General features: G+C 70.6%; 53 protein-coding genes (1 of these 53 running past the window's edge). 37 read left to right on the forward strand and 16 right to left on the reverse strand.

The window, feature by feature from the left end; translation table 11 throughout:
* Positions 1-8: 8 nt before the first annotated feature.
* From ACFY1H_RS41065 to ACFY1H_RS41085, 5 genes are all read left to right on the forward strand, one after another.
* Positions 9-182, forward strand: a complete 174-nt coding sequence (locus ACFY1H_RS41065; protein ID WP_386955628.1) for a hypothetical protein — start codon at positions 9-11, stop codon at positions 180-182.
* Positions 183-314: 132 nt separating this feature from the next.
* Complete coding sequence (locus tag ACFY1H_RS41070; RefSeq protein WP_386955716.1) at positions 315-1421, forward strand: anion permease; 1107 nt, start codon at positions 315-317, stop codon at positions 1419-1421.
* A gap of 12 nt (positions 1422-1433) precedes the next feature.
* Positions 1434-1667, forward strand: coding sequence for a hypothetical protein (locus ACFY1H_RS41075; protein ID WP_386955629.1), 234 nt, complete (start codon positions 1434-1436; stop codon positions 1665-1667).
* 560 nt (positions 1668-2227) lie between these two features.
* On the forward strand, positions 2228-3217 hold the full coding sequence (locus tag ACFY1H_RS41080; RefSeq protein WP_386955630.1) for a GlxA family transcriptional regulator: 990 nt from the start codon (positions 2228-2230) through the stop codon (positions 3215-3217).
* Complete coding sequence (locus tag ACFY1H_RS41085; RefSeq protein ID WP_386955631.1) at positions 3218-4600, forward strand: haloalkane dehalogenase; 1383 nt, start codon at positions 3218-3220, stop codon at positions 4598-4600. It begins immediately after the preceding gene.
* A 100-nt stretch (positions 4601-4700) separates the two neighbouring features.
* Here ACFY1H_RS41085 and ACFY1H_RS41090 read toward each other — a convergent pair whose 3' ends face one another.
* The gene (locus ACFY1H_RS41090; RefSeq protein ID WP_386955632.1) at positions 4701-5630 is read right to left on the reverse strand and encodes a MarR family winged helix-turn-helix transcriptional regulator; all 930 of its coding nucleotides are present in this window, start codon (positions 5628-5630) and stop codon (positions 4701-4703) included.
* A gap of 188 nt (positions 5631-5818) precedes the next feature.
* On the opposite strand from ACFY1H_RS41090, the gene ACFY1H_RS41095 reads away from it, so the two are divergent.
* The 15 genes from ACFY1H_RS41095 to ACFY1H_RS41165 all read left to right on the forward strand — a co-directional run bounded on the left by ACFY1H_RS41095 (position 5819) and on the right by ACFY1H_RS41165 (position 20230).
* Entirely contained in the window at positions 5819-6871 is a 1053-nt protein-coding gene (locus ACFY1H_RS41095) for a cupin domain-containing protein (protein ID WP_366581835.1), read from the forward strand.
* A gap of 4 nt (positions 6872-6875) precedes the next feature.
* Positions 6876-8066, forward strand: coding sequence for an FAD-dependent monooxygenase (locus ACFY1H_RS41100; RefSeq protein ID WP_386955633.1), 1191 nt, complete (start codon positions 6876-6878; stop codon positions 8064-8066).
* A gap of 24 nt (positions 8067-8090) precedes the next feature.
* Positions 8091-9005, forward strand: coding sequence for a fumarylacetoacetate hydrolase family protein (locus ACFY1H_RS41105; RefSeq protein ID WP_386955634.1), 915 nt, complete (start codon positions 8091-8093; stop codon positions 9003-9005).
* An 85-nt stretch (positions 9006-9090) separates the two neighbouring features.
* Positions 9091-10272, forward strand: coding sequence for a cytochrome P450 (locus ACFY1H_RS41110; RefSeq protein ID WP_386955635.1), 1182 nt, complete (start codon positions 9091-9093; stop codon positions 10270-10272).
* Positions 10273-10284: 12 nt separating this feature from the next.
* Positions 10285-10488: a ferredoxin gene (locus tag ACFY1H_RS41115; protein WP_366581839.1), complete on the forward strand. Its 204-nt coding sequence runs from the start codon at positions 10285-10287 to the stop codon at positions 10486-10488.
* A gap of 8 nt (positions 10489-10496) precedes the next feature.
* Positions 10497-11663, forward strand: a complete 1167-nt coding sequence (locus tag ACFY1H_RS41120) for an NAD(P)/FAD-dependent oxidoreductase (RefSeq protein ID WP_386955636.1) — start codon at positions 10497-10499, stop codon at positions 11661-11663.
* Positions 11660-12622 (forward strand): amidohydrolase family protein, encoded by a 963-nt coding sequence (locus ACFY1H_RS41125; protein WP_386955637.1) that lies wholly within the window; start codon positions 11660-11662, stop codon positions 12620-12622. Before ACFY1H_RS41120 ends, ACFY1H_RS41125 begins: the two co-directional genes overlap by 4 nt.
* A gap of 130 nt (positions 12623-12752) precedes the next feature.
* Positions 12753-13736 carry an ABC transporter substrate-binding protein gene (locus ACFY1H_RS41130; RefSeq protein ID WP_386955638.1) on the forward strand — a complete coding sequence of 328 codons (984 nt, stop codon included), beginning with the start codon at positions 12753-12755 and terminating at the stop codon, positions 13734-13736.
* Positions 13733-14593 (forward strand): ABC transporter permease subunit, encoded by an 861-nt coding sequence (locus tag ACFY1H_RS41135; protein ID WP_366581843.1) that lies wholly within the window; start codon positions 13733-13735, stop codon positions 14591-14593. The genes ACFY1H_RS41130 and ACFY1H_RS41135 overlap by 4 nt, the downstream gene beginning before the upstream one ends.
* Entirely contained in the window at positions 14590-15381 is a 792-nt protein-coding gene (locus ACFY1H_RS41140) for an ABC transporter permease (RefSeq protein WP_366581844.1), read from the forward strand. Before ACFY1H_RS41135 ends, ACFY1H_RS41140 begins: the two co-directional genes overlap by 4 nt.
* Before the next feature lies 1 nt (position 15382).
* A complete protein-coding gene (locus tag ACFY1H_RS41145) occupies positions 15383-16165 on the forward strand; it encodes an ABC transporter ATP-binding protein (protein ID WP_366581845.1) in 783 nt (260 codons plus the stop codon).
* The gene (locus ACFY1H_RS41150) at positions 16162-17364 is read left to right on the forward strand and encodes a M24 family metallopeptidase (protein WP_386955639.1); all 1203 of its coding nucleotides are present in this window, start codon (positions 16162-16164) and stop codon (positions 17362-17364) included. The genes ACFY1H_RS41145 and ACFY1H_RS41150 overlap by 4 nt, the downstream gene beginning before the upstream one ends.
* Positions 17364-18257 carry an NAD(P)-dependent oxidoreductase gene (locus ACFY1H_RS41155; RefSeq protein WP_386955640.1) on the forward strand — a complete coding sequence of 298 codons (894 nt, stop codon included), beginning with the start codon at positions 17364-17366 and terminating at the stop codon, positions 18255-18257. Before ACFY1H_RS41150 ends, ACFY1H_RS41155 begins: the two co-directional genes overlap by 1 nt.
* Positions 18254-19429: an alpha-hydroxy acid oxidase gene (locus ACFY1H_RS41160; protein ID WP_386955641.1), complete on the forward strand. Its 1176-nt coding sequence runs from the start codon at positions 18254-18256 to the stop codon at positions 19427-19429. Before ACFY1H_RS41155 ends, ACFY1H_RS41160 begins: the two co-directional genes overlap by 4 nt.
* 195 nt (positions 19430-19624) lie before the next feature.
* Positions 19625-20230: a hypothetical protein gene (locus ACFY1H_RS41165; RefSeq protein ID WP_386955642.1), complete on the forward strand. Its 606-nt coding sequence runs from the start codon at positions 19625-19627 to the stop codon at positions 20228-20230.
* A gap of 147 nt (positions 20231-20377) precedes the next feature.
* On the opposite strand, the gene ACFY1H_RS41170 is transcribed toward ACFY1H_RS41165, so the two are convergent.
* Complete coding sequence (locus tag ACFY1H_RS41170; RefSeq protein WP_386955643.1) at positions 20378-21385, reverse strand: AraC family transcriptional regulator; 1008 nt, start codon at positions 21383-21385, stop codon at positions 20378-20380.
* Between the two features lie 56 nt (positions 21386-21441).
* Between ACFY1H_RS41170 and ACFY1H_RS41175 the strand changes: the two genes are divergently transcribed.
* The 7 genes from ACFY1H_RS41175 (at position 21442) to ACFY1H_RS41205 (ending at position 27303) form a co-directional block, all read left to right on the forward strand.
* Entirely contained in the window at positions 21442-22374 is a 933-nt protein-coding gene (locus ACFY1H_RS41175; protein WP_386955644.1) for a LysR family transcriptional regulator, read from the forward strand.
* A 136-nt stretch (positions 22375-22510) separates the two neighbouring features.
* Positions 22511-23977 (forward strand): YHS domain-containing protein, encoded by a 1467-nt coding sequence (locus ACFY1H_RS41180; RefSeq protein ID WP_366581852.1) that lies wholly within the window; start codon positions 22511-22513, stop codon positions 23975-23977.
* A 19-nt stretch (positions 23978-23996) separates the two neighbouring features.
* Positions 23997-24251, forward strand: a complete 255-nt coding sequence (locus ACFY1H_RS41185) for a toluene-4-monooxygenase system B family protein (protein ID WP_366581853.1) — start codon at positions 23997-23999, stop codon at positions 24249-24251.
* A gap of 4 nt (positions 24252-24255) precedes the next feature.
* A complete protein-coding gene (locus ACFY1H_RS41190) occupies positions 24256-24618 on the forward strand; it encodes a Rieske 2Fe-2S domain-containing protein (RefSeq protein WP_386955645.1) in 363 nt (120 codons plus the stop codon).
* Positions 24615-24974 (forward strand): MmoB/DmpM family protein, encoded by a 360-nt coding sequence (locus ACFY1H_RS41195; RefSeq protein ID WP_386955646.1) that lies wholly within the window; start codon positions 24615-24617, stop codon positions 24972-24974. Before ACFY1H_RS41190 ends, ACFY1H_RS41195 begins: the two co-directional genes overlap by 4 nt.
* Complete coding sequence (locus tag ACFY1H_RS41200; protein WP_386955647.1) at positions 24971-25987, forward strand: hypothetical protein; 1017 nt, start codon at positions 24971-24973, stop codon at positions 25985-25987. The genes ACFY1H_RS41195 and ACFY1H_RS41200 overlap by 4 nt, the downstream gene beginning before the upstream one ends.
* 86 nt (positions 25988-26073) lie before the next feature.
* Entirely contained in the window at positions 26074-27303 is a 1230-nt protein-coding gene (locus ACFY1H_RS41205) for an NAD(P)/FAD-dependent oxidoreductase (protein ID WP_386955648.1), read from the forward strand.
* A gap of 26 nt (positions 27304-27329) precedes the next feature.
* Here the strand turns inward: ACFY1H_RS41205 and ACFY1H_RS41210 are convergent, their stop codons facing one another.
* Positions 27330-28169 (reverse strand): dioxygenase, encoded by an 840-nt coding sequence (locus ACFY1H_RS41210; protein ID WP_386955649.1) that lies wholly within the window; start codon positions 28167-28169, stop codon positions 27330-27332.
* A gap of 169 nt (positions 28170-28338) precedes the next feature.
* Here ACFY1H_RS41210 and ACFY1H_RS41215 point away from each other — a divergent pair, with 169 nt between their 5' ends.
* Positions 28339-29868: a 4-hydroxyphenylacetate 3-hydroxylase family protein gene (locus ACFY1H_RS41215; RefSeq protein ID WP_386955650.1), complete on the forward strand. Its 1530-nt coding sequence runs from the start codon at positions 28339-28341 to the stop codon at positions 29866-29868.
* Between the two features lie 110 nt (positions 29869-29978).
* Here ACFY1H_RS41215 and ACFY1H_RS41220 read toward each other — a convergent pair whose 3' ends face one another.
* From ACFY1H_RS41220 to ACFY1H_RS41235, 4 genes are all read right to left on the reverse strand, one after another.
* A complete protein-coding gene (locus ACFY1H_RS41220) occupies positions 29979-32102 on the reverse strand; it encodes a LuxR C-terminal-related transcriptional regulator (protein WP_386955651.1) in 2124 nt (707 codons plus the stop codon).
* Positions 32099-32659 carry a flavin reductase family protein gene (locus ACFY1H_RS41225; RefSeq protein ID WP_386955652.1) on the reverse strand — a complete coding sequence of 187 codons (561 nt, stop codon included), beginning with the start codon at positions 32657-32659 and terminating at the stop codon, positions 32099-32101. The genes ACFY1H_RS41220 and ACFY1H_RS41225 overlap by 4 nt, the downstream gene beginning before the upstream one ends.
* A gap of 83 nt (positions 32660-32742) precedes the next feature.
* Positions 32743-35757, reverse strand: a complete 3015-nt coding sequence (locus ACFY1H_RS41230) for a BTAD domain-containing putative transcriptional regulator (protein ID WP_386955653.1) — start codon at positions 35755-35757, stop codon at positions 32743-32745.
* Between the two features lie 267 nt (positions 35758-36024).
* Positions 36025-36675 carry a dimethylsulfonioproprionate lyase family protein gene (locus tag ACFY1H_RS41235; RefSeq protein WP_386955654.1) on the reverse strand — a complete coding sequence of 217 codons (651 nt, stop codon included), beginning with the start codon at positions 36673-36675 and terminating at the stop codon, positions 36025-36027.
* A 173-nt stretch (positions 36676-36848) separates the two neighbouring features.
* Between ACFY1H_RS41235 and ACFY1H_RS41240 the strand changes: the two genes are divergently transcribed.
* The gene (locus ACFY1H_RS41240) at positions 36849-37616 is read left to right on the forward strand and encodes an IclR family transcriptional regulator (protein WP_386955655.1); all 768 of its coding nucleotides are present in this window, start codon (positions 36849-36851) and stop codon (positions 37614-37616) included.
* A 148-nt stretch (positions 37617-37764) separates the two neighbouring features.
* Entirely contained in the window at positions 37765-38460 is a 696-nt protein-coding gene (locus ACFY1H_RS41245) for an alpha/beta hydrolase (RefSeq protein WP_386955656.1), read from the forward strand.
* A gap of 58 nt (positions 38461-38518) precedes the next feature.
* On the opposite strand, the gene ACFY1H_RS41250 is transcribed toward ACFY1H_RS41245, so the two are convergent.
* The 3 genes from ACFY1H_RS41250 to ACFY1H_RS41260 form a co-directional block, all read right to left on the reverse strand.
* Positions 38519-39727, reverse strand: coding sequence for a cytochrome P450 (locus tag ACFY1H_RS41250; RefSeq protein ID WP_386955657.1), 1209 nt, complete (start codon positions 39725-39727; stop codon positions 38519-38521).
* Between the two features lie 20 nt (positions 39728-39747).
* Positions 39748-40707, reverse strand: a complete 960-nt coding sequence (locus tag ACFY1H_RS41255; protein ID WP_386955658.1) for a PDR/VanB family oxidoreductase — start codon at positions 40705-40707, stop codon at positions 39748-39750.
* Between the two features lie 136 nt (positions 40708-40843).
* A complete protein-coding gene (locus ACFY1H_RS41260; RefSeq protein WP_386955659.1) occupies positions 40844-41542 on the reverse strand; it encodes a response regulator transcription factor in 699 nt (232 codons plus the stop codon).
* 240 nt (positions 41543-41782) lie between these two features.
* Here ACFY1H_RS41260 and ACFY1H_RS41265 point away from each other — a divergent pair, with 240 nt between their 5' ends.
* Positions 41783-43234 carry an amidase family protein gene (locus ACFY1H_RS41265; protein ID WP_366581868.1) on the forward strand — a complete coding sequence of 484 codons (1452 nt, stop codon included), beginning with the start codon at positions 41783-41785 and terminating at the stop codon, positions 43232-43234.
* Positions 43235-43259: 25 nt separating this feature from the next.
* Here the strand turns inward: ACFY1H_RS41265 and ACFY1H_RS41270 are convergent, their stop codons facing one another.
* Positions 43260-44321 carry a substrate-binding domain-containing protein gene (locus ACFY1H_RS41270; protein ID WP_386955660.1) on the reverse strand — a complete coding sequence of 354 codons (1062 nt, stop codon included), beginning with the start codon at positions 44319-44321 and terminating at the stop codon, positions 43260-43262.
* 193 nt (positions 44322-44514) lie between these two features.
* Between ACFY1H_RS41270 and ACFY1H_RS41275 the strand changes: the two genes are divergently transcribed.
* Positions 44515-45117, forward strand: coding sequence for a hypothetical protein (locus ACFY1H_RS41275; RefSeq protein ID WP_386955661.1), 603 nt, complete (start codon positions 44515-44517; stop codon positions 45115-45117).
* A 26-nt stretch (positions 45118-45143) separates the two neighbouring features.
* Here ACFY1H_RS41275 and ilvD read toward each other — a convergent pair whose 3' ends face one another.
* Complete coding sequence (ilvD, locus tag ACFY1H_RS41280; protein ID WP_386955662.1) at positions 45144-47036, reverse strand: dihydroxy-acid dehydratase; 1893 nt, start codon at positions 47034-47036, stop codon at positions 45144-45146.
* 208 nt (positions 47037-47244) lie between these two features.
* On the opposite strand from ilvD, the gene ACFY1H_RS41285 reads away from it, so the two are divergent.
* The 5 genes from ACFY1H_RS41285 to ACFY1H_RS41305 are packed head-to-tail and all read left to right on the forward strand — an operon-like array spanning position 47245 to position 52502.
* Positions 47245-47748 (forward strand): MaoC/PaaZ C-terminal domain-containing protein, encoded by a 504-nt coding sequence (locus tag ACFY1H_RS41285; RefSeq protein WP_386955663.1) that lies wholly within the window; start codon positions 47245-47247, stop codon positions 47746-47748.
* Positions 47745-49019, forward strand: a complete 1275-nt coding sequence (locus ACFY1H_RS41290; protein ID WP_386955664.1) for a CaiB/BaiF CoA transferase family protein — start codon at positions 47745-47747, stop codon at positions 49017-49019. The genes ACFY1H_RS41285 and ACFY1H_RS41290 overlap by 4 nt, the downstream gene beginning before the upstream one ends.
* The gene (locus ACFY1H_RS41295; RefSeq protein WP_386955665.1) at positions 49016-49783 is read left to right on the forward strand and encodes an SDR family NAD(P)-dependent oxidoreductase; all 768 of its coding nucleotides are present in this window, start codon (positions 49016-49018) and stop codon (positions 49781-49783) included. The genes ACFY1H_RS41290 and ACFY1H_RS41295 overlap by 4 nt, the downstream gene beginning before the upstream one ends.
* Positions 49784-49829: 46 nt before the next feature.
* The gene (locus ACFY1H_RS41300; protein WP_386955666.1) at positions 49830-51086 is read left to right on the forward strand and encodes a CaiB/BaiF CoA transferase family protein; all 1257 of its coding nucleotides are present in this window, start codon (positions 49830-49832) and stop codon (positions 51084-51086) included.
* A 42-nt stretch (positions 51087-51128) separates the two neighbouring features.
* Positions 51129-52502: an MFS transporter gene (locus ACFY1H_RS41305; protein ID WP_366581876.1), complete on the forward strand. Its 1374-nt coding sequence runs from the start codon at positions 51129-51131 to the stop codon at positions 52500-52502.
* Here ACFY1H_RS41305 and ACFY1H_RS41310 read toward each other — a convergent pair.
* The 4 genes from ACFY1H_RS41310 to ACFY1H_RS41325 all read right to left on the reverse strand — a co-directional run.
* Positions 52407-53348 carry a LysR family transcriptional regulator gene (locus tag ACFY1H_RS41310; RefSeq protein ID WP_366581877.1) on the reverse strand — a complete coding sequence of 314 codons (942 nt, stop codon included), beginning with the start codon at positions 53346-53348 and terminating at the stop codon, positions 52407-52409. The two genes, ACFY1H_RS41305 and ACFY1H_RS41310, sit on opposite strands and share 96 nt — an antisense overlap.
* Before the next feature lie 202 nt (positions 53349-53550).
* A complete protein-coding gene (locus ACFY1H_RS41315; RefSeq protein WP_366581878.1) occupies positions 53551-54327 on the reverse strand; it encodes an SDR family NAD(P)-dependent oxidoreductase in 777 nt (258 codons plus the stop codon).
* A 4-nt stretch (positions 54328-54331) separates the two neighbouring features.
* The gene (locus tag ACFY1H_RS41320) at positions 54332-55810 is read right to left on the reverse strand and encodes an FAD-dependent oxidoreductase (RefSeq protein WP_386955667.1); all 1479 of its coding nucleotides are present in this window, start codon (positions 55808-55810) and stop codon (positions 54332-54334) included.
* A 57-nt stretch (positions 55811-55867) separates the two neighbouring features.
* On the reverse strand, positions 55868-56543 hold the 3' portion of the coding sequence (locus ACFY1H_RS41325) for a DUF993 family protein (protein WP_386955668.1). Its footprint extends 503 nt past the window's final position; the window shows 676 of its 1179 coding nt (coding positions 504-1179); its start codon lies off the right edge, out of view — the gene reads right to left on this strand; its stop codon occupies positions 55868-55870.

Raw genomic sequence — 56543 nt, forward strand, 5'->3', positions numbered from 1 at the left:
GCGCCTTCATGTCCTACGTCCTCATCCCCCGGGATCACGACACGACGCGCCTGCTGTTCAAACTGGTCATGCAGACCAACCGCTGGGCGGCGCGCGGCGTGTGCGTCGGCGACCTGATCATGGCTCGACGGCAGTTGCTCAACCTGAAGCAGCTCGCCGAGCGGCACCGCGCCGAAGCATGAGCCACGCCGAGGGGGCGGTTTCGTCGCCGGACGTTGCCGCGCCCGAAGTGCGATCAAAAAGATCAAGAAAGCGCCGTTCCTGTTAAGGCCGAAGAAATACGCTGTTCAACTCGTGTTGGTGTACCGGTCGCAGTGTTTTGTGATGGCCACGATCGTCTTGATCGTCATTCTGGTTTTCACGACACGGCCAATGCCATGGCGACGTCGATCGCGACCGGGGCGCTGGGCCCGCGGGTCGCGGTAGCGGTGTCGGCGGCCCTCAATCTGGTGGGGGCGTTTCTGTCGGTCGAAGTCGCCAAGACGATCTCCGGCGGGCTGGTCGACGAAACGGCCATCAGTCCGACGGTGATCTTCGCCGGGCTCGTCGGAGCGATCTTGTGGAACCTGTTCACCTGGCTGCTGGCGCTGCCCTCCAGTTCCTCGCACGCCCTGTTCGGTGGGCTGATCGGCGCGACCTGGGTGGCCGCCGGCACGAGCGCGGTGAACTTCTCCACCGTGCTCGGCAAGGTGCTGATTCCCGCGTTCCTGGCGCCGCTCATCGCCGGTGTGGTCGCGATGACCGGCACTTACTTCGCCTACCTGCTCAGCAAGCGCCGTGACGACCGAGCGGTCGGCCGCGGGTTCAAGGCCGGCCAGATCGTCTCGGCGTCCCTGGTTTCCCTGGCGCACGGCACCAACGACGCGCAGAAGACCATGGGCATCATCACCCTGACCCTGATCACCGCCGGCACGCTGCCGGCCGGCTCGGGCCCACCGGCGTGGGTCATCGTCTCGGCCGGGCTGGCGATCGCGGTCGGCACGTACCTCGGCGGCTGGCGGATCATCCGGACCCTCGGCAAACGGATCACCGATATCGAGACGCCACAAGGCTTTGCCGCCGAGACGACCAGCGCCGCGGTGATCCTGGTGTCCTCCAAACTGGGCATTCCGTTGTCGACGACGCAAGTGTGCTCGGGCGCGATATTCGGTGCGGGGGTCGGCAAGAAGCTGGCCACGGTGCGCTGGAGCCTGGCCGGCCAGATGGCTCTCGCCTGGCTGTTCACCATGCCCGCCGCGGCCGTCCTGGGCGCGGTCGCGGGCTGGGTCGCCTCCACGGGGACGCTCGGCACGGTCCTCGTGGCGGTGGGCGGCGTGGCCATCGCCGCGGGTATCTACGCGCTGTCCCGTCGCCGGCCGATCAGTGCCGACAACGTCAACAACCCCGTCGCCGAACCCCGGCCGGCCCCGAGCAACCCCTGACAGGAGGCACCGGTGCACATCCAATGGAACCTGCTGGGACTGGTGTTCCTGGTCTCCTTCGGCGCCGCGGTCGCCGTCATCGTCCTGGTGACCCTCGGTATCGCGGCGCTCGCGCCCGTCGCTCGAACCGGTCCCGGGCGCGGCGCCGACGCGTCACGCGGCCTCCGCTACATCGCCGCGGCGCTGTGCTTTTCCGCGAGCGCACTGATCATCGGCTATGGCATCTACGTGATCGTCGCCGAATAGCCACCGAACGGCCTCGCACGGTCACCTCAAGGCGAAAATACCGGTTTCGGTGACCGTGGCGATCCGGCGTCGCGCCCTCGCGACAGCACGGATTCGTGCCGCATTTCCGTGCCGCGGACCCGTTGTCCGGCGAAAAAGGCGACGGCCCTTCGTTCATCCCGCGTTCACTTTGGAGGCGTCTGATGGGATTCTGCGTACCTGAGCGCTCCCGAGAGTCCACCGACCCCGCGACCGCCCGGAAGGAACGTCGGCCGGCCCACGACGCCGGCCCCGCCGCAGAACCCGCTCCGCGCAGACCAACCAACCGGCCGGTGTGAAACCGGCGGTCGTCGCGCACAACACGAGCCGCAGCCGGATCCGATGGTTCCGGCTACTGGGAGCGAGGCCGGGATGTCGAGGGGCCCGGGCTCGCGGTGGTGGACCCGGCCGGCGCACGGTCACAGACGCACCGTGCGCCGGCTGGGGCCGCAGTCGGCACGCCGACCGTCGCGGCGTCGCGTGTCCCTTTCTTGCAATGACGTGTCATTGCGGACCGCAGGGCCGCGGCGCATGGTGGAGTCATGCAGAACGTTCCGCCGCACGTGGTGCTGGTCACCCTGTTCCCGGGCGTCGACGCGCTCGAGGCGACGGGGCCCGCGGAGGTGTTCGCGATGGCCAACGTTCTGCTGCCGGACGACCGCGCGCGGTACGACGTCCGGTTTGGCGGCACCCGTACCGGACGCATCCCCACGTTCTCCGGCGTGGCGCTGCACGCGGACACCGCACTGGCCGACATCAAGGAATGCCCCGACACCCTGCTGATCACCGGCCGGATGGACATCACCGAACGCGGGCCGCGGCCCTATGTGGACCCGGACCTCGTGGATTGGCTGCGGCGCAAGGGGAAAGACGCGAGGCGGATCGCCGCCCCGTGCGCGGGTGCACACGTCGCCGCCGCGGCCGGGTTGCTGGACGGGCACAAGGCGACCACGCACTGGGCCACGGCGGGTTTGCTCGCCGCCGAGAACCCGTCGGTCGAGGTGGTGGCCGACCCGATCTTCGTCCGTTCCGGCAAGATCTGGACCGGGGCGGGAATCACCTCGTCGATGGACCTCGCGCTCGCACTGGTCGCGGAGGACCACGGTGACGAGCTGACGCTCCAGGTCGCCCAGCACATGGTGATGTACGTGCAGCGACCTGGCGGGCAGAGCCAGTTCAGCGTGCCTCTGGCCTACCCCACCACGGTGCGCCGGAGCCTGGGCGACCTGCGCCGGTGGATCGCCGATCATCTCGAGGACGAGCTGTCGGTCGGGGTGCTCGCCGAGCGGATGTCGGTCAGCCCCCGCCACCTCTCCCGGATCTTCCGCGCGGATCTGGGCACGACACCGGCCGAATACGTCGAGGCCCTCCGCGTCGAACACGCCCGGCGGCTGCTCGAGCGAACCAGTTTGCCTCCGGCCGCGGTGGCGAGCGCGAGCGGGTTCGGCTCGATCGAAACCCTGCACCGGGTGTTCCGGGAACGGCTCGGAACCACGCCCGGAGAGTACCGGCAGCGCTTCACCCTGGCCTGAGTGCCCGAAGTCCCTCGCCGACGACCGCGTCCGGTCGCCGGCGGCTCGACCTTGCCCCAAAAAGGAGATCACCGTGCAACAACTGTTCATCGAGCTGTACAAGTACAAGCCGGCCTGGCTGGAGCTGAGCGCGGCCGAACGCCGGCGCTTCGCCATGGCCTGCCCACCGCGCTGGGGAGCCTGCAGGAGCGCGGCCTGGAGATTCTCGGGTACGGTCCCAACGACCCCGCCACTGATCACCGCGCCGACTTCGACTTCTTCTCGGTGTACCGGCTCCCCGACGCCGAACTCCTGCGCGAATTGCAGGCCGGTATCGCGGAGTCCGGCTGGTACGACTACTTCGAACAGGTCAACGCCGGCGGACCCGCGCTGACTCCGGCCGCGGCGCTTCTTCAGAACGTCATGCTCGCCCCGGCGTCCGGAGCGGGGCCGGCGGTCTCGCCCACATCGCCGTACCAGAAGAAGTCGGTCACGGTGCTGGGCAGCCGGATGAGCTACGTCGACGAAGGCGCGGGCGACCGGACGATCGTGTTCGTCCACGGCGATGTCATGTCGTCCTTCTTGTGGCGCAACGTCATGCCGTACGTGGAGGGGTTCGGCCGCGTGATCGCGGTGGACCTGATCGGCGCCGGCGACTCGGAGAAGCTGCCGGATGCCACCGCGGGAAGCTACGGCTTCGCCACGCACGCGAAGCATTTCAGCGCGCTCATGGATCAGCTGGCCGTCGGGGACGACGTCGTCCTCGTCGGCCACGACTGGGGCTCCAACGTCGCCTTCGACTGGGCGATGCAGCACGAAGACCGGGTCGCCGGGATCGCTTTCGCCGAGGCCCTGCTCCCGCCGTTCGAATGGTCCGATTGGCCGGAGCGGATGCGTGGGCAGTTCGAGTTTCTGCGTTCGCCGGCGGGCGAGCAGGCCGTGCTGGAGGACAACTTCTTCCTCAACGCCGCCCAGCACAGCATGGTTCGGATGCTCGCACCGGCCGAGCTCGACACCATCGTCCGGCCGTACCGCTCACCAGGCGAGTCCCGGCGGCCGACCATCGACTGGCCGCGCGAAGTACCGTTCGGCGACGACCGCACCGCGACGCGCGACGCGTTGGAGGCGCAGGCGACGTGGCTGTCCACAAGCGACACTCCGAAGCTGCACCTGGCCGGCGTGCCCGGCGGCATCGACTGGGTGGGCGGCCGCCGCCGCGACGCGATCGCCCAGTACCGCAACCTCTCGCGCTCGGAGTTTCCCGGCTTCCACTGGACGCCCGAGGACAACCCGCACGCCTTCGGTGAACATCTCGCGGCCTGGTTGCACGAGCTCGAGGATCGGCGGACCCGCGCCTCCGCAAAGGATGCCGACGCACCGGCGGCGGGGAGCTCCACGAGCTAGCGCGCCCGATCCGTGGGTTGGCCGACTTCGCTCGGCCGCCCGCGGGTGCGGTGTCCACACTGGAGTGTCGGGCACGAGCCCTCCAGGCCTCACCGGACGGTCACTGGTAGGCGACACGCCGCAGCAGGCTGATGAGCTTGTCCTGTTCGGCGGGGGACAGCGGGGCCACCAGGTCGCGCTGGACGGTTTGCACCGCGGGTGTCACCTCGGCGAGCGTGGTGCGCGCGAGGTCGGTGAGCGCCAGGAGCTTGCGCCGCCGGTCGGTCTCGTCGCGGGTGTCGAGCAGCCAGCCGCGACGGCGCAGGCGGGCCACGATGTCGGCCGCGCTGGACTTGTCGAGTGAGGCCATTTCGCCGGCGGCCGTCTGGTCGATGGCCGGGCGCCAGACGAGGCTGCACAGCAGCGCGTACTGCGACGGGGTGAGCCGGGCGCCGACGTGCCGGCTCCACAGCGCGCCGTGCACCTGCTCGGCGCGCCGGATGAGGTGGCCGGGTGTCGAGCTGAGCCGCAGCACCTCGACTTCCTTGTCCTCGTCCTTGCCGGTGGCCGGCACCGGCCCCTGGTAGGCCACTAGGCCCAGCAGCCTGCCGAAGCTGCGCCGCAGATTGGGGCCCAGCGGGTGCAGCAGCCGGTCCTGCACGGTCTCCACCCGGGCGGTGAGGTCGGGCAGCATCGCCTTGGCCGAGGGCGTCAGCGACAGCAGGTACCGGCGGCCGTCGCCGGTGTCGCGGTCGCGCCGGATCCAGTCCTTGCGCCCCAGCCGGTCGACGATGTCGGCCGTTGTCGACTTGTCCAGTGACGCCGCGCGCCCCGCGGTGACCTGGTCGACCCCCGACCGGCGGCTCAGCGCACTCAGGATCGCGTACTGCGGGCCGGTGACTTCGGTGCCGACCTCGGCCGACCACAGCGCCGTGTGCGCCTGCTGGGCGCGGCGGATGAGGTGCCCCGCCGTCGTGTCGGGTGGCAGCACGAGGGTGACCGGCCCCGGTGCCTGGGGAGGTGGGCTGCTGCCGATGGTGGTGTCTCGCACGGAAGTCCCCTTCTTGACCGGTTCACTGTAGCCGACCGAGGTCGGTCGTGTCCGTACTATCTCGGCTTGATCGACGTCGTCGTTGCGCCGAGAAGCCCTTGACTGTCAACAAATCAGCGTCTAGCGTGCCGTTTCATAGTACGTACACGTACTAATTCGGCTTGAGTGGCATGCGGAGGGAAACCCCCATGGCGACATCTCGCTTCACGGATCAGGACAGCCGGCTGGACGAGCTGTACGGCGACGTGGCGGCAGCCGATCTCCAGCCGTTGTGGAAGCTCTCCGGCCTGCTGACGCCGGAGCCGGTGCCCCGGACCGTGCCGTACCGGTGGCAGGCCGAAGCGCTGCGCGGGCTCGCGGCTCGCAGCGGTGAGCTGGTCGGCATCGACCGGGGCGGCGACCGCCGCGTGCTGGCCTGCGCGAATCCCGGTCTCGGCGGCGCGCCGTACGCGACCTCGACCATGTGGGCCGGGATGCAGTACCTGGGCGCGGGGGAGCGGGCGCCCGCGCACCGGCACACCCCGGCGGCGCTGCGGTTCGTCCTCGCCGGCGAGGGTGCCTGGACCCTTGTCGACGGCGACCCGTTGCGCATGGCGACCGGCGACCTCGTGCTCACCCCGAGCATGACCTTCCACGAGCACCACAACCCCGGCGCCGAGCCGATGATGTGGCTGGACGTGCTCGACTTGCCGGTCGTCGCCGCGCTCGACGCGGTGTTCTTCGAGGAGGGCGCCGACGCCCGGGATGGTCTGAGCAGCGATCCGGCGTCGGCCGCCGAACGGCTCTGGGGCGCCGGTCCCGGCCTCGTGCCCGGCGGGCTCGGCAAGGCCCGGCACGAGGCGGCGCACTCGCCGCTGCTGGTGTACCGGCGCGCCGACACCGACCGGGCGCTCGCGGCGCAGCTGGCCGCCACCGGCGCGAGCGAGGCGCAGATCCGCTACACCAATCCGCAGACCGGCGCCGACGTCATGCCCACCATGCGCTGCGAGATGCGGCGCGTGCGCGGCGGCAGCCGCAGCCGCACGACCCGGCAGGCCGGGTCGCGGGTGGGAGCGGTGCTGGCCGGCACCGGCGAGGTGCTGATCGGTGACCAGCGCTTCGAGCTCGCCCCGGGTGACGTCTTCGCGGTGCCGTCGTGGGCTCCCTACGGCCTTGCCGCCGAGGAGAACCTGGACGTGTTCAGCGTCAGTGACGCACCCGTGCTGGAAGCACTGGGCCTCTACCGCGAACGGGAGTGCTGAGCGCATGGGGACGGCACCACTGCCCACGTTGATCGTCGGTGGCGGTATCGGCGGGCTGGCCGCGGCGCTTTCCGTGGCCCGCGCCGGGCGCGAGGTCCACCTGCTCGAACGCGCGGCCGAGTTCACCGAGATCGGCGCCGGCCTGCAGTTCGGCCCGAACGCGATCCGGATGCTCGACCGGCTCGGCCTGCTCACCGAGCTGCTCGACGTCGCGGTGCTGCCGCGGCACGGCGTGATGCGGCACGCCATCACCGCCGACCCGCTGACCACCCTGGATCTCGGCAGTGCCTTCCGGGAGCGCTACGGCTACCCCTACGTGGTGGTGCACCGCAGCGATCTGCTGTCCATTCTGGTCGAAGCCTGCCGGGCGGAACCGTTGGTGCGACTGGAGAACAACCGGGTCGTCGCCGAGGCGTGGGCCGACGAGGACAGTGCCGGCGTGCGCTGCGAGGACGGCGCCACGTACCGCGCCGAGCTGCTCGTCGGCGCCGACGGGCTGCACTCCGTGGTGCGCAAGCTGATCTCCGTCGACCAGCCGGTGCCGAGCGGATTCGTCGCCTACCGCGGCGCGCTGCCCATGAGCGAGGTGCGGACCGAGGTCAGCAACGACGACGTGGTGCTGTGGGTGGGACCCGGGCTGCACCTCATCCAGTACCCGGTGCGCCGCGGCGAGCTGTACAACCAGGTCGCGGTGTTCCGCAGTGACAGCTTCGGCCGCGGCGCCGAGCCGGTGGGGCCGGTCGAGGAGCTGTTCGGCCGGTTCAGCGAAGCGTGCGAGGAGGTACAGCGGCACGTCTCGCGCATCGAGACCGGCCGCTGCTGGCCGATCTACGACCGGGACCCGCTGCCCACTTGGGTGCACGGGCGGGCGGTGCTCCTCGGCGACGCGGCGCATCCGATGCTGCAGTACCTCGGCCAGGGCGCGTGCCAGGCGCTCGAGGACGCGCTGGCGCTGGGCGAAGCGGTCCGCGGGAGCGGCACCGACATCGGGAAAGCCGTGAAGTCCTACGACGCCGTCCGCGTCCCCCGCGCGGGGCTGTGCCAGACGCGGGCGCGGCTGTGGGGCCAGGTCTGGCACACCGGCGACCCCGTCACGCTGGGGCTGCGCGACCGGTACATGCGCTCCCGGCGGCCGGACGACTACAGCGAGCTGGACTGGTTGTACGCGGCGGAATCCGCCGTCCTTTCGTCCTGATCGGCACGACACCGAGGAGCGGCAATGAAGTTGCTCAGTTACCGCGGCCGCGACGGCCTCGACCGGGTCGGCGTCTTCGCCGACGGCATGGTGCGCGAGGTCTCGCCGGACCGCGCCGCCGGGCCGGCCGGGCTCAGCCCGATGCGGCGCCTCATCGCGGCGTCCGGCGCTCTCGCGGGTGACGTCCCGCTCGCCGACGGTCCCGGCGTCCCGCTCGACGAGGTCCGCGTGCTGCCGCCGGTGCCGGATCCGACCAAGATCGTGGCCGCGCCGGTGAACTACGTGGACCACCAGGCCGAGATGAGCCAGAGCGTGCACGTCGGCTCGCTCGGTGTGTTCCTCAAGGCGCCCTCGTCGCTGATCGGTGCCGGCGACGTGGTCCGCCTGCCCTACACCGACCGCCGGTTCGACCAGGAGGGCGAGCTGGCCGTGGTGATCGGCCGCACGGCCCGCGGGGTGTCCGCGGCCGACGCGCTGTCGCACGTGTTCGGCTACACGTGCCTGCTCGACATCACCATGCGCGGCGGGGAGGATCGCTCCACCCGCAAGTCGTTCGACACCTTCACGCCGATGGGGCCCTGGCTCGTGACGCCGGACGAGGTCGGTCCACTCGAGACACTCCGGCTGACCTGCTCGGTGAACGGCACTCTGCGCCAGGACGCCGACGTCCGCGACCTCATCTGGGACGTACCCGCGCTCATCGAGTACGTCTCCTCGGTGATGACGCTCCACCCCGGTGACGTCATCAGCACCGGCACGCCGGCCGGTGTCGGCGCCATCCACGACGGCGATTCGGTGACCGCGGCCGTGACGCGGGTCGGCGAGCTGACCGTCGGCGTCAGCGCGGCCGGTGCCGTTACCTGCCCGACCCTGGGCGCGGGGGCGGGCCCGGTGCCGCCGGCCGAGCTGACCCCCGTCCGCGCTCGCACGGCGAACTGATCCGCTTTCCCGGCCGCTCAAGCCAAGTCGGAGGTGCACCATCACTGCCACAGAGATTTCCGGGCAGCCGATTCCCGAGTACCCGATGTCCCGGCCGCCGGGCTGCCCGTTCGACCCGCCCGCCGAGTTCCGCGGGCTGCGCGCGGACGAGCCGATCTCCCGCGTGCGGCTGTGGGACGGCAAGATCGCCTGGCTGGTCACCCGTTTCGACGACGTCCGCGAGGTGCTGGCCGACCCGCGGTTCAGCGCGGACATGACCAACCCGGGCTTCCCCAGCCACAGCGCGGGCGTTTCGGTGACCCGCCAGAAGCATCCCACGTTCTTGAACATGGACGACCCCGAGCACGCCCGGCACCGCCGGATGCTTACCCGGGACTTCATGATCAAGCGGGTCGAGGGGCTGCGGCCGCGCATCCAGCGGCACGTCGACGAGCTGCTCGACGAGTTCACCGCCGGCCCGCAGCCCGCCGACCTGGTCACCGGATTCGCGCTGCCGGTCACCTCGTCGGTGATCTCCGAGCTGCTCGGGGTTCCGTACGAGGACCACGAGTTCTTCCAGCGGCAGAGCGGATTGCTCATCTCCGGTGAGACCGGCGCGGACGAGGCGCTGGAGGCGTTCGCCACGATCCGCGAGTACCTCGGTGGCCTGGTCGAGCGCAAGGCCGCCGAGCCCGCGCCGGACGTGATCAGCCACCTGCTCGAAATCGAGCGGGCGGGCGGCCTGAGCCGCGACGAGCTGATCAACATGCTCAACCTGCTGCTGCGCGCCGGGCACGAGACGACCGCCAACATGATCGCGCTCGGGACGTTGGCGCTGCTGCAGAACCCCGCCCAGCTCGCCGCGCTGAAGGCCGATGGTTCGCCGGAGGCGGTGGCGAACGCGGTCGAGGAACTGCTGCGCTACCTGACGATCACGCACTACGGCCGGCGGCGCGTCGCGCTCGAGGACGTGGAGGTCGCGGGCACGCTGGTCCGCAAGGGCGAGGGTGTGGTGGCGGCCAACGACTCGGCCAACCGCGACCCGGAGGCGTTCGGCGGCAACGCCGACGAGCTGGACCTGTCCCGGTCCGCGCGGCACCACCTGACGTTCGGCTACGGCGTCCACCAGTGCCTCGGGCAGCCGCTGGCGCGCGTCGAGCTGCAAGTGGTGTACCCGACGCTGCTGCGGCGCCTGCCGGATCTGCGGCTCGCGGCTCCGGTGAACGAGCTGCCGTTCAAGACGAAGAACGTGTTCTACGGGCTCTTCGCGATGCCCGTCGAGTGGTGACGGAGCCAGGACATGAAGGTCGAAGTGGAAGCCGACAAGTGCATCGCGTCGGGGCAGTGCGTGCTGTTGTCCGATGCGGTGTTCGACCAGCGGGAGGACGACGGGATCGTCGTGCTGCGCGTGACCGACGTGCCTTCGTCCGAAGAGGACGCCGTCCGCAGCGCCGAGCGGATCTGTCCTGCGCGGGCGATCCGCCTGGCCGCGTCGGGCGGGTGAGCGCGGACATGAGAGCGGTGGTGGTCGTGGGTGCGGGCGCGGCGGGGCTCACCGCGGTGGAGACGCTGCGGGAGCACGGTTTCGACGGCCGGCTGACCCTGATCGGCGCGGAGCCCCACGCTCCGTACGACCGGCCGCCGCTGTCGAAGCAGGTGCTGCTCGGTTCCTGGGAGCCGGACCGGCTCGCACTGCGTCCGCCCGGCAGCTACGCCGAGCTCGGGCTGGACACCCGGTTCGGCCGGCGGGCAACCAGGCTGGACCTGCCCGGCCGTCGCGTCCGGCTCGACGACGGCACGGCGGTGGCGTTCGACGCGCTGGTGATCGCCACCGGCGTGCGGCCGCGGCGGCTGCCCGGCGCCGAGGGTGTGTGTTACCTGCGCACGGTCGAGGACGCGGTGCTGCTGAGGGAACGGCTGCGCTCGGCTCGGCGCACCGTCGTGGTCGGCGCGGGGTTCCTCGGCGTCGAGATCGCGGCGGCCGCGCGGTCGCTCGGCTCGACCGCCACCGTCGTCGATCCGTTGCCCAGCCCCATGATCCGGCAGTTCGGGCCGGCACTGGGCGAGCTCGTGCGGGCGGCGGGTGAAGAACGCGGCGTGGAGTTCCGGATGGGCGTCGGGGTCACGACCGCGGACGCCGGACTGGTGCGGCTGGACGACGGCACGACGCTCGCGGCCGACGTCGTCGTCGCGGCCGTCGGCGCCGAACCGGCCGCGGAGTGGCTTGCCGGCTCCGGGCTCGACCTGCGCGGTGGCGTGCGCTGCGACGCGTTCTGCCGAGCCGCCGACGGCGTCTACGTGGCCGGCGACGTCGCGGCCAACCCCGATCCGGCGACCGGCACCCACCGCCGGTTCGAACACCGGATGAACGCCACCGAGCAAGGCCGGCGTGCCGCGCTGAACCTGCTCGGGCACGACGAGCCGTTCGCGCCGTCGCACTTCTTCTGGACCGACGCCGGCGACCTCCGGATCCAGGCCGCCGGCACCTTCGCCGACGGTGAGCTGACGGTCGTCGACGGCTCGGTGGCCGACGGCAAGTTCGTGGCCGCCCACGCGGCAGGCGGCCGGGTGACCGGCGTCCTCGGCTGGAACAACCCCCGCGGGTTCACCCGGGCCCGAGGCAGGCTCGGCGCGCCGTCAGGGGACGGGAAAAGCACGGAAGGGAAAGTGCTGACATGACCACCGGCCGGATCGACACTCACCACCACATCGTCCCTCCGGTGTGGGCGGACGTGCTGCGCACGAGCGGCTACTTCGGCGGGCAAGCCACGCCGGCGTGGAGCCCGGCCGCCGCGCTCGAGCTGCTCGACGAGCTCGGCATCGCGACGGCCGTCGTCTCCGTCGGGCGGCCCGGCGTGCACCTGGGCGGCAGCGCCGCCGACACGCGGAAACTGGCACGGCAGGTCAACGAGTTCTCCGCCGGGCTGGTCCGCGACCACCCGGGTCGCTTCGGGTTCTTCGCCTCGGTTCCACTGCCCGATGTGGACGGTTCGCTCGACGAGGTGGCCTACGCCTTCGACGAGCTGCACGCCGACGGCGTGATCCTGCTGGCCAATGTGGACGGTGTGTACCTCGGCGACCCGGTGTTCGACCCGTTGATGGCCGAACTGGACCGGCGGGCGGCGGTGGTGTTCGTCCATCCGACCGCGCCGCCCGGCCCCGCGGTGCCGGGCGTGCCGCCCTTCGCCGCCGACTTCTTGCTCGACACCACCCGCGCGGCGCTCAACCTGGTGCGCCACGGTGTGGTGGCCCGATCGACCCGGATGCGGATGATCCTCTCGCACGCCGGCGGGTTCGTGCCGTACGCGGCACACCGCATGGCCAGTCTCACCGAAGGCGCGGCGGGGCACGTCGTCACGCGCGAGAACTTCCTGCGCGACCTGCGCACGTTCTACTTCGACACGGCTTTGTCGGCCAACGCGGACACCCTGCCGAGCCTGCTCGCGTTCGCCGGTCCGGACCGCGTGCTCTACGGCAGCGACTGGCCCTACGCCCGCGGCGACAACTCCCAGTACTTCACCGCGCAGCTGGACGCGTATCCGTTGTCCGAAACGCAGCGCGCCGCCGTCAACCGGGACAACGCACTCGCACTGCTACCGCGGGTGTCCGAAGCGGACACGGCGCGTATTTCCCAGTAATAACAACAGAAAACTGTGTCCGTGCGCGCGAGCGCGGCGTACGATACGGGCACACTTCTTCTCCCGGACGGGCGATTTCCGCGGCCCCGCAAGGACTTTGATTCGTTTCACCGGCGAAACGGAGCCAACCGTGAAGTATCGACGCAAACTCGCGTGCCTGGTGCTCACCGGGGCGATGTTCCTGTTGTCGGCGTGCGGGGCGCTGAGCGCGACCAACACGCTGGGTGGCGGGTCGACCGGCGGCCTGATCCCGATCACGGCGGGGGTCGCGGCGTCGCAGTCGTCCACCGCGATCCTGGTGGGGCAGCAGCACGGGTTCTTCGCGCAGAACGGGATCGACCTCACCATCGGCCGCGCGGCCACCGGTGCCGGAGCGATCACCCAGGTCATCAACGGCCAGCAGCAGGTGGCGCTCGGCGGCATCTCGCCGGTCGTGATCGCGGCGGCCTCGCACATCCCGGTGCAGATCGTGTCGGGCGCGGTCGCCGACCGTCCCGCCGCGGCCGGCGCGCAGTACCAGACCATGGTGGCGAACGGCAGCCCGATCCGGTCCTTCAAGGACCTCGCGGGCAAGACGGTCGCCGTGAACTCCCTCAAGTGCTGCTGGGAGTTCTGGATCCGCGAGGCGATCGAGAAGGACGGCGGCGACGCGTCGTCCGTCCACTTGGTACAGCTCACGTTCCCCGACCAGATCACCGCCCTCGAACAGGGGCGGGTCGACGCGATCAGCACCGCCCAGCCGTACGCGACCGCTTTGCGGAAGAAGGGCTATCGGGACATCGGTGACTCGCCGGCCGTCGCGTTCGCCGATCCGGACGCCGACAACACGGTGTTCTTCATGGCCAAGTCGTTCATCGACCAGCATCCCGGCATCGTGGAAAGGTGGCGCAAGGCGGTGCGAGAGTCCAGTGAGTACGCCAACGCACATCCCGACGAGACCCGCAAGGCCATCGTGAAGCAGACGAAGGCCGATCCCGCCCTCGTGGCCCAGGCCCCGCTGCCGCTCTACACCGCGGACGTCAGCCGCCGCGTGATCGAGAAGGAAGCCGCGTTCACGGTCAAGTACGGGGTGGTCTCGGCCGCGCCCGCATACGGAACGTACGTGGTTCCATGAGCACCCAGCAGACCCCCACCGGCCTGGCCCCCGCGCCCGCCGGATTCGACGCACCGACGCCGGCGGCCGCCCCCGCCCGGCGGGCTTCCCGGCCGTGGCTGCTGCGCGGCCTCCCGTGGCTGACCACCCTCGGCATCCTCGTGCTGTGGGAACTGATCGCCCGCGCCGGCTGGCTGCCGCCGGAGGTGCCCTCGATCAGCGCGATCGGGGCGGCGCTCGTCGAGTTGGCACCCACCGCGGGGTTCGTCCACGCCCTGATGGCGACGCTGGAGCAGGTCGCGGTCGGTCTGGCCGGCGGTGTGGTCGCCGGCCTGGTCCTGGGCGTCGCGCTCGGCGCTGTGCCGCTGTTGTACCGGCTCGTGCACTACCCGCTCGACTTCCTGCGTTTCGTGCCGGCCGTGGTGTTCCTCCCGCTGATGCTGCTGCTGCTCGGCGCCACCCCCCGGGTGTCCACTCTGCTCGGCATGCTCGGCGCGCTGTGGCCGATGCTCTTCCAGACCTTCTACGGCGTCAGCGGCATCAACGATGTGCTGCGCGACAGCGCTCGCGTGTTCGGGCTCCGGGCCCACCAGCGCCTCGGGCACGTGGTGCTGCCCGCCGTGGCGCCCTTCGTGGCCACCGGGGTGCGGCTTGCGGCGTCGCACGTGCTGGTCGTGGTGGTGGCGGTCGAGATCATCGCGTCGGTGCGGGGGATCGGGGCCGACATCGCCGTCTACGCCTCCAACGCGGTCTACCCGAGCATGTACGCGCTGGTGTTCGTCGTCGGTGTGCTCGGTGTCCTGGCCAACGTCGGACTGCTCGCGATCGAGCGCCGGGTGCTGCGCTGGCACATCTCCTACCGTGAGGAGGCCCGATGACTTCGATGGTGCGCCCGCGCCGGGCCGGGCGCCGGTTCACGGCGTGGCTCGTCTCGCTCGTCGTCCCGGTCGCGGCCCTGCTGACCTGGTGGTTCGCTTCACTGGGCAGCACCTCGCCGTTCTGGCCGTCGCTGCGCTCGATCCTGGTGTCGTTCCAGCAGCTGTGGCTGTTCAGCCGGTTCGCTTCCGACGTGCTGCCGAGCGTCGGCCGGATGCTGCTGGGCTACTGCGTGGCCGTGGTGCTCGGCGTCGCGCTGGGTGTCCTCTTCGGACGGTTGCCGCTGCTGCACCGGGCGTTCGACCCGGCGCTGCAGTTCTGCCGGGCCCTGCCCGCCACGGCGCTGGTACCGGTGAGCATCGTGCTGCTCGGGATCGGTGACCTGCCGAAGATCGTGCTCACCGCGTTCGTCACGGTCTTTCCCGTGCTGCTCAACACCATCGACGGGGTGCGGGCCGTCGATCGGGAGCTCGAGGACGCCGCGCGGTCCTACCGGCTGACCCGGGCGCAGCGGGTGCTGCACGTGCAGCTGCCCGCCGCCGCGCCGAACATCCTCGCCGGGATGCGCATCGCCCTGACCGTGGCGTTCGTGATGATGGTGGTGACCGAGCTCGTGGCGGCGACCAACGGGATCGGGTTCGTCACGTTGCAGGCGCAGCAGAGCTTCGAGGTGTCCCAGATGTGGGCGGGCATGCTCCTGCTCGGGATCCTCGGCGTGCTCTTCAACGGCGCCTTTGTGCTGGTCGAACGCCGGCTGCTGCGCTGGTACACCAAGGATCGGGAGAGCTGACATGCTGACCGTGGACCACCTGAGGAAGTCCTACCGCACCGCCGGCAGCGAGCTGGAGGTGCTGCGCGACATCTCGTTCACCGTGAACGCCGGCGAGTTCGTCACGATCGTCGGCCCGTCCGGCGCCGGCAAGACCACCCTGCTGCGCTGCCTGTCCGGGCTGCTGCCCTCGTCCGGGGGAAAGGTCGTGCTCACCGAGACGGGCAAGGTGATCGAGAGCCCGCCGCCGGAGGTCGCGTGTGTCTTCCAGGACTACAGCCGTTCGCTGATGCCGTGGTCGAAGGTCGGCCGCAACGTCGCGATCCCGTTGAAGAACAAGATCCGCGACCGCGCGGCGCGCCGGGCCGCGGTGCGCAAGGCGCTGGACGAGGTGGGCCTGGACGGGTTCGACGACAGCTACCCGTGGCAGCTCTCCGGCGGGATGCAGCAGCGGGTCGCGATCGCGCGGGCCATCGCCTACCGGCCGGAGTTCCTCATCATGGACGAGCCGTTCGCGTCGGTGGACGCCCAGACGCGCGCGGACCTGGAGGACCTGGTGCTGCGGGTGCGCCACGACGCCGGGCTGACGATCGTGCTGGTCACCCACGACATCGACGAGGCCGTGTACCTCGGTGACCGGGTGATCGTGATGTCCGGACGCCCGACCACGGTGCTGCGGACGCTCGACGTCGACCTGCCCCGGCCGCGCAGCCAGGTGACGACCAAGGCGCTGCCGCGGTTCACCGAGCTGCGCACCGAGGTGCTCACCCTGATCAGCGGCGCGAAGACGGGAGCGGCCCGATGACCGCAACCGAGCTGTCCGAACGGCTGAACCACCCGGTGAGCACCGCCGAGCTGCAGCGGCGGTGGCACGCGATCCGCGAGGGCATGGCCGATCACGGGATCGACGTGCTGGTGGCGCAGACGAACAACGACTACGTCGGCGGCTACATCCGCTACCTCACCGACATCCCGGCGACCAACGGCTACCCGGTCACCGTCGTGTTCCCCCGCGAGGAGCCGATGACGATCATCCGGCACGGCGCGCGCGGCGAGGACCTGGTGATCGATCCCGGCCACGACCCGGTGCTGCGCGGCGTCGGCCGGGCGCTGGCGAGCCCGTACATGAGCTCGGTGTCCTACACCCGCCACGACGCCGCGGAGCTCGCGCTCGACGCGCTGCGGCCGTTTGCCACCGGGCGCATCGGCTGGGTCGGCACCGGCACGATCCCGCTGGCGTTCGGCGAGTACCTGCAGCGTGAGCTGCACGCGGCGACGTTCGCCGAGGCCGCCGACGTCGTCGACACCGTCCGCGCGCTCAAGTCCGAGGAGGAGCTGGAGCTGGTGCGCGCCACGGCGAGGCTGCAGGACGCGGCGATCGCGGCGGCGTTCGAGGCGCTGCAGCCCGGGATGCGCGACAGCGACGTGGCCGCCGTCGCGCAGCACACGGCGCAGTCGCTGGGCAGTGAGCAGGGCATCTACTGGTGCGTCTCGACCCCGCTCGGGGAGCCCGGCCGGATCGCGCACCCGCACAGCCAGCACCGGGTGATCCGCGAGGGCGATGCGTTCCACCTCATGGTGGAGGTGAACGGCCCGGGCGGGATGTACACCGAGATCGGCCGCTCCGGCGTCGTCGGCCGGGTCCCGGACCGGATCGCCGAGGAGTACGACTTCTGCCTGCGGGCGCAGCGATTCTGCTACGGCCTGTTGCGTCCCGGCGCCGCACCCGCCGACATCTGGGCGGAGTACAACGAGTTCCTGCGCGACAACGGGCGGCCGGAGGAGCTGCGGCTGCACTGCCACGGCCAGGGCACCGACCTCGTCGAACGCCCGCTGATCCGGGCCGAGGAGCCGATGGTGCTGGCGGCGGGCATGAACCTCGCCTGCCACCCCCGCTACGTGCTCGACGGCTTCTGCCACTGGGTGTGCGACAACGTGATCATCGGGGACGACGGCATCGAGGAGCTGCACAAGTTCGACAAGCGGCTGGCCGAGCTGGGCTGATGACGGTCGTCGCTTCCGGACCGGACGAGGCACTGCCCGCGCTGCGCGCCGCCGCGCCGGGGCGGGTCCGCGTCGTCCCGCTCCCCTCCGGCGGGGGACCGGCCGCGGTGCGCGCGTTGCGGGACGTCGAGTTCCTCGTGCTGGAGCACCAGCGCACCGACCTGCTCCCGGTGCTCGGCGAGCTGCCCGCGCTGCGGGTCGTGCAGACGCTGATCGCCGGTGCCGAGTGGCTCGAGCCGTACCTGCCGGACGGGGTGCGGCTGAGCCGGCCCGCCGGTGCGCGCGACAACGCGGTGGCCGAGTGGGTCGCGGCGGCGTTGCTCGGGCTGGCCAGCGGGCTGCTGCTCGCCGTGCGCGAGCAGGGCGAGCGGCGATGGCGCCGCGTGGAGAGTGCGGAGCTGGCGGGGACCCGGGTGGTGCTCGTCGGTGCCGGGGCGATCGGCCGCCGCGCCCGCGACAAGCTCGCCGGCCTGGGGGCCTCGGTCACCGTGGTCGCGCGGACCGCTCGCGCAGGGGTCCACCCGGTGACCGAGCTCGGCGACCTCGTGGCCGAGGCCGACGCGGTGGTCCTGCTCGTGCCGGCGACCGCCGGCACGGCGGGGCTGGCCGGGGCGGGAGTGCTGGCCCGGATGCCGGACGGGGCCGTGCTGGTGAACGCCGCGCGCGGCACGGTGGTCGACACTGCGGCGCTGACCGCCGAGGTCCTCGCCGGGCGGCTGCTGGCGGTGCTGGACGTCACCGACCCCGAGCCCCTGCCACCGGATCATCCACTGTGGACGGCCCCGGGATGTTTCCTTTCGCCGCACATCGCGGGCGTGACGCGGCAGGGGAAGGCGCGGGCGATCGAGGCGGCGGCCGACGTGCTGGCGCGGTATGCGCGAGGCGGGGGGTGAACCGCGCCGGCAACATCGCCGAACTGCGCGAGGCCGCCCGCCGCCGGATCCCTCGCCCGGTGTTCGACCTGGTCGAAGGCGCCGCCGAGGACGAGGTGACGGCGCGGCGCAACGTCGAGGCGTTCCGGGCCACGCGGCTGCTGCCCTCGGCCCTGGCCGTGCCCGGCGAGCGCGATACCGCGGTGCGGATCTTCGGCGACCCGGTGGCGTCGCCGATCCTGCTCGCACCGACCGGCGCGGCCCGGGTGCTGCACGGCGAAGCCGAGACGGCCGTTGCCCGGGCGGCCGCCGCCCGCGGCACCGTCTACGTCCAGGGCATGGTGTCCAGCTTCACGCTCGAGCAGGTCGCCGCCGCGGCCCCGGGCCCGCGGTGGTACCAGCTCTACCTCTGGCCGGACCGTGCGGCGGTGCGCGCGCTACTGGACCGCGTCGCGGCAGCGGGGTACCGGGCGCTGGTGGTCACTGTGGACAGTGCGGTGTTCGGCAACCGCGAACGGGATCGCCGCAACGGGTTCACCGTGCCGATGCGGTTCGGGCCCCGGATGGCCCTGCACTGCGCCACGCGCCCGAGCTGGGCGGTGGACATCGCGCGCGGCCACCTGCGGCGTCGCGGCTCACGCCACGGCCGGGTCACGCCGCACGCGATGCAGCGCGACATGCTGCGCAGCCTCTACCCGGTGACCGCGCGGGATCTCGCCGACCTGCGCGCTTGGTGGTCCGGCCCGCTCGTGGTCAAGGGCGTGCTGCGCCCGGCCGACTGCCGCGTGCTGCTCGACCACGGCGTCGACGGCATCGTGGTGTCCAACCACGGCGGTCGCCAGCTCGACCGCGCGTCCGCCACCATCGAAGCCCTCGCCGGCGTCGTCGCCGAAGTCGCGGGCCACGCCGAGGTGTTCCTGGACGGCGGCGTGCGACGGGGCACCGACGTGCTCGCCGCCCTCGCCACCGGCGCTCGCGCGGTGCTCGTCGGCCGGCCCTACCTGTACGGGCTCGCGGCCGGCGGGCAGGCGGGCGTGGAACGGGTGCTGCAGATCCTGACCTCGGAGCTCGACCGCGCGATGGCCCTCACGGCCTGCGCCCGCATCGAGGACATCGACCACCGCGTGCTCGCGACGAACATCGCCGAAGCCCACCAGCCCGGGAGCGACTGCCAGAGCGGGCGGTTGCTGTGATGAGCCTGGGCGAGCTGCTTCATCCCTTGCGGGACAGCCGGCTGCCCGGTGCGGAGCCGATCCGCGTCGCGGTCGCGCCGGCCGGCTCCACGGCGTGATCACCGGGCAACCGGGTCGTCGCGCGGCGAGTCGACCCGTTCCGCCGCGCCGGTATTCGAGCGCTCCGCCATCATCCACAGTGTACGGTCCGGGATCATGACCGAACCGGTCATGGCCGCGAGCCGGCGGCTGTTGCCGGTGCGGCCCGGCCGGACCGATGATGTGGTCATGTCTGCCTCGCGAAGCACCATCCTCCCGCGCGCCATCGTCGAACTCCCGCAGTCCGTTCCACCTCTCGCGGAGGTCCACGGACTGCCGGCGAGCGATCTCGAGGTCCTCGCCGATGCATGGGAGAAGCAGCTCCCGGATGCGCCGGCGGCGGTCCGGCGGCTGGGCCCGGCCGCGGCCCGGCTGCGGGAACTGCGCCGCGTCGAGCAGCGGTCGCGGACCTGTCCGGTGTGCGCGTTCGACGATCTCGACGACCCGCCGTACCTCGCGTTCGAAGGCCTGTCGCGGGACGCCGGCCGGCCGGAGTTCACACCGCCCTATTCCGTGCACTTCGGTGACCCGTCCCGGACCCGCTGCCCGTGCTGCGGCTACGGGTTCGGGCTCGACGACGCCGTGCGCAAGGATTCGGAGCCGGTCAGCTTCGAGGCGTGGTTCCGGGAGTGGGCGGCCCGAGGGCACCCGTGGCACGACCGCGACCGCCGGCCGCAGCGCTGGGACGTCGCCGCCCAGCTCGCAGCCGCGGCGCGCGATTAGCTCTCCTGCGCCGGACGGTCACCCGCGCCCGCCGCGATATCCGGATGACCACCGCGAGAAGCGGATCGCCCGCTCGGCCGCGGATCGCTAACTTCCCGTCGAACGTCAGCAACGGCGCTTGACGGGAGGTCTGGAATGCCGGCGGAACTAGAGTTCCTCGAACCGGAGCGTGTCCGAGGGGTTCTCCCCGAACTTGGCGCGATACGCCTGGGCGAAGCGACCGAGGTGGCTGAAACCCCAGCGGAAAGCCACCTCGGTCACGGAGACGGCAGGCCGCGACCCGGTCCGCAGGTCCGCGCGGACCCGCTCGAGGCGGCAGTCGCGCAGGTAGGTCATCGGCGGGACGCCGACGTAGCGCCGGAACCCCTCCTCCAGCGAGCGGACGCTGATGCCCACCAGCTCGGCGAGCTGGGCGACCGTCCACGGCACTTCGGGGCTGGCGTGCATGAGGTCGACCGCGCGCTTGACGGTCCGCGGCTGCGGGCTGGCACCCAGCTCGGAAAGTGCCTCGTGGTAGCTGTGCGGCTGTCCCCACAGCAGCCCGCCCACGATGAGCCGGCGCAGTTCGGCGGCGAGCAGCCCGTCCCTCGTGAAGGCGCCGGGCGCGTTCAGTTCCGTGGCCAGGACTTCGACCGCGTGCAGCCACGCGCGCATGGCCGGCTGCGTCAGGTCCATCGCCATGCGGAAGCGGACCGGAGCGTGCAGCGGGTGCTCGACCCGCCGGACGACCTCGTCCTCGAGGAACGTCCGGTCGATCTTGAGGCACAGCTGCTCGCTTCCGGCCTCCCACCGGTCGAGCACGGTGTGCCCGACCGGGTTGAACACGGCGGCCGTGTGCGGCGTGGCGACCACCCGCTGGTCGCCGCACGTCGATGCCACGGCTCCGGTCAGCGGCACGTTCACGTGGTAGGCGGTCTGCAGGTCGCCGCAGTCCTTGACGATCTCGGCGCCGTAGGACATTCGCCCGATCGTGAGCGGGCCGACGGTCAGCGTGCGCATCGTGAACTCGAAGTCACGCGAGCGGTGCGTGGGATCGACGCGAAGCGGGTAGTAGACGCGGCTCAGCTCTTCGCGCGCGAACGCCAGATCGGTGGTGTGGAAGGACTTCGGCGTGCCGGACGCGCCGACAGCCGCCGTGCGGTCACCGGCACACATGGTCGGATGGTAGCTCGGTGGGATGCACCGGACAAGGCGCGGGGGAGGCGGCCGGTATGGAGCTGCGGCAGCTGAAAGCGTTCGTCGTCGTGGCGGAGGAGCTGCACTTCGGCCGCGCGGCGGACCGCCTGCACATGGCGGCTTCGCCGTTGAGCCGGCAGATCCGCAGCCTGGAACGGGAGCTGAAGGCGGTGCTCTTCCGCCGCACGACCCGCCGCGTGGAGCTGACCCCCGCCGGGCGGGTCCTGCTCGAACGGGGCCGCGCGATCCTGCGGGAGGTGGACGTGGTGAGTCGCACCGTCGCGGAACTGGCCACCGCGTCTCCGGCCCGCGTCACGGTCGCTTTCACCAGCTGCGCCGCCCAGTCCCTGCTCGCGCGCATCATGGTGACCGCCCGGCGCGTCGGTGACCTCGAAGTGGACCTGCACACGGACCTCCTCACCCCGGCCCAGCTGGACGCGATCACGAGCGGGGCCGTCGACATCGGGTTCCTCGTGCGGGCGGGCGAGCCGGTCCCGGCGGGACTCCGGTCGCACTCCCTGGCCGCCGGGTCACTGCGCGCGGTCGTGCCGGCCGGCCACCCGCTCGCCGAACGCGCCGTGATCGACCTGGCCGAGCTCGCGACCCACGACCTCATCTCCTTCCCCGTGCCGACCCGGTCGGTGGTCCGCGAGGTCACCGAGAAAGCCTGTGCGCGAGCCGGGTTCCGGCCCCGGTTCGCCTACGAAGCGGGCGAGACGGCGGCGATCCTGAACCTCGTCGCGGCGGGTCTGGGGATCAGCCTCCTGCCCGTGCCCGTCGACCTGCTCGGTCCGGGGCTCGTGCACCGTCCGGTGACTCCGGAAGCCGGCATCGAGATCAGCATGGTGTGGCGCGCCGACGAGCGGCGCGAGGCCGTGGTGCGGCTGGTCGACGCGATCCTGCGGTGCGGCCGGGAGAGCCCCCGGACCGAGGACTGCGAACTCGTGCCGGTGCGCGGAGCGCGGTAGGTGCCGAACCGTCCTTTCGGGACAGATCCCGGAGCGACGCCGTCGGGATCATTGTGACCGGATTCGACCTTGGTCCGGCGGCCGCCCGCGCACATCCTGGTTCACAGCAGCACGAAGTGAGTTCAAAGGAGAACGCATGCCACACCTCAAGCGCGAGGACTGGTTCGATCTCGGTCGCCGGCTGGACTGGACACCCGAGTACGTGACCCGCGACGAGCTCTTCCCGGAGTTCGCCACCGACGAGTCCGCGCTGCCGAGCGAGGCCTGGGAAGAGTGGGACGAGCCGTACAAGGTCTCCTACCGGGAGTACGTCGACATTCAGCGGCAGAAGGACGAGGGACTCTACGGCGTCAAGACCGCGGTGGGGCGTGCTCGTTACGTCGAGGGCGCCGACCCCCGCTGGCGCGCGATCATCAAGGAGCACTACGGCGTCGCCTCCGTCGCGGAGTACTTCGCCGGGCTGTCCGAGGCGAAGCTCGCGCGCTTCGCGCCGTCGGCCTCGTGGCGCACCGTCGCCACGCTCGGCATGCTCGACGAGATCCGCCACGGCCAGCTCCAGCTGTTCTTCCCGCACTCGTATGTGAAGCTGGACGAGCAGTTCGACTGGGCGCAGAAGATGTACCACACCAACGAGTGGGGGACGATCGCCGCGCGGTCGATGTTCAGCGACCTGTTCCTGGCCGGCAGCGCGGTCGACGCGGCGATCGCGGAGACGTTCGTGTTCGAGACCGCGTTCACCAACCTCCAGTTCCTGGGCATGGCCTCGGACGCGCTCAAAGCGGGCGACATCGAGTTCTCCTCCTTGCTGCAGTCCATCCAGACCGATGAGGCGCGGCACTCACAGCAGGGCGCGGCCGTGATCGAGGTGCTGCGCAAACACGATCCCGATCACGCCCAGTACGTCGTGGACAAGTCGGTGTGGCGGACCTGGAAGGTCTTCACGCTGCTGACCGGCATGCCCATGGACTACTACATGCCGCTGGAACACCGCGTGCACTCCTTCAAGGAGTTCATGGAGGAGATGGTGCTCGACCAGTTCAGCAAGTACATGCTGGACTCGGGACTCAAGCTGCCGTGGTACTGGGACCAGCTGCTCGACGAGGTCGACAACTTCCACCACTCGATGCACCTGGGCTCGTGGACCTACCGGCCGACGCTGTGGTGGGACCCGGCCGCCGGGGTGTCCCCGCAGGAACGGGAGTGGCTCGCGGTGAAGTACCCCAAGTGGGAGGAGACCTGGGGCCCCAAGTGGGACGTCATCACCGAGAACGCGAGGGCCGGGCGCGAGGACCTGACCCTGCCGTCGACGTTGCCGGTCACCTGCAACATGTGCCACCTCCCGATGACCGTGTGGAACGCCCACGCCGCCCCGCTGCGGACCGTGCAGCTGGACGGGCGCCGGTACCGGTTCTGCTCCGAGCCCTGCCAGTGGATCTTCGAAAAGGAACCCGCGAAGTACCGGGGTCACCTCTCGCTGATCGACCGGTTCGTCGCCGGGCACATCCAGCCGCCCGATCTCGACGGAGCGCTCGCGTACATGGGCATCACCCCCGGCGTGGCCGGCAAGGACGCACTGGACTACGCCTGGGCCCGCACGGCCTGACCGAGGAGGAGAACACCCGATGGGTTCACCCATGCCGGTGGTCGCGCACTTCCGTGGCGACTTCCTGTACAACCTGGTCCTGATCGAGGACACCGACACCATCGAGCAGGTGGCGCAGGCGTGCGCCGCTCATTCGGTCGGCCGGCGGGTACCGGTGCTCGACCGCGCCCTGCGCGTCGAGCACGCGGGCCGGTTCCTGGAGCCCACCAGGTCGGCGGCCGAAGCGGGCGTGCAACCGATGGACGAGGTCATCGTCTCCTACGCCGACTCGTGATCCGATGACCGAACACGAGAAGCCGGCCGAGAGCTGGCATTCGACGGGCGCCGAAGAAGACCTCTGGGCGGGGGAGATGTCGTACTGGCAGCTGCCCGGAGGCACCCCCGTCCTGCTGGTCAATGTGGACGGACGAATTCGCGCTTACCAAGGAATGTGCCCGCACCAGGAGAACACGCTCGAAGACGCCGATTTCGACGCCGGCGTGATCACCTGCCCCGCCCACCTGTGGGAGTTTGACGCCACCGACGGCGCGGGCATCAACCCGGCGAACACCAGGCTCAGGGAGTACCCGGTGGAGATCCGGGCCGGCGAGGTCTTCGTCCGGGTGCCGGCCGCCGACCCAGGAAAGGTGTGTCACCGATGACCCAGACCGACGCGACCCGCGATCCCGCGCCACCCGAAGGTGCGGCGCTGGTCGGGCCGATCATGCAGGCCGGGGAGATGGCGGAGCTGGTTGCCGACGCCATCGCCCAGGACAACCCCGGAGCCGAGGTGCTGGTCCGGGACCAGGGATCGTTCATCCGCATCCACACGCCCGGCATCTGCCGGCTGACCCGCCGGACCCTCAGCGAGCTCGCCGGCCGGCCGCTGCGGATCGGGGACGTCGAGCCGCACATGGCGTTCTTCGCCGGCCACATCACCACGACCACCGACGAGATCGTCTGGCGCACCGGGCAGAGCGCCGGACGCCCGGCTCCGATCGAAGGAGGAGCACGATGACGAGTGACGTGACGCCGGGAACCCGGCGCCGCCGGACGTGGAGCCGGTACACGGATCGCAAGGTGCCGACCGAGTACGAGTTCGTGTCGCACGACCTGCACTGGCACTACAAGCCGGGCCAGCCGCCGTGGGAGATGGCGCCGGACCACGTGTGGAACCGGTGGTACATCGAGAACCGCAACGACTCGCCCTTCACCTGCCCGGACTGGAACCGCTTCCGCGATCCGGACATGCTGGTGTACCGCACCTACGTGAAGATGCAGGACGAGGCGGAGAACTACGTCGACGGCCTCATCGACGACCACGAGGACCGCGCGGCCTACGCGACGCTGCCGCAACCGTGGCTGGGCGCTCTGCGGTCCGGGTACACCCCCTTCCGCTATGCCGGCCACGCCCTGCTCATGGCGGCGACGTACGTGATGTCGATGGCGCCGTCGAGCTACATCAGCAACGCGGTCGCGTTCCAGGGCGGGGACGAGCTGCGCCGCATCCAGCGCATCGCCTACCAGACCAGGCAGCTGCAACTCCACCACCCCGAGCTCGGGTTCGGCGACGACCGGGTCCGCTGGGAGCGTGAAGCGTCCTGGCAACCGCTGCGCAAGGTGCTCGAGCTGCAGCTGGTGGAAAAGGACTGGGGCAAGGCGTTCGTGTCGCTGAACTTCGTGGTCAAGCCGGCGGTCGACGCCGTGTTCAACGTGCGGCTCGCCGAAGCCGCCGAAGCGCACGGCGACGGGCTCACGGCCATGATGCACCGCCACCTGCAGCAGGACTCGGAGCGCAGCGTCCGCTGGTCCGTCGCGCTCGCCCGCACGGCGATCGAAGGCGCGGCGGACAACTTCGGGCTGATCTCGGGTTGGATGAATGAGGCCCTGCCGGCGGTGACCGACGCGGTCGTCGACGCCTCGGCGCCACTGTCCACTTCGGTCGCTGCGCTCGATCCGGCCGAAACGCGGGCCGCGGTCCGTGAAGCGGTCGCGGCCGCGGTGCGGGAGATCGGCATCGAGCAGTCCTGACTCTCCACGCCGCCGACGGCGGTGCGCGTCCGGTTCCGGCGCGCACCGCCGTCGGCGTTCCCCACCCACCGAAGACGGGAGAGACCATGACCGACCGCTCGCCGACACCGCGCCGCGTCGTGATCGTGGGCGGCTCGCTGGCCGGCCTGCACGCCGCGGAGGAGCTGCGTGCGGCCGGGTACGACGGCTCGCTGACGCTGGTGAGCGCCGAGCGGCGAGCGCCCTACGACCGGCCGCCACTGTCCAAACAGGTCCTCACCGGCGAGTGGCCGCTGGACCGTGCGGCGTTGCGCAGCAGCGAAGAGCTCGCAGCGTTACAGGCCGACGTGCACCTCGGGGTGCACGCGACCGCACTTGATGTGTCGCGCGGGATCGTGACGACCGACGCCGGCCTCGACCTGCCCTACGACGGGCTGATCCTCGCGACCGGCTGCGCGGCCCGATCACTGCGCGGCGAGGTGGCGCGGCCGGGGCTGCACACGTTGCGGACCGACGAGGACAGCCGGGCCCTGCGGCGGACTCTGCTCGGCGGTGGCCACCTGGTCGTGGCGGGCGCGGGGTTCATCGGCATGGAGGTGGCGGCGGCCGCCCGGGCCCTGGGCGCGGACGTCACCGTGGTCGAGCCTTGGCCCGTCCCGATGCAGGCCGCGCTCGGCGACCGGATCGGTACCGCGCTGGCGGACCTGCACCGCGCGCACGGCGTGAAGTTCCGCCTGGGGCAGACGATCAGCCGGGTTCTCGGCGCCGCTCGGGTCGGGGGCGTCGAGCTCAGCGACGGCACCGTCCTCGACGCCGACGCGGTTCTGGTCGGGATCGGTGCGACGCCGGCCACGGACTGGCTCGCCGGCAGCGGCCTCGACGCGACCGACGGTGTCGCGTGCGACGCGTACCTGGCCGCCGGGCCGCCGGGCGTCTACGCCGCCGGCGACCTCGCGCGCTGGGACAACCCGCTCTTCGGCACGCGCATGCGGGTCGAGCACTGGTCCAACGCGACCGAGCAGGGGGCCGCGGCGGCCCGGAACCTGCTCGCGGCGCCCGAGGACCGGAAACCGTTCGCCTCGGTCCCGTACTTCTGGTCCGACCAGTACGACACGTCGATCCAGTTCGCCGGACGGCCGGGCCGGGAGCGAGTGCCGGTCGTCGACCTCGACGGCCCGCAACCCGAGTTCCTCGTCCTCACCGGCGAGAGCGGCACACTCACCGGCGTCCTGTCGGTCAACTCCCCGAAGGCCTTCCTGCGGCTGCGCAGGATGATCAAGAACAAAGCGAGTCTCGCGGACGCCGCCGATGCCGCCCGCGCGCTCCGGTTCCGCTGACCCACCCGTGTTCTCACCCGAGGGTCTCAGCGCGGTTGGTCCAGCACGAAGGTGCGCTCGACGAGATCGTACGGCCCGTCCGGTCCCTCTCGGAGGTCCCGCCGGTACAGCAGCGACTGCTTGGTGCCGAACACCGGGTCGTCGGTGAGGTACGGGTCGTCGTCGCGGAACAGCATCGTCGTCACGGTCGAGAAGCCCGGTGCCGCGATCCGGACGTGGATGTGCCCGGGACGCATGACCGGCCGCCCGGTGGCGTGCATCAGCTCGCCGACCGGCCCGTCGTCCGGAATCGGGTAGGGGGCCGGCGCGATGCTGCGGATCGTGACCGTCCCGTCCGGGCCGGTGCGGAACAGGCCGCGCATCGCGGCGGCGTCCAGGCCGGGCACGTCGGAGTCGTAGTGGCCGTGGCTGTCGGCGTGCCACACGTCGAATTCGGCCCCGGGCACCGGGGCGCCGGTGGTGTCGACCACGGTGGCGTGGAACAGCAGTGGCGTGCCGGGCAGCCCGTTGGAGATGTCGGCGCCGTCGGCGAACTCGGGCCGTACCTGGCGGTAGAAGGGGCCCTGGACGCTGTTTTCGGTCGTGCCGGTGCTCCGTCGGTGGTTGACCGTGTCGACGAGCATGGTCACCCCGAGCACGTCGGAGAGCAGGATGAACTCCTGTCGCCGGTCGTCGGATTTCTGTCCGGTCCGGGTCAGGAAGCCGACCGCATACGCCCATTCGGCCTCGGTGAGGTCGACGTCGCGGACGAAGTCGTGCAGATGCCGCACCAGGCTGGACAGCACTGTGCGGATTCGCGCGTCGGGCGTGTCCGCCAGTGTCTGCAGCACCGCTTCGGTAATGCTTTTTTCGTCCGGGTCCAGCATTTTTTCCTCCTCGCACTTGTGCTGGAAAGGTAGCCGGACGTGCGTTAGCCGCGGCGAAATCCGGTGTTACCTCGGATTCACCCCGCGAGCTCAGGGTTGTCTCACCCCCTTCCGCTGCACGGTGGATACCGGCGCATCGAGACGCGCCACCGAGCGGAAGGAGCGATCTGTGCTGCGAACCGGCAAGGAATACCTGGACGCACTGGACGACGGCCGGGTGGTGTGGGTCGGGGACGAAAAGGTCGACAACGTGGCCACCCATCCGAAGACGCGGGACTACGCGAAGCGCATCGCGGACTTCTACGACCTGCACCACCGCGACGACCTGCGCGATGTCATGACCTTCGTCGACGACGACGGTGAGCGTCGTTCGATGACCTGGTTCCGTCACACGACGAAGGACGAGCTGAAGCGCAAGCGCCGTTATCTGGAGACGGTGATCCGCGAGCTCGACGGCGGCGCCGTGCCGAGGACGCCGGACGTCAACAACTACGTGCTGCACACCTACAAGGACGATCCTGTGCCGTGGAGTGAGCAGTCGCAGGGCACCGGCGGGCGTGACCTGACGGTGGGAATCCAGGAGTTCTGGGACCTGATGGTCGAGGGCGATCTCAACGCCGTTCCGGCGTTCGTCGACCCGCAGACGGACCGGTCGCGTGAGTCGGCCCAGGCCGAGTCGCCGGCGCTGCGGATCGTGGAGACCCGTGAGGACGGCATCGTCGTGCGCGGTGTGAAGGCCATCGCGACGGGTGCGGCGTTCGCCGACTTCATCCACATCGGGGTGTTCTTCCGGCCGGGGATCACCAGCGAACAGGTCATCTTCGGCGCGGTCCGGGCGAACACTCCCGGCGTCACCCTGGTCTGCCGGGAAAGCACCGTGAAGGAAGGGCAGTACGAAGAGCACCCGCTGGCCGCCAAGGGCGACGAGCTGGACACGACGATCCTCTTCGACGACGTGTTCATCCCGTGGAACCAGGTCTTTCACATCGGCAACCCGAAGCACGCTTCGTTCTACCCGCAGCGAGTGTTCGACTGGCTGCACTACCAGGCGCTCGTGCGCCAGACCATCCGCGCCGAGGTGATGGTCGGCCTGGCCCTGCTGATCACCGAGCACGTGGGGACCTATCAGCTGCCGCCGGTTCAGGCTCGGCTGGCTCAGCTCGTGGGCTTCCACCAAACGCTGCGCGCCCACGTGCTGGCCTGTGAGGAAGACGGGTTCACCACACCGGGCGGGCTGTACAAGCCGAGTGTGCTGCTCTTCGACTTCGGCCGGGCCTACTACCTGGAGAACGTGCCCCGGATGGTCAACGAACTGGTCGATCTGGCGGGACGCGCATCACTGATCTTTCCCACCGAGAAGCAGTGGAACCAGCCGGAGCTGCGCCGGTGGCTCGAGCCGTTGCAGACGGGTCCGATCGGGCGGCCGCACGACCGGCTCAAGATCAGCCGGGTGATCCGAGACCTGTACCTGTCGGACTGGGGCGATCGGATCAGCGTGTTCGAGAACTTCAACGGAACCCCGTTGCTGGCGGTGCGCATGCTGACCATGAACCGCGCCGAGATGGCACCGTCGGGCCCCTTGACCGACCTCGCGCGGAAGATCGCCGGGATCGAGCCGGCAACCCCGAAGGACGACGGGAGGACGGAGTACGCCGGGCAAGCCGGCTACGCCCGCCGGCAGGACGCGCGCGCCCACTGACCGCCAGACCGCGGCTCGGGACGGCCGGTGCCCACCACCCGGCCGTTTCGGGCCGCCACCAAGCCGGGGAGTGAGCCGCGCTGTCATCGGCTCGGTGAGGCCGGCGCCGGTCACGCCCCGCCGGTGGGCGTGGCGTGACCGGTGGCCGAACCGGCTGCGGCTCCCCGGCTGACGGCATCGGCGCGATCGTGGGCACCCAGCTTGCGGAACACCGACCGGACATGGGTTTTCACGGTGTTGTGCGAGACGTGCAGTTCGGCGGCGATCTCGCGCAGCGTCAGCGGCCCGGACAGGGCACGCAGCACGGCGCGTTCCCGATCGGACAGCACGGCCGGGCGGAGATCCGGGACCCCGCAAGGCCATTGCTCCTCGAACAAGGCGGCCAGCACTGGGCCGTACCGGAGGCCGGCGAGCGCGGCGCGCGCCTGTGCGTGGGCTCGCCGCCGGTGCCGAGCGTCCCCGGAAGTGGACGTCGAGTGCGCGTGGAGGAGAGCCGAGAAGGCCTCCGCATGGGGAGCGGTGGGTACCAAAGCCGCCGTAGGGGGCGCAGTCCTGCCGCGGTCCGCGGCCGCCAGGCACGCCACCGCGACGACGGGAGCCGCACACCGCGTCGGATCGAGTTCGTGCAGAGCGGCCGCTTGCGTGGCCGAGGCGAGCGCGGCTGTGGTGTCGCCGGTGAGCAGCAACCCGGCGGTGCGCGCGTCCAGTGCCCGCACCGAGACATCCCGGTAGCCGAGCCCGTCCGCGTCACGAGCCGTCACGGCGAGCTGGTCGACGACCCCGGCTGCCCGACCCTCCCACACCCCGGCGGTGCCGAGCGCGGCGTGAGCCATGAGCAACCACCAGGGCCGGGCTCCCGCCGGCCGGTGGGCGGTGATCACCCGCGTGGCGGCGCACTGCGCGGTGGCCAGATCCCCGCGTTGCAGGGCAAGCCACGCCCGCACGGCAAGCGCCGGGCCATCGTCCGGCCCGGCGAGCCGGGTCGCCGCGCGGGCGGGGTGCCCGCAGGCCAGCTCCGCCGCCGCGGCAATCGCGTGCGCCTCGGCGGGCATCGTCGGCGCGTCGTCGAGGCGTGCGAGCAGGGTCCGCGGGTGCGCCGCCGGCCACGTCTCGAGTGCTGTCCGGATGGCGACGTCGGGCAGCCCGGCCATTCGGGCGTGCTCGTAGGCGGCGTCGGGATCGCCTTCCTGCCTTAGGCGTGTTGCCGCGCGGGCGTGCAGAGCTGCGACGGCATCGGGTTGTTCCGCCGTCAGCACGGAGCTCAGCACGAGCCGCAGCACCGGGTGGCATCGCAGACCCGCCCCGGTGCGCCGCAGCAGCAGCGAGGACTCGGCCAGCGCGTTCAGCGTCTCGCCGGCAGCGGGCAGCGCCGTCACTTCCGCACAACGTTCGGGCGTCAACTCCGTCAGCACGCTGCTGTACAACAGCAGCCGGCGTTGGCGCGAGGTGACGCGTTCGAGCACCTCGGCGCGGAAGAAGTCCTCGACCGAGGGCACGGGATGGGGCAGGGCAGCGCCAGGCGGCTGGTTCCGCAGGGCCATGCCGGCCAGTCGCAGACCGGTCGCCCAGCCCGCGTACCCGTGCCCCAGCGCGGCCGCTTCCGCGCGGTCGACCGGGCGGCCGGCCGTGGCCGACAGCAGTTGCCGGGTCTCGGCCAGGTCGAGCCGCAAGTCCTCTTCGGTGAACTCGGCGAGGCGACCGGCCGCGCGAAGCGAGGCGATCGGCCCACTCGGCGGGCGCGCGGTGGCCAGCAGGACCCGGACTGTGTCGGGAGCCCGGCGGACGAACTCGTCCAGCGCGGCCCGGGTCACCGGGTGCTCGACGACGTCCAACCCGTCGAGCACGAGCGCCAAGGACCCGGTCGAAGCCAGAGCGTTGAGCAGCTCGGGGATGATCTCGGTGAACAGGGTCGGCTCGTCGTCGAGCAGTGCCGCCGGGGGAGCCGGGACGTCGGCGCAGTAGGGCCGTACCGATTCGAGCACCGCGGACCACACGCCCGCCGGGGTGTCGTCATGGCTGCTCAGGCTCACCCAGGCGCACCGCCGGGAGGCGACCCACTGGGCCAGCAGCACGGTTTTCCCGGCGCCGCGAGGCGCGGCCACCAGGATCACCGGTTCGGTGACCGCGTCCAGCCGGGCCAGCAGCCGCGCGCGGCGCACGTCGTCCGGGTGCGGGGGAGGTGGCCGCAGCCGGGTCCGGACGACGACGGCCGACCGCGTTCGGCGTGCGGTCACATCGCCGACGCGAAGTGCCAGCTCCCGGCCGTCCCGCTGGGGGTGGCCGGGCCGGCGAGACTGCCGAAAGCGCTGGCGAAGTACACCAGGGGGTTCGTGCCCGGGACGTGATCGCACTTCAGCACGTCGCCCACCACGATCGTGTGGTCGCCGCCCGGCAGGGTATCCGCGACGGAGCAGACGAAGTGCGCGATCGCGTCGGTCAGAACCGGGACGTCACTGTCCGTCCGCAGCTTCATGCCGGCGAATTTGTCCTTGCGGCGGGTCGCGAAGTGCTTCGCGATGTGTTCGTGGTCTTCGCCGAGGACGTTGACGGCGAAATTGCCGGACTCGGTGATCGCCTTGCAGGTCGGAAGATTCGAGCCGATGCACACGAGCAGCTGCAGCGGGTCCATCGACAGTGAGGCCACCGCGCTCGCGGTCATCCCGGCGGGCCCGTCCGCGGTGCGGGTGGTGATCACGGCCACCCCCGTGCTGAACCGGGAAATGGCCTGGCGGAAACGGAAAACCCCATTCTCCGTATCAGCAGGAACGGCAAGATGCTTCACGCTGTCCATTGCTACCTCCAGGGGAGCACGCGGGTGACGTCGGCCGAAACCAGCGTGCCACCGGGCCCGTTATCGCCCGCGAAATCGGTGCGTCAGCTCCGCAGCCGGGTGACCAGGCGGTGCACCTCCGCCGACGGCGGGACGGCCAGCTCTCGCATGGTCGCCACATAACGTTGGTACAGCGCGAGCACGTCGTCGTCGTTGCCGCTGGCTTGGGCGAGCGTGATCCGCAGCAGCCAGGCCTGCTCGCGGTACGGATCGAGGCGCAGCACTGTGTCCGCGTTGGCGACCGCCTCCCGATACCGGCCGAGCCGGAACGCGACCCGGGCGACGTCCAGCCGGGCCCGGACGATGCGCTCGTCGAGTTCGGCGCGGCGCGCGTCCGCCCACGCACCGGACAGGTCGCCGAGGTATCTGCCTCGCTCGGTCCGGGCCAGCGCCGCGGTCAACGTGTCCAGCCGGGCTTCCCCGTTCTGGTGATCGGCCTGCGCGAACGCCTCCAGGACTTCGGCCGCGCTGCTGCTGACCAAGTCGGGACCGGGGAGGCGGAACCGGTCTTCCCGCACGACGGGCGACAGTTCGTCCGGCACCACCTCACGCAGGCGATACAGCGCCTGCCGCAAGTAGCTGCGCCCGGCCGCTTCGTTGTTCGAGTCGAACAGCGTCCCGAGCAGTTCCTGACGGCTCGCCTCGTGACCGGGGGTGGCCAACAGGTAGGCGAGCAGTTCGATGCTCTTGCGCAGCCGGGGCGTCACCGGCGAGCCGTCCACCCGCAGCTCCGGCTCACCCAGATCCTCGAGCACCAGCCTCGGCGCCCGGCCGGCCGCGGTGATCCGGCGGCCGTTCGCGAGTGACGCGGTCAGCTCGTGCCAGTGCGACAGCCGGTCCGATTCGGTGTCCGCGCCGCGTACGGCCACGGCCGGTACGTCCGCCAGTGCGTTGAGCAGCAGATGCACCGAACCCCGTTCCTCCGCGATACCGATCGCCAGTGCCGCCGACTCGTCGGAGGCATCCTCCGCGCCCACCCGCCACTGGACTTCGGCCAGGTAACACGCCACAGTCGGGATCTCGAGCATGCGGTCTGCGGCGCGCATGCTCCGCAGACTCCGTTGCAGCACGTCGCTGGCCTCGGTGTCACGGTGGCGCAGCAGGAACGCGAGCCCTCGCCAGAGCAAGGCCAGCTCGCGGGTGAACGCGTGCCGGTGTGAGCCGCTCGTCTCCGCCTCGTCCAGCGCGCGATGCGCGGCTTCCGGATCGTGATGAAGGCGCAGGCACAACTTCGCCTCCATCAGGTGCAGCAGCACCCGGTAGATCTGGGATCCGGTCGCCGCCACGAGTTCGTGGCCGCGCTGCAGGGCCTGCCACGCGTCCTCGGCGCGCCCGAGGTCGATCATGAGCTCCACGGCGTCCAGCGCGTGCAGCCACAGGGGCTGAGGTGCTTCGCGGTGCGCCTCGTAGCGCGCCATCGCCTGTTCGATCCGCCCCGTCGCGCGGAGGCCGGCGATGACCCACGGCGCACCGAGAACGCTGCGCCACGGGCCGTGTGTTCCGGGGTCGTCCAGGCCGGCCAGCCGCCCGCGCATGAAGGCCAGCCGCATCAGCATCCCGTCCAGCGGTCCCGACGGGGTGGTCGCGAACGCTGGGAACGGGGGAGGGGGTTCGTCGCGGCTCAGTGCGAGCACGGTCAAGGCGATGTCCCTGGCTCGCCCCGGTGACATCACCTCGGCTACTTGCCCGGCATCGGCGATGCGGCCCGCGTGCCACAAACACCACACCAGCAGGACCAGGGCTTCCCCCGAGCCGTCGGCCGCCAGTTCGGTGATCCAGCCCCGGCCGTGCCGGTCGTAGAGCTCGACCGCCCGCCCGGCCTGTTCGAGGGCGAAGGCGACGCGCAGCACGATCCCGCCGATCGCAGGGCTGAGCGGACGCTCGGAGGCCTGCAGTTCGTCGAGCCACCGCGCCGCGGGCCCGAAGTCCATCCGCTCGATCAGCCGCGGCAGCAGTTCGGCCGCCAGTACCCACGCCTCGTCGACCGCACCGACGCCGAGCAGCGCGTGCACGGCCTCCTCCTGCTCGCCGCGGCGAACCAGCAGCCGGGCGTGCCGCAGGCGGACCCGCTTCAGCTCGCCGGGCTCCTGCTCCGCAAGGAGTTCGCGCAGGTGGTCACGCAGTTGCGGGCTGACGATCAACGTCCGGTCGTCGGGCCAGGTCGCCGGAAGGTGACGGTGGCGCAGCGCCGCCATGATCCGGGGTGCGTCTTCGAGCCGGAGCGCGAGCGCGTCGTCGACGGTCACCTCGTCCAGCAGGCTGGTGTACACCAGGAACCGGCGCTCCTGTTCGGACAGTCCGGACAGGACGTGCGTGGAGAGGTAGTCACGAAGCCGGTGCGGCGCGTCGGCGAGGGTCCCATCGGCGAAGAGGATTCCCGCCACCCACCCGCCGGTGACGCGAATGGCCTCAGCCGCGTCCGACGCCGATCGCCCGGCCAGGCGCAACGCTTCCGCGGCCTCGTCGAGATCGAAGGCGAGGTCCGAACCAGTGAGCTCGGCGATCCGGCCCAGCTCTCCGGTCGACCCGGTGTCCAGCGGCAAGGCCGTCCGGGAAATGAGGATGACCCCGACGTCCGCGGGCGCGTACCGGGCGAGTGCGGACAGCACGGCGAGCGCCTCGTCACTGCCGGAGACCCGCTCGGCGTTGTCGCAGACGAGCACGATTCCGGTGCCGTGCAAGCTCTCGGCGAGCAGCCCCGCCGCCTCACCGACCAGGATCCCGGCGGCAAGCGCGTCGGTCGCCGCGCCACTCGCCTCGGGGGCGTGCGGCGTGACCGCCGCCTCGAGGTACAGCAGAAGGCGTCCCGCAGCCGATTCCGTACCGTCGAGCGACAGCCACGCCACCGGCCGGTCGAGGTCCCGCAACGCCAGGGCAACGGCCGTGGTCTTGCCCGACCCCGCTGCCGCATACACGGTCAGCACGTTCGCCCGCTCGAGCAGCGCGCGGACGCGGGCGGTCACCCGCTCCCGCCGGACCAGACGATCACCGAGAACCGGCGCCGCCAGCTTCCGCCGGATGACGGTACGCCGCGACCCACCGCCATCGGCCGGCGCCACGCGACGCACCTCCCCATGCCGTGTTGCTGAGCCGTGTGGATCTTCCACGGTCAAGTGTCCCCTCGTCGGCACAGGTCAGCAACGTGCGATTTCGCCTGGATTAACAGGCCTGGCGTCCGCTCAGCTCCGGTGCAGGAAACCCACCTCGACGTCCCTCCTTGAGCAGCGCTACCGAACGGGGTCGACGAGCTGTCACACTGCGGAGGGGAGGGATGAGTCCTCGGGCATCGCGTCCATCAGCGTCTCGTTCGCGTCATCGCACCCCGTTCAGCGTTGATGCCGGGGTTCAGCCGGGTTGATGAGGCGGGCCGGTGTGTGGAGGTCGCCGCGCCAGAGGTAGAGCGCCAGGAGGGGGATGGCGTCGGTGTGGATGGCGTGCGGTCGGGTGGGGGTGTGGTGCAGGACTGTGCCGGGTTCGCGTGCGACGTAGGGGGATTCGTCGGTGGACCAGCGGGCCCTGGTGAGCGGTACGTAGACCTCGTCGGCTGGATGCCAGTGAGGCGGGTAGTGCAGGTGGGGGCCGAGCAGCAGGACGCCGAGCGTGAGCAGGCCGGCGGGGTCTACGGCGACGGGTAGCGCGGCTGCGGAACCCAGCAGGGTGCAGTGCGCGTAGCCGGGCAGGAAGTGTTCGTGGGGTGGATTGCTCACGTAGGTGCTGGTCTGCGTCCACCGCGCGGACGTCAGCGCCTGCACCAGTCCGGTCACGTCGTTCGCCCGCGCGATGCGGAGGGCCTTCGGCAGGTGGCGCAGGGCGGGCAGGGCGGCGCTCGGTGCTGCCGGCGTGACCGGCGCGGTCGGGTGCGCGTTGCGCAGGTCGGCCGCGTGCTCGGGCAGGCCTTCGCTCGCCAGCCGCCGGGCCAGGTCGGTGACGAGCGCTGTCACCGCGGCAGTCGCCGGTGTGGAGCTTCCTGCGGTCACCGCGATCATCTCCCTGCGGTCGCTGCGACGATCCGGACGGGATCATCGAAGCTGAAGCCTGGTCCGTGCCCAAACGCCAGGCCGTGCATGTCGCAGCTTTCGCTCGGACGAGGCGCGGCAGGGGGTGCCGCCGGTTTCCTTCGTCTTCCCCGTCCCTGTGCGAGACTGGCGCAATGCCTCGTGTCAGCACGGGTGAGTCGGTTCTGGCGCGGGCCGTGCGGATCTTCGATGTCTTCACCGCGGCGCAGCGTGCGGTGACGATCACGGACATCGCGCGCCGCGCCGGGCTGCACGTCGCCACGGCGTCGCGGCTGGTCGCCGAGCTGGTCGAGCACGGCCTGCTCGTCAGAACCCCCGACGGCCGGGTGCAGATCGGCATCAGGATGTGGGAACTGGCCCAGCGCGCATCGCCCACGCTGTCGCTGCGGGAAGCCGCGATGCCGTTCCTGGAAGATGTCCACGACATCGTCGGGCACCACGTGCAGCTCGGTGTGCTCGACGGCACCGAGGTGCTGTTCATCGAGCGGCTCTCGGTGCGGGGCGGCGTCATCAACTTCACCCAGATCGCCGGGCGGCTCCCGGTGCACGCTTCCTCGTCCGGCCTGGTGCTGCTCGCATTCGCGCCGGGCGAACTGCAGGAACGAGTCCTGACCGGACCGCTGAAGCAGTTCACCACCCACACGATCACCCGACCGGGGCGCCTGCGGACCGTGCTGGCCGGCATCCGCAGAGACGGCTACGTCATCACCAACGGACACCTTCATCCCGACGCGACCGGGACAGCCGTGCCGATCAGCCACGACGGCACCGTCGTGGCCGCCCTCTCGGCGATCGTCCCGAACAACAGGCAAGCCAACGCGGTCGTCCCCGTCCTGCGCACCGCCGCGCGAGGCATCACCCGCGCGCTGAACGGACCGAGCGCCGACAGTTCGCATCCGTAGTATCAATCATTGAGAACGTCCTTCTCCTGAACGCAGGCAATCCGCATCCTCGGAGAAACCCGATTCCGGGGGAGGACACGGTGATCTCGGCCGCCGCGACGTGCGGCCCGCGTGTGCTTCCGCGCCGTCCAAGACTCAAGGAGGAGTTATGGCACAGCGGTTGGTACTGGTTCCTGGCGCATGGCACGGCGCGTGGGCGTGGGAGCCGATCCTGCCCGCGCTGCGCGCCCGCGGGTTCGACCCGGTGACGGTCGAACTGCCCAGCACCAAGGGAGCCGGCGACCTGCGCGATGATGCCGGCGCGGTGTGCGCGGCGGTGCGGGGATCGACCGAGCCGACGGTGGTGGTGGCGCACTCCTACGCGGGCATCCCGACGTCCGAGGCCACCGCGGGCCTGGCCCACGTCACGCGATTGGTGTACGTCTGTGCCTTCATGCTGGACACCGGCCAGTCCCTCACGGGTGTGCTCGGTGGCGCAATTCCGCCGTGGTGGGACGTCGATGACGAAGCGGGCCTGATCACCGTGAACGACGCGCGAACCGCGTTCTACGGTGACGTCGACGAAGAGCTGGCCACGCAGTGGTCGGCACGTCTCGGCGCGCAGACCACTGCGTCGTTCCAGCAGCCGCAACTGGCGTCCGGCTGGCACACCATCCCCAGCACCTACGTGGTGTGCAACCAGGACGGCGCGATTCCGCCCGAAGCCCAGCGCGGCATGGCGCAGCAGGCCGACCACGTCGTGGAACTCGACTCGGCCCACTCGCCCTTCGCCTCGCGCATCGAGGAGCTCGCCGACGCCGTCGCCGCCGTACCCGCTGCGAAGCAACCCCAGGTCACGCGCTGACGCACCACCTGGCCGGAGCGGCGTCCTCGTCGCCCCGGCCAGGTCACGTCGGCTCAGCTCACCGTGCGGGCCGTACCCGGACCGGCAGCGATTCCCACGCGCGCAACGTGTTGTTGTGGTGGCGTCTCGTCGCGCCGGCCAACTCGATGGTCTCCACCCGCCGCGCCAGCGCCACGAGCAGAGCCTCGGCTTCCAGCCGCGCGATGTGCTGGCCCACGCACTGGTGCAGTCCCATGCCGAATCCGACGTGCGCCGACGGGTCGCGCGACAGGTCGAAGGCGTCCGGATTCTCCCAGCGGCGGGGATCGCGGTTGGCCGCGCCGAGGAACATCAAGATCTTGCGACCGTCCGGCACCGTCTTCCCGCCGATCTCGATGTCGGTGGTGGCGGTGCGGAAAAAGGTTTGCACCGGCGATTCCCACCGCACGGCCTCGTCGAACGCGACCCGCGCCAGCGTCGGTTCCCGGCGCAGCCGCTGCCATTGATCGGGGTGCGTGGCGAAGGCGTAGAGGACGGCGGCCAGGCCGTGCACCGTCGTGTCCACCCCTGCGGAGAGCAGGCTGCGCACGACGAGCGGGGCCTGCTCGAAGGTGATGTCGCCGCGGTCGGCGGCGGCCCAGATGTCGGCACCGAACCCGGTCGGGGCCAGCACGTCCCTCGCGCACTGCGCGTTGACCCAGCCGGACAGCTCGGCGACCCGCCCGTTGCCCTGTTCGACCAGATCGTTGGGCGGCCCGAAGGCGTTGAACAGGTGATCGCCGTAGGGCAGGAGGTTCTCCCTGCCCTCCTGGGGAATACCCACCGCGTCCGGGAACACCCGAAGCGGGAACGCCGCGGCGAGGTCTCGTGCCGCGTCGAACTCCGTCTCGGCCAGCACCTGCGCGACGAGCCGGTCGGCGTCGGCCATCCAGTGCTCGCGCAGTTTGCGCAGCGCGAGTGGCCCGAGGATCTTCGACAGCACCGCACGGGGTGCGTCGTGCCGGGGTGGATCGGCCTCGAGCAGCAGGCTCGGCGGGCGCCACGGCTTCTCGAACCGGAAGTTGCTCAGGCCGACACCCGCGCCGGACTGGAAGCTCTGCCAGTCGATCAGCGCCGCGTGCACCTGCTCGTACCGGCCCATTGCGAACACGTCGTAGCGGCTGAGGTGGACCAGCGGCCCGGCATCGCGCAGTTCCGCCTGAAATCCGGTCGGATCCTCCAGCACCTCGTGCGAGAAGGGATCCACCGCCGAGGTCGGCAGGTCCGAGGGGGTCAGTGTGGTGGTCATGGTTTCCTCCGGGTGAGCGATCACAGGTCCAGGACAAGCCGGTCGGAACACGAGCGGGACACGCACACGAACATGCAGTCGCCCGCCGCGCGCTCGTCGTCGTCCAGCAGGGAGTCGCGGTGATCCGGCAGCCCGGCCAGCACGGTCGTCGCGCACGTGCCGCAAGTGCCTTGCCGGCAGGACGACAGCAGCTGGATTCCGACGTCGTTGATGGCCTGCAACACCGTCTGTCCCGGTGACACCTGCACGGTCTTGCCCGACCTGCGCAGCTCGACGTCGAACGGTTCGTCCCGCACCGGGGCCGGCTGCTCCTTCGGGACGAAACGCTCGGTGCGCAGCTGTCCGGCCGGGTAGCCCGCACACGAGCGCTCGACGGCGGCCAGCAACGGTTCCGGGCCACAGCAGTAGACCTTCGCCTGCGAACCGGCTTCCGGCAGCCACGCCGGCAAGTCGAGCAAGCCTTGCTCGTCCTGTGGCACCACGGTGACCTTGTCGCCGTACGGGACGAGCTCGTCCACGAACCCCATGGTGGTGCGCGACCGGCCGCCGTAGAGCAGCCGCCAGTCCGCCCCGAGCAGCTCCGCCTGGTGAACCATCGGCAGCAACGGCGTGATGCCGATCCCGCCCGCGACGAACAGGTATCGCGGGGCCGGAACGAGCCGGAAGTTGTTCCGGGGCCCGCCGACCGCTACCCGGTCACCCGTGCGCAACCGATCGTGCACATACGACGAGCCGCCCCGGCTCCGCGGCTCACGCAGCACCCCGACCCGATAGCTGCAGGCGTCCCAGCGATCCCCGCACAGGGAGTACTGGCGGGTGATGCCGTTCGGCAGCACGAGATCGATGTGCGCGCCCGGTGCCCAGTCGGGTAGTCGCCGATCGCGCGGGTGCCGCAACGTCAGCTCGGTGACGCCGGCGGCCACGTCGCGCTTGTCCGCCACCACCAGTTCGACCGTCGTGGCCGGGGAAGCCGCCATCATCGATGCACCTCGCTCGTCATCGGCTGTACGACGAGGATGCGGCCGCGGCTCACGTAGCCTGAAGGTGATTCTCAATCATTGAGACGATACTCATCGGCACCGAGCTGCATGCCGCGCCCGGTCGCCCTACGGCGCTTCAGCCGGTACGGGGCTGCGGTTCGGAGGCGACCAGACCCAGCCGGACCGCACGTACGGAGGCCTGCACGCGGTTGGTGGCGCCGAGCTTGCGGAGAATGCGTTCGACGTGGGTGGCGATGGTCCGGCGGCTCACCCACAATTCGGCGGCGATCTCGTTGTTGTTCATTCCGGCGCAGATGAGGGCGAGAACGTCGAGTTCGCGCGGGGAGAGGGAAGTGGCGAGCCGCATCCGATGGGCTGCGGTGAGCGGGACGAGCGTACGACGGGCCATTCCCAGTGCCGCGAGGTTCGCGGGTGTCACCACTGATTCGTCGAGGCTGAGATGGAACGAACCGAGAATCCTCCCGGGCCCGCCGTCGAGGACCATCGAGGCTCCTTGCCGGAATCCGGCCGGTACGAGGAACTCCGCGGCGATTTCGCTGTGCCGGAACCCGGCCAGGGTGTCCCAGTGGAAGATCTCCCCGGGATTGGCGGTCACGATCTGGAAGGTCGGGCTGGGGGCGAGGAAATCGCTCACGACGTAGGACACCAGTTCGGGAGCGTATCCGCGATTCACGACTGCGGCGTGTCGATGCTTGATCACGTCATAAACGGTGATCATCGCGCCGGTGTAGGGGACCTGCATGCGCAGTTGATCGAGGAAATCGTCCAGAAGCCTGGCGGGGGACGTGTCCGTCTCCGGATAGTGCTCGCTCATCGCGAACCTCCTCCGCTTCATCGCGAACGTCCTCCGTTGTCGGGGCAGGCTACACGGGCTACGGCGGTCGAGACGGTGTTCGAGTCGCCGGACCGGGCCGCCGAGAGCGCGGGGCCGGCAGCAGGCGCGAAGTTCGGTCAGCTGACCGATACCGGCCCCGCCACGACCGCCCTAGCGTCGCCGATCAGAGTTCCGGGAAGCGATCCCCGCAAAGCCCGGACCGGCAGACGGAGGACTCCGATGACCGCGACGACCCCGGCAACTGCGGACGGCGACACCGCCGATCTCTGGCGCTGGTCCGCCGGCCGGATTGCCCACGGGATTGCCACGCGACAGATCTCGGCCCGCGAGGCGGTGCAGAGCTGCCTCGACCGGATCGACGCGGTCAATCCCGAGCTGAACGCGCTGGTCGAGGTGAGCCACGCCGAGGCACTCGATGCCGCGGACGAGGCCGACCGTCGCACCGTCGCCGGAGACGAGCTCGGCCCCCTCCACGGCGTCCCCGTGGCCATCAAGGTCAACTCCGACCAGGCCGGGCACGCCACCACCGACGGGGTCGTGGCATTCCGGGACAACCTCGCGACCGTCGACAGCCCGCACGTGGCCAACCTCCGACGCGCCGGGGCGATCTTCGTCGGACGCAGCAACACCCCGGCCTTCTCCTTTCGCTGGTTCACGGACAACGATCTGCACGGACGCACCCTGAACCCGTGGAGCAGCGCACACACGCCCGGCGGATCGAGTGGCGGCGCGGGTTCCGCGGTCGCGTCCGGCATGGTTCCCGTCGCCCACGGCAACGACGTCGGTGGTTCCATCCGGTATCCGGCGTACGTGTGCGGCGTGGTCGGATTGCGCCCCACGGTGGGGAAGGTGGCCGGTCTCTACGGTCCCCCTGACGCGGATGCCGCTCTCTCGATGCAGTCGATGCTGGTGCAGGGGCCACTGGCGCGGACGGTCGACGACGTCCGCCTGGCACTGCGTGGCCTTGCCGGCGCGGACCCCCGTGATCCCTTCCACGTCCCGGGTGCCCCGGTGGCGCCGCCGGCGGCGAATCCGTTGCGCGTCGCGCTGATCCGTGATCACGGCGTCGCGACTCCGACGGCGGCTGTCAACAGCGCGCTCGACAGGGCCGCCGACTGGCTTCGTGACGCGGGCTACGTCGTCGAGGAGACCGAGCTGCCCGTTCTGGCCGAGGCCTACCGGCTCTGGTACCTGCTGTGCATGGAAGAGTTCCGCCAGATCATGCCCCTGGTCGAGGAGGTCGGTGACGAGGGAATGAAGAAGGCCGCCGCCGGCTTGTACGCCGGCGCCGCTGCCTGGTGGGGACAGCAGCCCAGCCTCACCGACTACATGAACGGCTACGCGAGGCGGGGCACGCTCGTCCGCGCGCTCGCCGAGTTCCTCGAGCGGTATCCGACGGTTCTCCTCCCCGTCTCGGCCGAGCAGGCGTTCGAGCACGACACCGACATCGCGAGCGTCGACAGCATGCGACGCGTGATGGCCGCACAGTCCTCGATGGTGGCGATCCCCCTCCTCGGATTCCCCGCGGTTTCGGTGCCGACCGGCGTCGTCGAGGGCCTGCCCACCGGCGTCCAGCTCCTGGGAAGACGCTTCGACGAAGAGGGCATTCTGGATGCCGCGGCCGTGATCGAGGCCCGGGCCGGTACCTGCACGCCGATCGACCCACGCTGAGGCCACGGATGTCGGGCGCGGATCGTCAGATGCTGGCCAGGATGTCGAAGCCCGTGTGGTCCGCGGTCGCCAGATACACCGTCTGCTCGGTCCGTTGAGGATCGACCAGGATGTTCCCGCGGGGGCCGCGATAGCGGGAATGCTCGGCGGTCGCGTGCAACTGGTCGACGTCGCCGGAGCCGGTCCGGTTCACCAGCTCGGCCAGCATCCACAGTCCTTCGTAGCAGGATTCGCCGGGCGCGTTGAGCACCGGGGCCTCGGGACCGAACCGGCGGACGTACCGGGCTCCGAACTGGAGGCTCTCGGCCGTGGGCAACGTTTCGAAGTAACCTGAGGCGACAAAAATGTCCTGCGCCGACGAGGCACCTATCGCCTGAAGCATGTTCTCGTCCATGAGTGTGGAGAACCGGGCGCATTGGTCGTGCAGGCCGCGTCGGGCGAACTGCCGATTGAACTCGACCGCGTCGTGCCCGACCAGGAACATCAGCACCCCGTCGCAGGCACTGCGCTCGATCTGCCGCAGGACGGCGTCGAAGGCCGACGTACCGAGGTCCACGAACGCGGCGCCGTCGATCCGCACTTTGTCCTGGTCCTGGAGGAACTGCCGGGTGAGTGCCGTGGAGCGGTGCGGCCAGGCGTAGTCGTTGCCGATCACGAACCATCGCCGCACGCCGATCTCGTCGGCCATCCAGGTCAGGGCGGGAAGCAGCTGGATTTCGGGGGTCTCACCGATCGCGAACACCCCAGGCGTCGACTCACCGCCTTCATAGAGTGCGGTGTAGACATACGGAACCCGCCCGCGTATCCGGGGAGCCAGCCGCTGGCGCACCGCGGAGAGATGCCAACCCACCACGGCGTCCATCTGTCCGGCGGTGATCAGCCGATCCACTTCGGACGCAACCCGATCCACCCCCGCCCCGCCGTCGACGATCCGCAGCTGCACCGGACGGGCGAGGACCCCGCCCGCACTGTTGATCTCCTCGACCGCCAGCCGGGCACACAGCACGCAGGACGCCCCGTAGATCCCCGCCGGCCCCTGCAACGGGACGACCAGCCCCACCCTGAAAGGCGCGTGGCGCTCGGACATCACGGCCCCGCTCCCGGACCGACACATCCCGCCGCAACGCCCATGACGGCTCGAACCGTGGCGACGGTGGCGATATTCCCGCAGGCCCCCAACCCGCTGAACGGGACAACCGGATCGAATCGCCCGAGATCCACGCGAACCCGACCGGGCGAAACGCCGGGCGTCCCGGTTCACCCGCCGTTACCATTCGCCCATGATCTGGGTGCGCACGGTGCTGGCCACACTGGTGCTGGCCGCCGTGACCTGGCTCGGTGTCGTGCTGGACGTGTTCCACCGTGGCGGCGGCACTCTGCTGATCTGGATCAGCGCCGCCTTGATCCTCGTGATCCCGGCGATCCTCGCCCGTGACGGGGTGTTCATCCTGCTGAGCATCTTCGTCGCCGGAATACACATCGTGATGATCTTCATGGCCGGACTCGCCGCCGTCGACGGGCTGATCTTGGAGACGCGCGGCGTGCACGTGCGGGCGACCGCAACCGGCTACACCGACCACTGGACCGCCGAACAGTTCACACCACCGAGCAGGTACACGCGCAACGCCCTGGCCGTCGTCACGCCCGACGGGCAGCACGGCATCGTGGCCGTGAACGGCGACAAGCCAGGCTCGGTTGTCGACGTAGTCGCCGACCCCGCAGCGGCGGTGGACCTGCATCGACCCGATGAGGTCGACTTCATCGTCGGCCTCGTGATCGGACTCGTCGATTTCTTGATGATCTTCGGGTGGGTCTACTGGGCGAGCCGGTCGCGGTCCAGACGCCGCCGCTCGTCCACCGAGGTACCGGCGGCCGCGGAGTAACGGTCCTGCGGCGCGGCCGTCGGTGATCAGGGTTGCCGTGCCGGGGAGTGCGCCTCGGCGGAGCGCGACCGCGCGGGGCTGGGGATGCGGCGCACCGCGCCGGTGTCGGCGGAGGTTGCCATTGCGGCGTAGGCGCGCAGGGCGTTCGAGACCGGACGGTCGCGATCCTGCGGAGTCCACGGTCGCTCCGATGCGTCCATCTTGGCGCGGCGTTCGGCCAGGACTTCGGCGGGGACGTCGAGTTCGAGGCGGCGCTCGCGGACGTCGATGATGATCCGGTCGCCGTTTTCGACGAGGCCGATGGTGCCGGCCGCGGCGGCTTCGGGCGCGACGTGTCCCACGGAGATTCCGCTGGAGGCGCCGGAGAAGCGGCCGTCGGTGACCAGCGCGCACCGGGCGCCGAGGCCGGTGCCTTTGAGGAACGCCGTGGGGTGGAGCATTTCCTGCATCCCGGGGCCGCCGGCAGGGCCCTCGTACCGGACGACCAGCACGTCGCCGGGTTTGATCGTCTTGGTGAGGATGACCGACACCGCCTCCTCCTGGCTTTCGACGACCAGTGCGGGGCCTTCGAAATGAAAAACGCCTTCGGGGACGCCGGCGGTTTTGATGATGGCGCCGTTCTCGGCGAGGTTGCCGTGCAGCACCGCGAGGCCGCCGTCCTTCGTGTACGCGTGCTCGAGGTCGCGGATGCAGCCGCCGGTGGCGTCGGTGTCGAGTGAGGACCAGCGGTTGTCCGTGGAGAACGCTTGTGTGGTGCGGACACCGCCCGGCGCCGCGTGGTAGAGCTCGACGGCCGCGGCCGACGGCGAGGTGGCGCGAATGTCCCAAGTGGACAGCCAGTCCGACAGCGACGCGGCGTGGACCGTGTGCACGCTCTCGCGGAGCAGCCCGGCCCGCCAGAGCTCGCCGAGGATGGCGGGGATGCCGCCGGCGCGGTGGACGTCTTCCATGTGGTAGTCGGAGTTCGGCGCGACCTTCGACAGGCAGGGCACGCGGCGGCCGATGGCGTCGATGTCGCTGATGGTGAAGTCGACCTCGCCTTCCTGGGCGGCGGCGAGGATGTGCAGCACGGTGTTGGTCGAGCCGCCCATGGCCATGTCCAGCGCCATCGCGTTCTCGAAGGCCTCGCGGGTGGCGATCGAGCGGGGCAGCGCGGAGGCATCGTCCTCGCCGTACCAGCGCTTGCACAGCGACATCACCGTCCGGCCGGCCTCCTGGAAAAGCTCTCGACGGGCACGATGGGTGGCCAGCGTGGAACCGTTGCCGGGCAGTGACAGTCCCAAAGCTTCGGTGAGGCAGTTCATGGAGTTCGCGGTGAACATGCCCGAGCACGAACCACACGTCGGGCACGCGACCTCTTCGACGGCGGTGAGCGCGTTGTCGTCCACGTCCTTCGAGGCCGACGCGGCGATTGCCGTCAGGAGGTCGGTCGGGGCCTGGGCGACGCCGCCGACGACCACGGCCTTGCCGGCTTCCATCGGTCCGCCGGAGACGAACACGGTGGGGATGTTGAGGCGCATGGCGGCGTTGAGCATGCCAGGTGTGATCTTGTCGCAGTTGGAGATGCAGACGAGGGCGTCGGCCTGGTGCGCGTTGACCATGTATTCCACGGAGTCCGCGATGATCTCGCGTGAGGGCAGCGAGTAGAGCATGCCCGAGTGGCCCATCGCGATGCCGTCGTCGACGGCGATGGTGTGGAACTCGCGCGCGATGCCGCCGGCCTCTTTCACGGCCTCGGCGACGATCTCGCCGAGGTCCTTGAGGTGCACGTGGCCGGGCACGAACTGGGTGTAGGAGTTGGCGATCGCGACGATCGGCTTGCCGAAGTCGCTGTCGGTCATCCCGGTCGCGCGCCAGAGCGAGCGCGCGCCCGCCGCGTTGCGGCCGTGGGTGGTGGTCCGGGAACGAAGAGTCGCCATCGCCGTCCTTCTCCAGAAGTGCTTCGGGTGACTCGACTCTGACCGGTGCCATCCAGGCATGCAACGCACTGGTTCGAGGGAATTCTTGCGACGTTGGCAACAGTGGCCGCACAAGACTCAACAGATGAAGGCGGCAGATGAATTGATGCCCGCCGTCACCTCGCCTTAGCGTCACGGCAACCCCCAGGGCGCGAGGAAAGGAAACACCGTGGCAGCACGTGGTCTCACCTGGAGTCAGCTGTACGTCGGCCAGGAGTTCGAATCGGCGACCCGGACCATCACCGAAGGCGACGTCGTCACCTTCGCCGGCACGACCGGCGACTACTCCGAAGTCCACGTGAGCCGGGCCTACGCCGAGAAGACCGAGTTCGGCGAACGGATCGCCCACGGTTTGCTGGGCCTGTCCATGGCGCACGGGCTGATGCTGGGCGGTGGCCTGCTGTTCGGGACCGCCATCGCGTTCCTGGGAATCTCGGACTGGTCGTTCAAGGCCCCGATCCGGTTCGGGGACACCATCCACGTCCGCTTCGTGGTGGACGAGCTGCGCCGCCGGACCAAGCGCCCCGACCAGGGCGTGGTCACCTTCGCCGTGGAGCTGGTCAACCAGCACGGCCAGGTCGTCCAAAGTGGGCGCAAGGCGATCCTCCTGCACGCCGAACCGGAGGATGCGCTGCTTTCGACGGAGCACCAGGCCGTGGAACCCGCGCGATGAGCGGCGGCGCAGGACTGCGTGAGGTGTACGAGGGCGTGCGCGTTCTCGATTTCACCCAGCTGGAGCAGGGACCGTCGGGCACGCAGGTGCTCGCGGACTTCGGCGCCGAGGTCATCAAGATCGAACGCCACGACATCGGCGAGATCGGCCGCGACCACAGCCCGCGGGTCAACGGCATGAGCCCGCACTGGGCCGCCAACAACCGCAACAAGCTCAGCCTCAGCCTCGACCTCAAGGCCCCGGGAGCGCGTGACGTCCTCGAACGCCTGGTAAAAACGGCGGACGTGGTCGCCAGCAACTTCCGGCCCGGGGTCATGGAGCGGCTCGGCCTCGGCTACGACGACCTCCGCGCGATCAACCCGCGGATCATCTGCGCGTACGCCTCGGGTTACGGGCGCTCCGGCCCCTACGCCGAGCGTCGCGGGCAGGACCTGGCCGCGCAGGCCATGGGCGGGGTCCTGGCCCTGACCGGATCCGCAGACTCACCCACCGCGGCCGGCACGTACGCCATCGACTACGTCGCCGCGATGCACTTCGCCCAGGGCATCATGCTCGCGCTGGCCGCACGGGAGCGCACGGGGGAGGGGCAGGTCGTGGACTCGTGCCTGCTCAACTCCGCGGTGGCGCTGCACCTGCAGGAGGCCACGACCTACCTGAACACCGGGCGGGAGTACCCACGCCCGGCAGAAGGCATTGCACACAGCCACTCGACCGCCCTGTACGCGCGATACCGCACCGCCGACGACCGGTGGCTCGTGCTCGTGGGCGAGTACTTCGTGGACCAGCCGTGGCAACGGGTCTGCGACGCGCTCGGACTCACCGAACACCGCGACGACCCCCGCTTCGCCACAACGCGCGGGCTGGCCGAGCACGTCGAGGAAACCCGCGCGCTGCTCCAGCACGCCTTCGACGGCCTGTCGCTCGACCAGGCCCTGAAAGCGCTGGAGGAGCAGGACCTCCTCGCCGCCCCGGTCAACGACTACCCGCACCTGTTCGAAGACCCGCAAGTCCTCCACAACGAGCTGGTCGTCACCGCCGAGCACCCGCACGCCGGCACCGTGAAGCTGGTCGGGCCGCCCGTGAAGCTCAGCGCCACCCCCGCTCGGGTGCGAAACGCCCCGCCGACCGTCGGGCAGGACAACGAGCAAGTCCTTTCCGGCCTCGGCTTCACCTCCACCGAAGTCGCCCGGCTTCAGGAAACCGGGGTCGTCGGGATCGAGAACCGGCGGCACCGTGAAACCGGTGTCGCGCACTGGGGGCCGGCCGAATGAACGGGACTCTTTTCGCCGGCCGCCGGGTGCTCGTCACGGGCGCCGGCCGTGGCATCGGGCTGGCCACCGCCCGTCGCTTCGCGAGCTTCGGCGCCGACGTGCTCATCGCCGACATCGACGCGGACCTGGCCTCGGCGGCCGCGCAGGGCATCCGCGCGGACGGCGGCCGAGCCGAGGCGTTCCCCCTGGACGTGACGTCCGCGGAGGCGATGGCCACCGCGACCGACCGCGCGGGACACCTCGACGTCGTGGTCGCCAACGCCGGCATCCAGCTGTTCGGCCCGGCTTCGCAGCTGGACCCGCAGGACTGGGACCGTGTACTGGAGGTCAACGGGCGCGGGACGCTGCTGACCCTCCAGCTCGCCGCGCGGTGCCTGGGCGACGGCGGCGCCATCGTCGCCCTGGCGTCGATCCAGGGGTTCCTGCCCAACGCGCTGTCGGCGCACTACGCGGCGTCCAAGGCCGCCGTCGCGAGCCTGACCAAGTCGTTCGCCGCCGAGCTCGCGCCGCGGGGCATCCGCGTCAACGCCGTCGCCCCCGGCCGCATCGCCACCGGCATGTCGGACCATGCCGACGCCGAGATCGGCCGGCTGACCGGGCAGGACGCCGGCCTCGCGCTCGAACGCCGGATCAAGGACAACCCCCTGGGCCGGCTCGGCCGTCCCGAGGAAGTCGCGGCCGCGATCACCTTCCTGGCCTCACCGGACGCCTCCTACATCACCGGCGAGTGCCTGAAGGTGTGCGGCGGCGACTTGATGACCTGATCCGCACCGCCCGCACACCCGCCCGCACCGAAACCGAAGGGGAACCGTGACAGACGCCTTCGAGGGAATCCGGATCCTCGACTTCACTCAGCTCGAACAGGGCCCTTCGGCCACCCAGGTCCTCGCGGACTTCGGGGCCGAGGTCATCAAGATCGAGCGCATCGACGTGGGCGAGATCGGCCGCAACCAGCGGCCGCTGCTGGCCGCCGGGTTCAGCCCGCACTGGTCCGCCACCAACCGCAACAAGAAGAGCATCACCGTCGACGTGAAGAGCGATGCCGGGCGCGAGCTGATCCTCGGCCTCGCACGGGACGCCGACATCGTCGCCAGCAACTTCCGCCCGGGGGTCATGGACCGCCTGGGCCTGGGCTGGGAGCAGCTGTCCGCGGTCAACCCGCGGATCATCGTCGCCTACGCGACGGGCTACGGCCTGTCGGGTCCCTATGCGCACCGCCGCGGCCAGGACCTGGCCGCGCAAGCGGTCAGCGGGTTGATGGCGCTCACCGGCACCCAGGACACGGGCCCGGTGCCGACCGGCACGTTCATGATCGACTACCTCGCGTCCATGCAGTTCGCCCAGGGGATGATGATCGCCCTCGCCGCGCGGGAACGCACCGGCCGCGGCCAGGTCGTCGACTCCAACCTGCTCAACGCCGCGATCACCAGCCACCTGCAGGAAGCCGCGACCTACCTGAACACCGGACGGCGTTTCCCGAGGCCCACCGCCGGTGTGGCGCACCCGGGCAACACCGCGCTCTACGGTTACTACGAGGCGGCGGACGGCCTGTGGTTCACCCTGATCGGCGAGTACTTCGTCGATCACCCGTGGCAGCGCGCCGCCCGCGCGTGTGGACTGTCCGAAAAGGACGTCAACGACCCGCGCTTCCAGACCGTCGAAGGACTGCTCGAACACACTCGCGAGACCTGGCAGCTGCTCGCCGAAGCCGTCGCCAAGTTCCCGCGCGAAGAGATCATGGCGCGCTTCGAAGCCGAGGACGTCCTCGTCGCCCCGGTGAACGACTACGACGACCTGTTCACCGATCCTCAGGTCGTGCACAACGAGCTGGTGATCGAAGGCGACGTCGACGGCGTGGGCCGGGTCAAGTGGATCGGCATGCCGATCACCCTTTCCGACACCCCGGCCCGGTTGCGCGCGGTCCCGCCGAAGATCGGCGAGCACAACGAAGAAGTCTTCACGGCGGCCGGCCTGGCCGAGGAGCGCATCGCGGCGCTGAAGAACGCGGGGGTGATCGGATCCGAATCGGATCGAGAGCGCGGGGGAAACGGGCCCCAGTGGTCCTGAGTTGTCCGTAGCCGTCACCGTCGAACCAGAGAAAGTAGGAAGATGAGCGCTCACAGTCCTGCAGCGTCGCAGGGAGACGCGAGAAGCATCCGGAAGATCGTGCTGGCGGGCAGCCTCGGCACGCTGATCGAATACTACGACTGGGCCCTCTACGGGTATGTCGCGGCCATCATCGCGCCGCTGTTCTTCCCCGGGAACGACCCGACGGCGGCGCTGCTGTCCACTTTGGCCGTGTTCGCGCTGTCCTACGTCATCCGCCCCATCGGCGGGATCTTCTTCGGCGCCTTCGGCGACAAGTTCGGGCGGCGGCCGGCGCTGCTGGTCACCGTGGTCGGCATCGGCCTGGCCAACACGGCCATCGGGTTCCTCCCGACCTACGCCAGCGTCGGTGTGCTGGCGCCGATCCTCCTGCTGATCGTCCGGATCGCGCAGGGCTTCTTCGCCGGCGGTGAGGTCGGCGGCGCGGCCACGGTCATCACCGAAGCGGCACCGCCGGGCAAAAAGGGCTGGTACGCGTCGTTCGTGCCCGTCGGCACCAACGGCGGGTTCGCCATCGCCTCCGCCGCAGTCGGCCTGGTGTCGGGTCTGGTGACGACCAGCGCGATGAACGAGTGGGCCTGGCGCATCCCGTTCTGGGCCGGGCTTCCCCTGACCATCGTCTGCTTCCTCGCCCGGCGGTTCCTGCCCCGCATCGACGACGACAAGAGCCCCCGGCACGGGTTCCCCCTGGTCTCCGCGTTCCGGTCGTACCCCGGCCCGCTCATCAAGGGCATCCTGCTCGGCATCGGCGTCCAGGGCACCGCGTACGTCGGCGCGACCTTCCTGTCGATCTACCTCATCACCAGCCTGCACTACGCGAAGACACCCGTCTACTGGATCACCGCGGGCGGCACCCTCTTCGGCGTGCTGATGACACCGCTGGCGGGCCGGCTGGTCGACCGGATCGGCTCGGTGAACGTGACGATCATCGGCCTGGCCACCTACGCGATCGTGACGTACCCGGCGCTGGTGATCATGGACTTCAACAACCTCTTCCTCGCGGGCGTCGGCTACTTCGTCGTCGCGGTCAACATGGCGACGGCGCAGGCGGGCAACTACACCCTCACGCCCCAGCTGTTCGGGCCGGAGGTCCGCTACACCGGCACCGCTCTCGTGACCAACGTGTCGGTGGTCATCGCGGGCGGAACGGCGCCCTACATCTGCACCTGGCTGGTCAGCTCCACGGGCAACCTGCGCTCGCCGTACTTCTTCGTGCTCGGGGTCAGCCTGATCGGCATCGCCACGCTGCTGACGATGCGCCGGCTGAACGTGGCGCAAGGCTCACGGCTCGGCGGCGAGCACGCTGATCCCGGTGGGCAGGCTCATTCTCCGCAGTTCCTGAGCAGCGACCTTCCGGAAACGGCGGGCGGTCGGTGACAGCTCGGTGTAGGGCCGGGAGATAACGGCCAGCACCCGATGTGGGCCCGGCCCGACGATCGGCACCCGTGTCAGATCGTCGAGCCGGTAACCCATGAACTCCAGCGCCGGCAGGGCGGACACGCCGAACCCGGCGCGAACCAGTCCGCCGAGCGTGGCGATGTTGGCGACCTCGAACCGCAGGCGGACTTCCGCTCCCGCGTCGGCGAGCGCCTGATCGGTGATGGCCCGGATGCTGGTGCCTTGCCGCGCGGCCACGTACCGCTCGGCGTCGAAATCGCTCCAGGTGACCGCGTCCCGGTCGGCCCAGGGGTGGTCGTCCGGGGCGACGCCGTAGAACTTCTCTTCCAGCACCGGCGTGACCCAGAGTCCCTGCGGCACCTCGACGTCGGCGGTGATCGCCACCTCGACCGTGCCTTGTTCCAGGTGACGCAGCACGTCGTCGTTCCCGCCGTCGACGAGGTGGAAGTCGAGTGCCTCGTTGCCGCTGAAGAACGCGCTCAGCAGCCTCGGCAGGACCGCCGCCGCGAACGACGCGAGGGTGGCGAGCGCCAGCGTGCCCAGCTGCGCTTTGGCGTAGCGGTCGAAGCGCTCGAGCCCCACCGACAGCGTGTCGATGAGCTGGTCGGCGACCTTGAGGAACTCCTCCCCTTCCGCGGTGACGACGACGTTGCGCGTGTCCCGCTGCAGCAGCGTCACCCCCAGCGTGCGCTCGAGCTGCGAAACCGAACGGCTCAGCGTCGACTGCGACAGGTTCATGTGACGAGCGGCGCTGGTGTAGCTGCGTGTCCTGGCCACCTCGCGGAACACGCGGATCTGGTGCAGGGTGACGTCGTCGACGGCCATGGTCCTTCGTACTCCGCTCGCAGGTCGCCCCGGGTGTCCGGCACCGGGAACCGAGCCGGGGCTTGCCCGGTCCGGGCCTGTCCCCGCTCAGCATGTCATCGTCGCCGCGCCGCGACAGCGCGACCGGGCACGGGGAAAGGCCGGCCGGACGGGGGTTTCCCGTCCGGCCGGCCTTTCCGGTGCGCGCGTCAGCCGGGTGGAATCAGACCACCGACTGGGCGCCGTCCACCGTCAGCACGTGGCCGCTGACGAAGGACGCGCTGTCGGACAGCAGGTAACACACGGCTTCGGCCACATCCTCGGGCCGGCCGAACCGGCCGAGCGGGATCTTGCCGAGCCGCTCCGCCCGGGACACCGGCTCCTCCAGCGTCGGGGCCGTCAACCGGGTCGAGATCACGCCCGGGGCCACGGCGTTGACCCTGATCCCGTGCTCGGCCAGCTCGAGCGCCAGCGAGTACGTGAGACCGACGATCGCCGCCTTGGCCGCGGAGTAGTGGGCGAGGTTGACCCGCGGCTGCCACGCCGCGATCGAGGCGAAGTTCACGACCGCGCCGCCACCGGTGGCGGCCATCGTCCGCGCCACGGCCTGCGTGACCACGAAGGTGCTTCGCGCGTTGACGGCCAGGACCCGGTCCCAGTCGTCGGCGGACAACTCCAGCGCGGCTTCGCGGTTGTGGGCCCCGGCGACGTTGACCAGCCCGGTGATGGGCTTGCCGTCCGCGAGGGTCTCGATCGCCGCGCACGTCGCCGGGGTGTCCAGCAGGTTGGCGGCGGCTGCGGCCGAGCCGAGCTCGGCGGACAGCCCGGACAGCGCGGGCGAGTCGAGATCCATCAGCAGCACTTCGGCGCCGCGGGCCGCGGCCGTGCGCGCGACGACGGACCCGATGTCCCCGGCGGCGCCGGTGACCAGGATCCGGTGGCCGTCGAGCTGGTCGGCGAGCTTCGGGGTGCCGCGGCGGGGCTCGGTGGAGGTGCTCACGGGGTCACTCCTCGTCTTTCGTCGCCGACCACAGGGCGCGTTTGGCCGCGATGCGGCCGGAGATGAACGCCCAGCCGACGTGGTTGCCGTGGCCTTCCAGCAGCAGCCCGCCCTGTCCGTTGGACCCGGCCGCGAACAACCCCGGGACCGGGTCGTCCTGCTGGTCGAGGACGCGCATGTCCGTGTCGATCGCCAACCCGCCCTCGGTGAGCACGATCCAGCTCTTGAGCGGCCCGAGCGCCACGAAGTTCTGCTCGCCGCCGGCGGACTGCCCGAGCGAGAGGGCGAGCTTGCGCGGATCGGCGCCGATCTTGGCCGCCAGGTCCGCCACCGTCCGAGCGCTGTGGAAGATGTCGCGCCGGTTGCGGCGGTAGTCGTCGATGTAGGCATACGCGACACCGGGCGCGGTCGAGATGAAGTTGGGCCACTTCTTGAACTGGGTGGCCGTGGCCTCGTCCATCACCAGGTAGCCCTCGCCGCCGGGCTGGTCCGGCAGCTCCAGCTCCGGGCTCGCGCTTTCGTCGGTGAACCGCTCGCCGTCGGCGTTGACCAGGATCGCGCCCTGCTTGAAGACGTTCGGCGACGGCGCGAGGTAGGAGGTGGCGAACGACATGATGAACGGCCGCTGGATCGCGTCCGGCAGCCACCGCAGCGCCAGCAGCATGATCGTGGTCAGGATCCGCCACGGCGGCAGCTTCTGCAGCAGCAGCTTGCGCGGCGGAGCCACGAACCGCATCTCGGGGCCGACCGCGAGGTCGCCGTTGAGGATGCGGCCGCCGACCTCCATCCCGAGCCGCAGCCCGTCACCGGTGCTGGTCGGATTGATGCCCTCGACCCGCGCCGCCCGGGCCGTGGCGAACTGACTGGTCTTGATCTCCACGCTCGAGCTGAAGTCGCCCGCGGCCAGCACGACTCCGCGCCGGGCCCGGATGACGCGCCGGGCACCGCTCGTGGTCTCGGTCTCGACCCCGACGACACGGCCTTCCTCCACGACGAGGTGGCGCGCCGCCGTGTTCGTGAGGATGCGCACGCCCGCTTTCCGCGCGGCTCGCTCGAACCAGTAGATGTAGGCCGAGGAGTTCGGCAGGACGTTGTGCATGCGCGGGCTGCGGTGCGGCGGTTCGGGCATGGGGCCGAAGAGCGCGACGCCGTGGTCCTGGACCCAGTGCAGGGTGTCCGCGGAGTTGTCGACATACACCCGCCGCAACGCGAGGTTGTCGCGCTCCACAAGCGGACCGGCGAACTTCGCCATGTCCTCGAAGTGCTCGCTTGGCGCGTCGGCCACGCCGGCTTTGCGCTGCAGCCGGGTGCCGTTGGCGGAGAACGAGCCGATCGACCGGCTCGTGGTCCCGCCCAGCTCGGCGTTCTTCTCCAGGAGCGCGACACTCGCGCCCATTTCGGCCGCCTGGGTGGCGGCGGCCAGGCCCGCGCCGCCGCCGCCCACGACGACGAGGTCGTACGTGATCGCTGATTCTGTGGACAAAGTCGCTCCTTCGCGGCTATCCGATTCGGGTTCGTGGTCGGTCTCGGTGCGCCGCGTTCAGCTCGCCGCGTCCCACCCGGCGACGGTCAGCACCGCTCGCATGCGCTCGGCGGCCAGCGCCGGATCGGGCAGCAGACCCAGGGCGTCGGCCTGCCGGAAGACGTCGGTGAGGTGGTTCACCGACCGCATGCCCTCCCGGCCGGTGACCATCCGGAAGTGGTCCTGGTGCCCGGAGAGGTAGGCGAGGAACACGACCCCGGTCTTGTACTCCCCGGCCGGGTGCTCGAACAGCCGGCGCGCGAGGGTGAGCGTGGCCTCCATGTCGGCGGTGAAACCGTCGGAATCGCCCGCGTCCAGCTTCTGGAAGGCGACGGACGCGATCGGCGCCAGCGGGTCGAGGACCCCGAGCAGACCGTGGCTGTGGTGCTCGCCGTCGCCGCGGATCAGCTTCGGGTAGTCGTGGTCGTCGCCGGTGAAGACGACGACCCCGTCGGGCAGCTCGCGGCGCAGGCGCTCCTCGCGTTCCACGTCCAGCAGGGAGAACTTGAACCCGCGCAGCCGCTCCGCGTGGCGCTCGGCCAGCGTGACGACCGCCTTGAGGGCCTCGTCCACGTCTGTGTGCCCCCAGTAGCCCCGCAGAGCCGGGTCGAACACCTCGCCGATCCAGTGGACCAGCGCGGGGGTCTCGACGCGTTCCAGCACCCGGTCATAGACGTAGGCGTAGTCCTGGGGA

The sequence above is a fragment of the Amycolatopsis sp. NPDC001319 genome (assembly GCF_042896185.1).
GTDB lineage: Bacteria > Actinomycetota > Actinomycetes > Mycobacteriales > Pseudonocardiaceae > Amycolatopsis.

Excerpts from the sequence above, each read along its gene's own strand:
- ACFY1H_RS41065 (WP_386955628.1), top strand. The coding sequence starts at position 9 with ATGTCCTACGTCCTCATCCCCCGGGATCACGACACGACGCGCCTGCTG.
- ACFY1H_RS41080 (WP_386955630.1), top strand. The coding sequence starts at position 2,228 with ATGCAGAACGTTCCGCCGCACGTGGTGCTGGTCACCCTGTTCCCGGGC.
- ACFY1H_RS41095 (WP_366581835.1), top strand. The coding sequence starts at position 5,819 with ATGGCGACATCTCGCTTCACGGATCAGGACAGCCGGCTGGACGAGCTG.
- ACFY1H_RS41100 (WP_386955633.1), top strand. The coding sequence starts at position 6,876 with ATGGGGACGGCACCACTGCCCACGTTGATCGTCGGTGGCGGTATCGGC.
- ACFY1H_RS41105 (WP_386955634.1), top strand. The coding sequence starts at position 8,091 with ATGAAGTTGCTCAGTTACCGCGGCCGCGACGGCCTCGACCGGGTCGGC.
- ACFY1H_RS41110 (WP_386955635.1), top strand. The coding sequence starts at position 9,091 with ATGTCCCGGCCGCCGGGCTGCCCGTTCGACCCGCCCGCCGAGTTCCGC.
- ACFY1H_RS41115 (WP_366581839.1), top strand. The coding sequence starts at position 10,285 with ATGAAGGTCGAAGTGGAAGCCGACAAGTGCATCGCGTCGGGGCAGTGC.
- ACFY1H_RS41120 (WP_386955636.1), top strand. The coding sequence starts at position 10,497 with ATGAGAGCGGTGGTGGTCGTGGGTGCGGGCGCGGCGGGGCTCACCGCG.
- ACFY1H_RS41125 (WP_386955637.1), top strand. The coding sequence starts at position 11,660 with ATGACCACCGGCCGGATCGACACTCACCACCACATCGTCCCTCCGGTG.
- ACFY1H_RS41135 (WP_366581843.1), top strand. The coding sequence starts at position 13,733 with ATGAGCACCCAGCAGACCCCCACCGGCCTGGCCCCCGCGCCCGCCGGA.
- ACFY1H_RS41140 (WP_366581844.1), top strand. The coding sequence starts at position 14,590 with ATGACTTCGATGGTGCGCCCGCGCCGGGCCGGGCGCCGGTTCACGGCG.
- ACFY1H_RS41145 (WP_366581845.1), top strand. The coding sequence starts at position 15,383 with ATGCTGACCGTGGACCACCTGAGGAAGTCCTACCGCACCGCCGGCAGC.
- ACFY1H_RS41150 (WP_386955639.1), top strand. The coding sequence starts at position 16,162 with ATGACCGCAACCGAGCTGTCCGAACGGCTGAACCACCCGGTGAGCACC.
- ACFY1H_RS41155 (WP_386955640.1), top strand. The coding sequence starts at position 17,364 with ATGACGGTCGTCGCTTCCGGACCGGACGAGGCACTGCCCGCGCTGCGC.
- ACFY1H_RS41165 (WP_386955642.1), top strand. The coding sequence starts at position 19,625 with ATGACCGAACCGGTCATGGCCGCGAGCCGGCGGCTGTTGCCGGTGCGG.
- ACFY1H_RS41170 (WP_386955643.1), bottom strand. The coding sequence starts at position 21,385 with ATGTGTGCCGGTGACCGCACGGCGGCTGTCGGCGCGTCCGGCACGCCG.
- ACFY1H_RS41175 (WP_386955644.1), top strand. The coding sequence starts at position 21,442 with ATGGAGCTGCGGCAGCTGAAAGCGTTCGTCGTCGTGGCGGAGGAGCTG.
- ACFY1H_RS41180 (WP_366581852.1), top strand. The coding sequence starts at position 22,511 with ATGCCACACCTCAAGCGCGAGGACTGGTTCGATCTCGGTCGCCGGCTG.
- ACFY1H_RS41185 (WP_366581853.1), top strand. The coding sequence starts at position 23,997 with ATGGGTTCACCCATGCCGGTGGTCGCGCACTTCCGTGGCGACTTCCTG.
- ACFY1H_RS41190 (WP_386955645.1), top strand. The coding sequence starts at position 24,256 with ATGACCGAACACGAGAAGCCGGCCGAGAGCTGGCATTCGACGGGCGCC.
- ACFY1H_RS41195 (WP_386955646.1), top strand. The coding sequence starts at position 24,615 with ATGACCCAGACCGACGCGACCCGCGATCCCGCGCCACCCGAAGGTGCG.
- ACFY1H_RS41200 (WP_386955647.1), top strand. The coding sequence starts at position 24,971 with ATGACGAGTGACGTGACGCCGGGAACCCGGCGCCGCCGGACGTGGAGC.
- ACFY1H_RS41205 (WP_386955648.1), top strand. The coding sequence starts at position 26,074 with ATGACCGACCGCTCGCCGACACCGCGCCGCGTCGTGATCGTGGGCGGC.
- ACFY1H_RS41210 (WP_386955649.1), bottom strand. The coding sequence starts at position 28,169 with ATGCTGGACCCGGACGAAAAAAGCATTACCGAAGCGGTGCTGCAGACA.
- ACFY1H_RS41225 (WP_386955652.1), bottom strand. The coding sequence starts at position 32,659 with ATGGACAGCGTGAAGCATCTTGCCGTTCCTGCTGATACGGAGAATGGG.
- ACFY1H_RS41240 (WP_386955655.1), top strand. The coding sequence starts at position 36,849 with ATGCCTCGTGTCAGCACGGGTGAGTCGGTTCTGGCGCGGGCCGTGCGG.
- ACFY1H_RS41245 (WP_386955656.1), top strand. The coding sequence starts at position 37,765 with ATGGCACAGCGGTTGGTACTGGTTCCTGGCGCATGGCACGGCGCGTGG.
- ACFY1H_RS41250 (WP_386955657.1), bottom strand. The coding sequence starts at position 39,727 with ATGACCACCACACTGACCCCCTCGGACCTGCCGACCTCGGCGGTGGAT.
- ACFY1H_RS41255 (WP_386955658.1), bottom strand. The coding sequence starts at position 40,707 with ATGATGGCGGCTTCCCCGGCCACGACGGTCGAACTGGTGGTGGCGGAC.
- ACFY1H_RS41260 (WP_386955659.1), bottom strand. The coding sequence starts at position 41,542 with ATGAGCGAGCACTATCCGGAGACGGACACGTCCCCCGCCAGGCTTCTG.
- ACFY1H_RS41265 (WP_366581868.1), top strand. The coding sequence starts at position 41,783 with ATGACCGCGACGACCCCGGCAACTGCGGACGGCGACACCGCCGATCTC.
- ACFY1H_RS41270 (WP_386955660.1), bottom strand. The coding sequence starts at position 44,321 with ATGTCCGAGCGCCACGCGCCTTTCAGGGTGGGGCTGGTCGTCCCGTTG.
- ACFY1H_RS41275 (WP_386955661.1), top strand. The coding sequence starts at position 44,515 with ATGATCTGGGTGCGCACGGTGCTGGCCACACTGGTGCTGGCCGCCGTG.
- ilvD (WP_386955662.1), bottom strand. The coding sequence starts at position 47,036 with ATGGCGACTCTTCGTTCCCGGACCACCACCCACGGCCGCAACGCGGCG.
- ACFY1H_RS41290 (WP_386955664.1), top strand. The coding sequence starts at position 47,745 with ATGAGCGGCGGCGCAGGACTGCGTGAGGTGTACGAGGGCGTGCGCGTT.
- ACFY1H_RS41295 (WP_386955665.1), top strand. The coding sequence starts at position 49,016 with ATGAACGGGACTCTTTTCGCCGGCCGCCGGGTGCTCGTCACGGGCGCC.
- ACFY1H_RS41305 (WP_366581876.1), top strand. The coding sequence starts at position 51,129 with ATGAGCGCTCACAGTCCTGCAGCGTCGCAGGGAGACGCGAGAAGCATC.
- ACFY1H_RS41310 (WP_366581877.1), bottom strand. The coding sequence starts at position 53,348 with ATGGCCGTCGACGACGTCACCCTGCACCAGATCCGCGTGTTCCGCGAG.